At 62.2% G+C, this 56,405-nt stretch carries 52 protein-coding genes and 1 pseudogene (1 of these 53 running past the window's edge); 22 read left to right on the top strand and 31 right to left on the bottom strand.

All coding sequences use genetic code 11. The annotated features are described in order from the left end of the window. The 3 genes and pseudogenes from E8A46_RS28315 to E8A46_RS28325 all read right to left on the bottom strand — a co-directional run. Positions 1-1,339, bottom strand: a pseudogene (locus tag E8A46_RS28315) (hypothetical protein); the annotation flags it as partial. Continuing rightward, positions 1,332-1,523, bottom strand: a complete 192-nt coding sequence (locus tag E8A46_RS28320) for a ribbon-helix-helix protein, CopG family (protein ID WP_291568212.1) — start codon at positions 1,521-1,523, stop codon at positions 1,332-1,334. The gene E8A46_RS28320 and the pseudogene E8A46_RS28315, both read right to left, overlap by 8 nt. Positions 1,524-1,871: 348 nt before the next feature. Next, complete coding sequence (locus E8A46_RS28325) at positions 1,872-2,111, bottom strand: helix-turn-helix transcriptional regulator (RefSeq protein WP_291568214.1); 240 nt, start codon at positions 2,109-2,111, stop codon at positions 1,872-1,874. 101 nt (positions 2,112-2,212) lie between these two features. Here E8A46_RS28325 and E8A46_RS28330 point away from each other — a divergent pair, with 101 nt between their 5' ends. From E8A46_RS28330 to E8A46_RS28345, 4 genes are all read left to right on the top strand, one after another. Next, positions 2,213-2,533, top strand: a complete 321-nt coding sequence (locus E8A46_RS28330) for a hypothetical protein (RefSeq protein ID WP_291568216.1) — start codon at positions 2,213-2,215, stop codon at positions 2,531-2,533. Positions 2,534-2,669: 136 nt separating this feature from the next. After that, a complete protein-coding gene (locus E8A46_RS28335) occupies positions 2,670-3,128 on the top strand; it encodes a hypothetical protein (protein WP_291568218.1) in 459 nt (152 codons plus the stop codon). Beyond that, complete coding sequence (locus tag E8A46_RS28340) at positions 3,125-3,295, top strand: hypothetical protein (RefSeq protein WP_291568220.1); 171 nt, start codon at positions 3,125-3,127, stop codon at positions 3,293-3,295. The genes E8A46_RS28335 and E8A46_RS28340 overlap by 4 nt, the downstream gene beginning before the upstream one ends. Beyond that, positions 3,292-3,522, top strand: a complete 231-nt coding sequence (locus tag E8A46_RS28345) for a hypothetical protein (RefSeq protein ID WP_291568222.1) — start codon at positions 3,292-3,294, stop codon at positions 3,520-3,522. The genes E8A46_RS28340 and E8A46_RS28345 overlap by 4 nt, the downstream gene beginning before the upstream one ends. A gap of 558 nt (positions 3,523-4,080) precedes the next feature. Here the strand turns inward: E8A46_RS28345 and E8A46_RS28350 are convergent. The 4 genes from E8A46_RS28350 to E8A46_RS28365 all read right to left on the bottom strand — a co-directional run bounded on the left by E8A46_RS28350 (position 4,081) and on the right by E8A46_RS28365 (position 10,419). Beyond that, a complete protein-coding gene (locus tag E8A46_RS28350; RefSeq protein WP_291568224.1) occupies positions 4,081-5,208 on the bottom strand; it encodes a D-alanyl-D-alanine carboxypeptidase family protein in 1,128 nt (375 codons plus the stop codon). Between the two features lie 198 nt (positions 5,209-5,406). Continuing rightward, the gene (locus E8A46_RS28355; RefSeq protein WP_291568227.1) at positions 5,407-6,531 is read right to left on the bottom strand and encodes an ABC transporter permease; all 1,125 of its coding nucleotides are present in this window, start codon (positions 6,529-6,531) and stop codon (positions 5,407-5,409) included. A gap of 10 nt (positions 6,532-6,541) precedes the next feature. Beyond that, positions 6,542-9,286, bottom strand: a complete 2,745-nt coding sequence (rbbA, locus tag E8A46_RS28360; protein WP_291568229.1) for a ribosome-associated ATPase/putative transporter RbbA — start codon at positions 9,284-9,286, stop codon at positions 6,542-6,544. Then, complete coding sequence (locus E8A46_RS28365; RefSeq protein ID WP_291568231.1) at positions 9,283-10,419, bottom strand: HlyD family efflux transporter periplasmic adaptor subunit; 1,137 nt, start codon at positions 10,417-10,419, stop codon at positions 9,283-9,285. Before E8A46_RS28365 ends, rbbA begins: the two co-directional genes overlap by 4 nt. 139 nt (positions 10,420-10,558) lie before the next feature. On the opposite strand from E8A46_RS28365, the gene E8A46_RS28370 reads away from it, so the two are divergent. After that, a complete protein-coding gene (locus tag E8A46_RS28370; protein ID WP_291568233.1) occupies positions 10,559-12,892 on the top strand; it encodes an HAD-IC family P-type ATPase in 2,334 nt (777 codons plus the stop codon). A 46-nt stretch (positions 12,893-12,938) separates the two neighbouring features. On the opposite strand, the gene E8A46_RS28375 is transcribed toward E8A46_RS28370, so the two are convergent. After that, positions 12,939-13,208 carry a PilZ domain-containing protein gene (locus E8A46_RS28375; protein ID WP_291568235.1) on the bottom strand — a complete coding sequence of 90 codons (270 nt, stop codon included), beginning with the start codon at positions 13,206-13,208 and terminating at the stop codon, positions 12,939-12,941. Between the two features lie 353 nt (positions 13,209-13,561). On the opposite strand from E8A46_RS28375, the gene E8A46_RS28380 reads away from it, so the two are divergent. Both E8A46_RS28380 and E8A46_RS28385 read left to right on the top strand, forming a co-directional pair. Further along, positions 13,562-14,935: an MFS transporter gene (locus E8A46_RS28380; RefSeq protein WP_291568238.1), complete on the top strand. Its 1,374-nt coding sequence runs from the start codon at positions 13,562-13,564 to the stop codon at positions 14,933-14,935. A gap of 79 nt (positions 14,936-15,014) precedes the next feature. Further along, entirely contained in the window at positions 15,015-15,416 is a 402-nt protein-coding gene (locus E8A46_RS28385) for a VOC family protein (protein ID WP_291568240.1), read from the top strand. 376 nt (positions 15,417-15,792) lie between these two features. Here E8A46_RS28385 and E8A46_RS28390 read toward each other — a convergent pair whose 3' ends face one another. Then, positions 15,793-16,524 carry a Spy/CpxP family protein refolding chaperone gene (locus tag E8A46_RS28390; RefSeq protein WP_291568315.1) on the bottom strand — a complete coding sequence of 244 codons (732 nt, stop codon included), beginning with the start codon at positions 16,522-16,524 and terminating at the stop codon, positions 15,793-15,795. A gap of 246 nt (positions 16,525-16,770) precedes the next feature. On the opposite strand from E8A46_RS28390, the gene E8A46_RS28395 reads away from it, so the two are divergent. The 4 genes from E8A46_RS28395 (at position 16,771) to E8A46_RS28410 (ending at position 19,751) form a co-directional block, all read left to right on the top strand. After that, positions 16,771-17,760 (top strand): hydroxyacid dehydrogenase, encoded by a 990-nt coding sequence (locus E8A46_RS28395; protein ID WP_291568242.1) that lies wholly within the window; start codon positions 16,771-16,773, stop codon positions 17,758-17,760. A gap of 69 nt (positions 17,761-17,829) precedes the next feature. Then, positions 17,830-18,051: a hypothetical protein gene (locus E8A46_RS28400; protein ID WP_291568244.1), complete on the top strand. Its 222-nt coding sequence runs from the start codon at positions 17,830-17,832 to the stop codon at positions 18,049-18,051. Next, entirely contained in the window at positions 18,020-19,246 is a 1,227-nt protein-coding gene (locus E8A46_RS28405; protein WP_291568246.1) for an amidase, read from the top strand. The genes E8A46_RS28400 and E8A46_RS28405 overlap by 32 nt, the downstream gene beginning before the upstream one ends. A gap of 100 nt (positions 19,247-19,346) precedes the next feature. After that, positions 19,347-19,751, top strand: a complete 405-nt coding sequence (locus tag E8A46_RS28410) for a hypothetical protein (RefSeq protein WP_291568248.1) — start codon at positions 19,347-19,349, stop codon at positions 19,749-19,751. A 27-nt stretch (positions 19,752-19,778) separates the two neighbouring features. On the opposite strand, the gene E8A46_RS28415 is transcribed toward E8A46_RS28410, so the two are convergent. From E8A46_RS28415 to E8A46_RS28425, 3 genes are all read right to left on the bottom strand, one after another. Next, the gene (locus E8A46_RS28415) at positions 19,779-20,300 is read right to left on the bottom strand and encodes a DUF1993 domain-containing protein (RefSeq protein ID WP_291568317.1); all 522 of its coding nucleotides are present in this window, start codon (positions 20,298-20,300) and stop codon (positions 19,779-19,781) included. A 194-nt stretch (positions 20,301-20,494) separates the two neighbouring features. After that, positions 20,495-20,902 (bottom strand): cupin domain-containing protein, encoded by a 408-nt coding sequence (locus E8A46_RS28420; RefSeq protein WP_291568251.1) that lies wholly within the window; start codon positions 20,900-20,902, stop codon positions 20,495-20,497. 38 nt (positions 20,903-20,940) lie between these two features. Then, positions 20,941-21,639, bottom strand: coding sequence for a ribonuclease activity regulator RraA (locus E8A46_RS28425; RefSeq protein ID WP_291568253.1), 699 nt, complete (start codon positions 21,637-21,639; stop codon positions 20,941-20,943). Positions 21,640-21,905: 266 nt separating this feature from the next. Between E8A46_RS28425 and pxpB the strand changes: the two genes are divergently transcribed. Genes pxpB through E8A46_RS28440 form a run of 3 tightly spaced genes read left to right on the top strand, consistent with a single transcriptional unit; the run spans position 21,906 to position 24,486 of the window. Beyond that, positions 21,906-22,637 (top strand): 5-oxoprolinase subunit PxpB, encoded by a 732-nt coding sequence (gene pxpB, locus E8A46_RS28430; RefSeq protein ID WP_291568255.1) that lies wholly within the window; start codon positions 21,906-21,908, stop codon positions 22,635-22,637. Continuing rightward, positions 22,634-23,686 (top strand): biotin-dependent carboxyltransferase family protein, encoded by a 1,053-nt coding sequence (locus E8A46_RS28435; protein WP_291568257.1) that lies wholly within the window; start codon positions 22,634-22,636, stop codon positions 23,684-23,686. The genes pxpB and E8A46_RS28435 overlap by 4 nt, the downstream gene beginning before the upstream one ends. A gap of 29 nt (positions 23,687-23,715) precedes the next feature. Beyond that, a complete protein-coding gene (locus E8A46_RS28440) occupies positions 23,716-24,486 on the top strand; it encodes a 5-oxoprolinase subunit PxpA (RefSeq protein ID WP_291568259.1) in 771 nt (256 codons plus the stop codon). Positions 24,487-24,838: 352 nt separating this feature from the next. Here the strand turns inward: E8A46_RS28440 and E8A46_RS28445 are convergent, their stop codons facing one another. The 5 genes from E8A46_RS28445 to E8A46_RS28465 all read right to left on the bottom strand — a co-directional run bounded on the left by E8A46_RS28445 (position 24,839) and on the right by E8A46_RS28465 (position 31,223). Further along, on the bottom strand, positions 24,839-26,446 hold the full coding sequence (locus E8A46_RS28445; protein WP_291568261.1) for a sulfite reductase subunit alpha: 1,608 nt from the start codon (positions 26,444-26,446) through the stop codon (positions 24,839-24,841). Then, positions 26,443-28,230, bottom strand: coding sequence for a NirA family protein (locus E8A46_RS28450; RefSeq protein ID WP_291568263.1), 1,788 nt, complete (start codon positions 28,228-28,230; stop codon positions 26,443-26,445). The genes E8A46_RS28445 and E8A46_RS28450 overlap by 4 nt, the downstream gene beginning before the upstream one ends. A gap of 17 nt (positions 28,231-28,247) precedes the next feature. Beyond that, positions 28,248-29,084, bottom strand: coding sequence for a formate/nitrite transporter family protein (locus tag E8A46_RS28455; protein ID WP_291568265.1), 837 nt, complete (start codon positions 29,082-29,084; stop codon positions 28,248-28,250). Positions 29,085-29,466: 382 nt separating this feature from the next. Further along, positions 29,467-30,636 (bottom strand): CmpA/NrtA family ABC transporter substrate-binding protein, encoded by a 1,170-nt coding sequence (locus E8A46_RS28460; RefSeq protein WP_291568267.1) that lies wholly within the window; start codon positions 30,634-30,636, stop codon positions 29,467-29,469. Continuing rightward, complete coding sequence (locus E8A46_RS28465) at positions 30,633-31,223, bottom strand: ANTAR domain-containing protein (RefSeq protein ID WP_291568269.1); 591 nt, start codon at positions 31,221-31,223, stop codon at positions 30,633-30,635. Before E8A46_RS28465 ends, E8A46_RS28460 begins: the two co-directional genes overlap by 4 nt. A gap of 111 nt (positions 31,224-31,334) precedes the next feature. Here E8A46_RS28465 and rimO point away from each other — a divergent pair, with 111 nt between their 5' ends. After that, positions 31,335-32,660 carry a 30S ribosomal protein S12 methylthiotransferase RimO gene (gene rimO, locus E8A46_RS28470; protein WP_291568271.1) on the top strand — a complete coding sequence of 442 codons (1,326 nt, stop codon included), beginning with the start codon at positions 31,335-31,337 and terminating at the stop codon, positions 32,658-32,660. 313 nt (positions 32,661-32,973) lie between these two features. Beyond that, a complete protein-coding gene (locus E8A46_RS28475) occupies positions 32,974-34,170 on the top strand; it encodes an acetylornithine transaminase (protein ID WP_291568273.1) in 1,197 nt (398 codons plus the stop codon). Between the two features lie 149 nt (positions 34,171-34,319). Here E8A46_RS28475 and E8A46_RS28480 read toward each other — a convergent pair whose 3' ends face one another. From E8A46_RS28480 to pcsA, 3 genes are all read right to left on the bottom strand, one after another. Beyond that, positions 34,320-35,294: a quinone oxidoreductase gene (locus tag E8A46_RS28480; protein WP_291568275.1), complete on the bottom strand. Its 975-nt coding sequence runs from the start codon at positions 35,292-35,294 to the stop codon at positions 34,320-34,322. 109 nt (positions 35,295-35,403) lie between these two features. Further along, on the bottom strand, positions 35,404-36,129 hold the full coding sequence (locus E8A46_RS28485; protein ID WP_291568278.1) for a TerC family protein: 726 nt from the start codon (positions 36,127-36,129) through the stop codon (positions 35,404-35,406). After that, positions 36,126-36,860 (bottom strand): phosphatidylcholine synthase, encoded by a 735-nt coding sequence (gene pcsA, locus E8A46_RS28490; RefSeq protein WP_291568280.1) that lies wholly within the window; start codon positions 36,858-36,860, stop codon positions 36,126-36,128. The genes E8A46_RS28485 and pcsA overlap by 4 nt, the downstream gene beginning before the upstream one ends. Positions 36,861-36,994: 134 nt before the next feature. On the opposite strand from pcsA, the gene E8A46_RS28495 reads away from it, so the two are divergent. Beyond that, positions 36,995-38,206 (top strand): UbiH/UbiF family hydroxylase, encoded by a 1,212-nt coding sequence (locus tag E8A46_RS28495; RefSeq protein WP_291568281.1) that lies wholly within the window; start codon positions 36,995-36,997, stop codon positions 38,204-38,206. Here E8A46_RS28495 and E8A46_RS28500 read toward each other — a convergent pair. Further along, positions 38,196-38,696: a DUF3859 domain-containing protein gene (locus tag E8A46_RS28500; RefSeq protein WP_291568283.1), complete on the bottom strand. Its 501-nt coding sequence runs from the start codon at positions 38,694-38,696 to the stop codon at positions 38,196-38,198. The two genes, E8A46_RS28495 and E8A46_RS28500, sit on opposite strands and share 11 nt — an antisense overlap. A gap of 123 nt (positions 38,697-38,819) precedes the next feature. Continuing rightward, positions 38,820-39,773 carry an AEC family transporter gene (locus E8A46_RS28505; protein WP_291568285.1) on the bottom strand — a complete coding sequence of 318 codons (954 nt, stop codon included), beginning with the start codon at positions 39,771-39,773 and terminating at the stop codon, positions 38,820-38,822. A 122-nt stretch (positions 39,774-39,895) separates the two neighbouring features. On the opposite strand from E8A46_RS28505, the gene hspQ reads away from it, so the two are divergent. Further along, positions 39,896-40,228 (top strand): heat shock protein HspQ, encoded by a 333-nt coding sequence (hspQ, locus tag E8A46_RS28510; RefSeq protein ID WP_291568287.1) that lies wholly within the window; start codon positions 39,896-39,898, stop codon positions 40,226-40,228. Between the two features lie 95 nt (positions 40,229-40,323). On the opposite strand, the gene E8A46_RS28515 is transcribed toward hspQ, so the two are convergent. Beyond that, positions 40,324-41,136: an invasion associated locus B family protein gene (locus tag E8A46_RS28515; protein ID WP_291568289.1), complete on the bottom strand. Its 813-nt coding sequence runs from the start codon at positions 41,134-41,136 to the stop codon at positions 40,324-40,326. 302 nt (positions 41,137-41,438) lie between these two features. On the opposite strand from E8A46_RS28515, the gene E8A46_RS28520 reads away from it, so the two are divergent. The 3 genes from E8A46_RS28520 (at position 41,439) to E8A46_RS28530 (ending at position 46,055) form a co-directional block, all read left to right on the top strand. Then, entirely contained in the window at positions 41,439-43,235 is a 1,797-nt protein-coding gene (locus tag E8A46_RS28520; RefSeq protein ID WP_291568291.1) for an extracellular solute-binding protein, read from the top strand. Beyond that, on the top strand, positions 43,232-44,734 hold the full coding sequence (locus E8A46_RS28525; RefSeq protein ID WP_291568293.1) for a class I adenylate-forming enzyme family protein: 1,503 nt from the start codon (positions 43,232-43,234) through the stop codon (positions 44,732-44,734). The genes E8A46_RS28520 and E8A46_RS28525 overlap by 4 nt, the downstream gene beginning before the upstream one ends. An 88-nt stretch (positions 44,735-44,822) precedes the next feature. Next, positions 44,823-46,055, top strand: coding sequence for a GGDEF domain-containing protein (locus E8A46_RS28530; protein ID WP_291568295.1), 1,233 nt, complete (start codon positions 44,823-44,825; stop codon positions 46,053-46,055). Positions 46,056-46,086: 31 nt separating this feature from the next. Here the strand turns inward: E8A46_RS28530 and mfd are convergent, their stop codons facing one another. Together mfd and E8A46_RS28540 are read right to left on the bottom strand one after the other, a co-directional pair. After that, on the bottom strand, positions 46,087-49,605 hold the full coding sequence (mfd, locus tag E8A46_RS28535; protein ID WP_291568297.1) for a transcription-repair coupling factor: 3,519 nt from the start codon (positions 49,603-49,605) through the stop codon (positions 46,087-46,089). After that, entirely contained in the window at positions 49,602-49,892 is a 291-nt protein-coding gene (locus E8A46_RS28540; RefSeq protein WP_291568300.1) for a succinate dehydrogenase assembly factor 2, read from the bottom strand. The genes mfd and E8A46_RS28540 overlap by 4 nt, the downstream gene beginning before the upstream one ends. 232 nt (positions 49,893-50,124) lie before the next feature. Between E8A46_RS28540 and recG the strand changes: the two genes are divergently transcribed. Next, the gene (recG, locus tag E8A46_RS28545; RefSeq protein WP_291568302.1) at positions 50,125-52,233 is read left to right on the top strand and encodes an ATP-dependent DNA helicase RecG; all 2,109 of its coding nucleotides are present in this window, start codon (positions 50,125-50,127) and stop codon (positions 52,231-52,233) included. Positions 52,234-52,266: 33 nt separating this feature from the next. Here recG and E8A46_RS28550 read toward each other — a convergent pair whose 3' ends face one another. From E8A46_RS28550 to glmU, 6 genes are all read right to left on the bottom strand, one after another. Next, positions 52,267-52,773, bottom strand: a complete 507-nt coding sequence (locus tag E8A46_RS28550) for a protein-tyrosine phosphatase family protein (protein WP_291568304.1) — start codon at positions 52,771-52,773, stop codon at positions 52,267-52,269. 92 nt (positions 52,774-52,865) lie between these two features. After that, entirely contained in the window at positions 52,866-53,156 is a 291-nt protein-coding gene (locus tag E8A46_RS28555; protein WP_291568306.1) for a type II toxin-antitoxin system RelE/ParE family toxin, read from the bottom strand. After that, positions 53,153-53,362, bottom strand: coding sequence for a hypothetical protein (locus E8A46_RS28560; protein WP_291568308.1), 210 nt, complete (start codon positions 53,360-53,362; stop codon positions 53,153-53,155). The genes E8A46_RS28555 and E8A46_RS28560 overlap by 4 nt, the downstream gene beginning before the upstream one ends. Positions 53,363-53,437: 75 nt before the next feature. Next, complete coding sequence (locus tag E8A46_RS28565; protein ID WP_291568310.1) at positions 53,438-54,211, bottom strand: DUF502 domain-containing protein; 774 nt, start codon at positions 54,209-54,211, stop codon at positions 53,438-53,440. 218 nt (positions 54,212-54,429) lie between these two features. Continuing rightward, positions 54,430-56,256, bottom strand: a complete 1,827-nt coding sequence (gene glmS, locus E8A46_RS28570; RefSeq protein ID WP_291568311.1) for a glutamine--fructose-6-phosphate transaminase (isomerizing) — start codon at positions 56,254-56,256, stop codon at positions 54,430-54,432. Positions 56,257-56,384: 128 nt separating this feature from the next. Beyond that, on the bottom strand, positions 56,385-56,405 hold part of the coding region annotated (gene glmU / locus E8A46_RS28575; protein WP_291568313.1) for a bifunctional UDP-N-acetylglucosamine diphosphorylase/glucosamine-1-phosphate N-acetyltransferase GlmU (this coding region is incomplete at its 5' end). 1,291 nt of the annotated region lie beyond the right edge of the window; 21 of 1,312 annotated nt are visible.

Consider the following 56,405-nt stretch of genomic DNA (forward strand, 5'->3'; position numbering starts at 1 on the left):
ACATCCCGCGCGCTTTCATTCCCTTCGTTTGCAACGCGGATCGGGCCATCACCAGCGCCCGTTTGCGCTGGGCCGGCGTCATGAGATCAAACCCGTACGCCCTGGGGTCCGCGTGAGCATTCCACTTAGAGGCAAACTTTGCGTAGTCGCTTTCCGGCAAGCCGGAATGTTCAAAGGCTACCAGTTGCGCTTGTTTCATTCGGCGCAAAGACAGCGCCGATTTGGCGACATCGACCGCAGCCGCGTTGCTGATATTAACGCTTGGATTGCCAGCAAATGCCGCTGCTAACTTGTCATTGGTCCCGCTGTTGCCGTTCTGATTGACGAAATCGGTTAGATATTGTTTAGCCTTGTCATAGATCGCGACATCATCTTTCAGGCCCTTGAAATCAGCGCCGGGAATATTTGAAAGAACGAACGATTTAAGATGATTGATTGACTCTGTGCCGGGGCCGCTTCCCTTCGTTCCAAGTTTTTCAAGTGCGGGAATCGCCTGCTCCAGCGGGAAAACCTCTTGCTTAAAGTTCAGGCTGCGATTGCGAGCATCGGCAAGCGATTTGCCGGATTCGGTGCCGGCCACTTGTTGAGCTTCTACGCTACCCGGTGGCGGCGCGGCCACGATTGAGCCGGGAGGCTGATAGCCGGATCGTGCGCGGACGGCTGGCGCGGGAGCGGCGGGCATGGGTGCGGGCGCTGGGGGCGGTGATGCGCCACCAAGTAGCCGATTAGGTGCCGCTTGTGGCGGCGCTGGCGGCGTTGGAGGCTGCAAATTGTTACCGGGCAATTCCAGCGGAGCGTTACCGCTGCCGCCAACATAGGTCTGCTTGTTATTGGCGCCATATTGAGGGGTTGTCGGCGGTACAGTGTTTGGCTGATATCCGCGTTCTTCGATCGGCCCATTGCCGAATGCTGGAGCGCCATAGAACTTAGTTCCGCCGCCCGTTGAAACGGCTTGTGTCCGCCCAAGATACGCCTGCCCCCTCTGCCACGCATCTAGCGTTTGAGCGTGCACGTTCTGAATTGCCTGCCGCTGCATCATCGGATCGCGCGGCAAGCCCTGCATAAATTGCACTGCGTGTTGCGCCGACATGGCATCGCCTTTTGTCAAGCGACCGAGCACGTCCCAGAGTTTTGGGGTTATATCTTTCTGCCCAAGATCGGGGTCACTGAGCAGCCCTGCGGCGGCATTGTTGACCATGCCAAAGCGTTCTGTCGCGAGCTTGATGGAGTTTTCCTGAACGGCCTGCTGCTTAAGCTGGTTTTCGAGCAGCTTGTTCGACATATCAAACGGGCTTTGAAGAACGTTATCCCGGTAGCTGGAGACATCAACTTCAGCCATATGCCGCCCCCGCAAAACGGGTCACGTCAACGCCATCAGCCTTAAGCCGATCAGCAAGCGCCACGCGGATGAAATCGCTGCGCGACATCATGTGAGAGTCCGCCGCCTGATCCAGCAAGCGCGCGAAAGATTTGGGCGTTCTGATTTGCAGAATCGCGTCGTAAGTCAGCCGGGCATGCGACATTGGCCACCTATTCGGTGTTGAATCGGGGTTCGGTTTCCGATTGCCAGCGTCGAATTGCTTTTTGCCGGTCCCAAAATTGGGAGGCACAGGCGCCGTTTCGTCCCCTCACGGCCTCCGGGGGTTACTTTCACCAAGCAGTCCCCGGTCCTGAAGTGGGGTCAGTTGAGGCCATGGGTTTCGACGCCATGGATTCAGGATGAATTAATATAGTCCGTAATGCGGCCCGCGTATAGAAGAATTACGCAGCACAAACCTGAGTCATTTTGTCGCATATACGCAAGGCGCCAAGGTTATGGCGCTCCCAATATTGCAACAGTGGCAAATTTAGACCGATCGAATACTTGCGGATTAGGTGTTGGCCCGAAGCCTGACGCCCGGTTGTCCGTGGTTTAGAAATTCAATTCCAGCGCTTTCCAGCGCCGTCATAACCGCCCGAATCGTATCGAGCCCACTCCCCAACGTCGCCGCTCCCTTGCCTTCCATCGCCGAAATCGTGGTGACGTTGACGCCAGCCGCCGTTGCTAATTGGGTCTGACTAAGCCCCGCAAGCGCCCGGGCGGCCTTAAGCTGGTTTCCAGTAGTTAGCATATCGGCTTTCCCCTTTATCTAAATTACCGTACCCAAAAATATATTGGGTAAACCCATTGACGGCAAGGGCCAATACTCTATAGGGTAAACCCATAATTAAAATGGGTGTAGCCAAGATGAAACAGTCAATTCAAGCCGATGCAATGCGCCGGGCCTGGGCCATCTTCCGCCAGACCTACAATTTCCCCGCGATCAAGTTTTCCGACATTGGCCGCAAGTGCTTCGCTTGGGCACTGCGGCAGGCATGGGTTGAAGCCCGGGAGGCCGCCCGGGTTGCCGCGCTCTCGCCCGCCGCCAAAGCTGACGGCATCGAAACGCTGCAATCCCTCATTTCCCGCGCCGGCTACATCGACAGCGGCCCGCAATGGAAAGCCACCGTTGCCGCGCACCGCGACGAAATCCGCCAACTGCAAACCGTATGAAAGGAGATCACCGCCAACCACCGTATCCATGCGCCGCAGATTGCCGCGCATCGAAAGGCGGGCCGGACGAATGCGCAAACACTCGCCCGGCCCTTCACCAACACCCAGAACCCCATTTTGCAAAGGAAGCTGAACGATGGCTAAAGCCAAGAATAGCACGAAAGCCCCGCCAGCCCGCATCAAAACCGCCGATGATGCGCTGTTCAAACTGCATGATAATTTCTGCAAGGCATACGCCGCGATGCTTTGGCTTCGGGGCGGATCAAGCGTCCCCGTGAAAAACGCGACCAAGGAGGAAAAGGCGCTTGAGCGGAAATGGACCCGCGCGGTTGACATCGCCACGGAAAAAGCACGGGCCGTTGTCGGTGCCCCAGCCCACACCCTTGAGGGGATGCTGACGAAAATTCACGTTGCGGGCTTTACCTTCGATGATTTCAAAAGGGGCAGTTTCAGTATGCCCTATCACGGGCTAATCTGCGCCAACGGCAAGCCCCAACAGTGGGAGCCGACCGAGGTTTTCGAGCCGAAAGACGAAACCAAGCTGATTATTTCGTTGCGCGCCGATCTACAGCGCTTCGCCGGGAGGCGGGTATGATCGACATTGAAGAAGAAGCAAGCGCGATCTTCGATCTTGCTACCCTTGTCGGCGTTCTTACGGCTGGACCGGATGCAGACACCGCAATTGAGGGCATTCGTCTGATAATGATCGAAATCAGAGATCATGCCGCCAACATAAAGCGAAACACGGGAGGCCAGTCATGATCGAGCTTAACGATGTAGACGGCCCGCTACAGGATATCAAATATATGGCAGAGATCGCCGCTGAACTTAGCGACAATCTCGACTCGAATCACTCCCGCCCCGGCTTTTTCGAAATCTCACTCTCGGAAGGCAACCGGCTTGCTTTTTGCTGCAACGATATGTTGCGACGGATTGAAGAGTTAATGGCGTCTCTCTCTTCCGTCCGCCGAGCGAGGAAACGCGCCTAGCCCCTAGCAAGTTGTCATCCAATCCCCGCCCGGTTGCATCACGCGCCGGGCGGTTTCGTTTGAACGTAGCGCCAAACGCTATGGGCGAGTCACCTATTCGTTTTCCGCGCCTCGGGCCCCAACAGGGTGCGGAAACAAACCAAAACGCACCAGCGGCCATTTCTGAGTCACCCAGGGGCACCGTGGGTTTGGAGGACGGTCAGGGAATCGAACCCACCGCACAAATTCACTCGCGGTTTCGGTTTGCCATCATCGCCAAATCATCAAACAATTCAGCGGTACAATACGGGCCAAGGTTTGCCACTCTGCTGCAAATTGTTGAACGAAATCAGCGAAGCGATAAATCCCACCCCTTCCGCCAATTATGGCGCCAAGTCACCAACGTCCGGATCGAGCGGGAGCCTCTTTCTGGGCGGTCTCGCAATAGGATGTTGACCGGCCGCTATGCTTTGGGCTCCTGGCAGATTGACGACCAGGTCGGTCAGTCACCGGAGCCCCGAAATCCCCGGCGCATTTGAGACTGTGCAACCTATGCTGGGGTTCTATGAATAGACGTCTCTAGGTCCCTACGGTGCGATGTCTGGAAGCGGTTCTTGAGCGTTTCACCACGCCCTCATCGTACCGCGCTGCCTTCCGCTCCTTCACATCTGATACCGCGTGAAGAGTTTTCGTTCCGCGGTGAGAGGCATATTCCTTGCCGTCGACTGGTGCGACGTGCGGCGGATCTCTGTCGAGATAAGGTCGCCCGATTCCGAACTCCTTCTCATGTGCATCGATCCAATTCCAAAGTTTTTCAGTGGAAATCAATCGCTGTGTCCGTGTCCCGCCATTGACGCTCACGACATCGGCCGCAAGCCCGTGGCCATAGCCGCCACGGGTGCTCCCTCCATGATACGATCTGTCAGTGGCCGCCTTCAGGCCGCTTGCGATCGATTGACGGTAGTCATCGCGGAACGCGCTGGTTATGCCAGGCGACAGCCCGGCCTGCTCCGCAGCGTGAAGCGTATGGAAGAGCTTTTGTTTGAAGTCTTTATCCATGCCACCAATCACGTAGTCCATCATTGACATGCCGGTCTTTTCCGCCGCCTTTGGATCCTTCCACGCGAAATCCTCATTGACGGGCTTGGTAAAGGTTTTCGTGACGGTCACTGTTTTGCCTTTCCTCTTGACCATCACTTTCCTGAGCTCCTGCACCTTGATGGTGTCCTCCTTGGGCGTCCGTTGGTAAAGCGCCCACAGGTATTGGTCGATGCAGATGTCGACCACCATGCATTCGTCCCGAATTTCGATGGAGCTCACGGCATCCCTGGTGTCCTGAGGCATCGCATTGGTCGTGTTCGCTGTCGCCACCTGCGCGGGCGCTGTTTCGGACGGCAACATCTGCGACGAATCGGTCAACGCGGCCTCCACGATCGATTTCGGCTCATCCGAGGCCGCCGTCTTGTCGGTGTCCATTCCCCTCACTGGTTCGGCGGTTGTTGCAACGTCGACGATACTGGAGTTGTCCAATGCCCGCGGCTGCGACGCGTCCGCGCGCTCGAAATCGGCGGTGAGAAATGGTGCAATTCGGTCCGGGGTTGGCGCTGCGGTGTTCTCGATGCCGGCCGAAGCGAAGCCTGCAAACCAAGCGATAGCCCCCGCTCCGCACAACACCGCCGCCATTGTTGCAGATCGCTGTGGGTTCATGATCCCAATCCCCTAACGCTCCAGCCGAGTCAGCTTACCCTGTACGCTTCGGGCCGATTTTCGGCTCACGATAGGATTACGCAATGGCGAAAGCTGCGGCTTGTCAGTCTTTCCCAAAAGGTGTTGCTCGTATGCAACGCGCCGCCGCAAGCAGCTTCATCGCGCTTGGTGTTCCAGGTTCCCGGAACTCCATCGTATCTAGGTCGCCTGTACCACGACCGAACGGAAACGCTGGATGGCGAGGCCGAAGAACAAGGCCCCGATGGCGGCTACCGCGAGGAATTGCGGCCAGACCACGTCGAGCCCGGCGCCGCGATAGAGAATTGCTTGCGCGAAGGCGACGAAATGCGTCGACGGCGATATCTGCATGAATTTGGCGAGCCATGGCGGCATGCTCTCCAGCGGAGTATTGCTGCCCGAGAGCATATTCATGGGTAGAAAGACCAACATGTACAACAAGCCGAGTTGGGGCATCGACCGCGCCACCGTGCCCAGGAAGATTCCGATCGCGGTCGCAAAGAACAGGTAAATCACGACGCCGACCATGAACAACGGTATTGAGCCTGCGACCGGGATGCCAAGTATCAGGCGCAGCACCAGGTAGAGCGACAACCCCACCGCCACTGCGATCACGAGGCCATTCGCCCAGACCTTGGACATCGCGATCTCGAACGGCGTCAGCGGCATCACCAAAAGATGATCCATGGTGCCGTGCTCGCGCTCGCGCACGACGGCGGCACCGGCCAGAATGATCGCCAGCATGGTGATATCGTTGATGATTGCCATCACACTGGTAAACCAGGCCGTCGTCAGGTTGGGGTTGAACGCGATGCGCACATCGAGATTCACAGGCGACGGCCCGGTACCCTCCGCATGGGAGACGAAATCGGAGATTTCGGTGCCGATGATCTGCTGCGCGTAGCCGGAACCAAGGCCGGCCTGCACCATCGCGGTCGCGTCGACATTGATCTGGAGCACCGGTTGGTGTCCCGCCAAAACGTACTCTTCGAAGTTCGGCGGGATATCCAGCACGAAGGTGAATTTTCCCGCGTTCATCGCAGGAATGATATCTTGCTCGGCGATCTGTTTCGGCGACTGGAACAACGGTGGGAAGAAAGCATGGGCAATTCGGCGTGAAAGTTCCGACTGGTCCTCATCGACGATCGCGATGGAGGCATTGTGCAGCTCCTGCGAATTGCTCCGGGCCTGCAAGGTCACCGCCAGCGAAAATGAATAGACCACCAGTCCCAAAAGAACGAAATCGTGCATGAAACTGCGCAATTCCTTGACGCCAAGCCAATAGATATTTGCGGCCTTTCGCATGATCCGGACCCTAACGCTCCTGTTTGCGGAGCAGCAGAATGCTGAACGAGGTCAGAACCGGGACAAACACAATCAGCGCGAGCAGATCGACGCCAAGATCCGCAAAGCCCAACCCCTTGGTGAAGGTACCGACGCTGATCGGCACGAAATAGGTCATGGGAAATCCGCGGCCGATGATTTGGGCCCCTCCGGCGAGCGAGGATACCGGCGTCATCATGCCGGCGAACTGGGTCGCAGGCAGAACGGTCAAGATTGCGGTCCCGAACAGCGCGGCGATCTGGGTTTTCGTGAATGCTGAAATCAGCATGCCGTAGCCGGTCATCGTCGTCACATAGACCAACACGCCCAGGAGCAAGGCTGGAAAGCTTCCCTTGAGCGGTATCTGGAACACGAACAGCGCCATCAGCAGCATCAGGGTGAAGTTGGCCATCGCTACCGCGATATAGGGCAGCTGCTTGCCGATCAGGAATTCGAGCCGGGTCACCGGCGTCACATAGAGGTTGGTGATTGAGCCGAGTTCCTTCTCCCGGACAATCGCCAATGCCATCAGGATCGCTGGAAACAGTGCGAGCATCAGCGACATGGTTGAAGGCACCATCGCATAGATGCTGTCGAAATCCTGATTGTACTTGAACCGGGTTTCGATGGTCGCGGGCGGGGATACGGCGGGTTGGGTCGTCTTCACCGCCGGATCCCGCAGGTACAATTGGTGCATCCCCTGGAGATAACCGCGGATGGTTTCGGCCCGAAACGGCATCGCGCCATCGATCAGGGCGCTGACCCAGACCGGACGACCGCGCTTGATATCGACGCCGAAGTTGGGTGGAATTTCAATCGCCGCCGAGATGTCGGCGCTCTTAAGGCGCTTGTCGAGCTCGTCGTAGGTGCTGAGCGGCGCCTTTTCCACGAAATAGGTCGAGCCTCTGAGTTCTTCCAGATAGGCGCGGCTCTCGTGACTTTGATCGCGGTCGAGCACTGCAAAGGACAGGTTATTGACGTCCGTCGAGACTCCGAATCCGAATACCAGCATCAGAAACGTCGTTCCAAGCAGGCTGAACCCGAGCCGGATCGGGTCGCGCAATAGCTCAAGGGCCTCCCGGATCGTGTAAGCGAGCAAGCGCTGCAAGCTGAACACGGGATGATCCGGCTTCGTGGATCGCACCTGATCCAGGAGCACGCGCGGTTTGGCAAACTCCTGGATCGTGGAAGCGCGGGGTCCCGATGCCGTCTCGAGATAGCCGATGAACGCCTCTTCAAGGGTGGCGGCGCCGCGAGCCCTGGTCAGTTCAGCCGGCCTTCCCGTCGCCAGGACGCGTCCGGAATCCATCAGCGATACTCGGTCGCAGCGTTCAGCCTCGTTCATGAAGTGGGTCGACACAAAAATCGTCACGCCTTGATTGCGCGACAGATCGATCAGCGCTTCCCAGAAACGGTCGCGCGCAAGAGGATCGACACCCGACGTCGGCTCATCGAGGATGAGTATTTCCGGCTCATGGACGATGGCGATGGCCAGCGAGAGCCGTTGGCGAATTCCCAATGGCAGATCCAGCGTTCGCTGATCGAGATAATCTTCAAGGCCGAACTGTCCGACCAATTCGGCAATACGCTGCGCCGCCTTTTGCGTCGGCAGATGAAAAATGCGCGCGTGAAGATCGAGGTTTTGCCGGACCGTAAGTTCGGTATAGAGGGAGAATGACTGCGACATGTAGCCAACGCGATAGCGCGAGCTGATGTCGTTGGCGTCGAGGACCTTTCCGAACAGAAGCGCCTCGCCGGCCGAAGGCGACAGCAAGCCTGTCAGCATTTTCATCGTCGTGGTCTTGCCGCAGCCGTTGGAGCCGAGAAAGCCGAAGATCTCGCCACGTTCGATCGTGAAGTTCACCCGGTCGACGGCGGTGAAATCGCCGAAGCGGCAGGTCAGGTCGCGGGCTGTGATAATCGGCTCGTTGTCGAAAATCCGAAGCGGCGGTATCTGGAGGGATCGCGAGCCGTTACGCAGCTCTTCCGGAAGCAGCGCAATGAAAGCCTCTTCGATCGTTATGGCCCCGGTGCCGTCCCTGAGTTCGGCGGGCGATCCGGTTGCCAGAACCTTCCCGCCATTCATCGCCGCCAGCCAGTCGAAACGCTCGGCTTCTTCCATGTAGGCGGTCGCGACGATCACGCTCATGCCCAAACGGCGAGACCGTATGCGGTCGATCAGCTCCCAGAACTGCCGGCGTGAGAGCGGGTCGACGCCGGTGGTGGGTTCGTCCAGGATCAGCAAATCGGGATCGTGAATGAGCGAACAGCACAGACCGAGTTTCTGCCGCATGCCGCCTGACAGCTTCTTCGCCGGACGATCCTCAAATGGCGCCAGGCCCGTGCTGTCGAGCAGTTCGGCAATGCGCCAATTGCGCTCGTCGCGCGATTGTCCGAACAGTCGGCCAAAGAACTCGATGTTCTCGCGGACGCTAAGGTCCGGATAGAGATTCTTGCCCAACCCCTGCGGCATGTAGGCGATCCTGGGACACACCGACGACCTGTGACTGGCGTCTGCGATGTCGCCGCCGAGGACAATGGCGCTGCCGGACTGATTTTGACGTGCGCCCGCGATGATGCCGAGAAGTGTGGATTTCCCTACTCCATCGGGACCGATCAGCCCGACCATGCAATCGGCCGGTATGCTGATTGTTACGCCGTCCAGCGCTTTGACCTTGCCATATCTTTGCGTCAGGCCATCAAGCACGGCGACGAAGCCGGCCTGCCCCCCCGTCACGGCGAGCCTTTCAGGTTTTCAGGCCACGCGACATCCGGATCGGCGCGAAGGTAGGCGACCCCAGGCAAGCCGCTCCGTACCGACTCGGCGTGAACGCGAGAACGCTCGGGATCGATCCGCACGCGAATCCGAAACATCAGCTTGTCGCGCTCGCTCTGGGTTTCCACCGTCTTCGGGGTGAACTGCGCCTGGCTCGCGATGAAGGAAACCTTCGCCGGAATCGGTATATTCGGATAAGCGTCGAGCAAGATCCGCGCGTCGGTGCCGACCTTGATTTTTCCCGATTCCAGGGTGGGCAAGTAAATGTCCATGTAGACATACGAGATGTTCAGCATCGTGAAGACCTTGCCGCCGGCCGGAAGCACTTCGCCGATATTCGCCAGCCGATACTGAATCCGGCCGTCGAGCGGAGCCACCAGGTCATTGTCGTTGATATTCACGGTGTAGAGCCCGACGTCGTGCTGGTTGGCTTCCAGCAGGCGTTCAGCTTGTGCAACCCTGTTGGTCGCGGCGTTTAACGCCGCGTTCGCACCGTCGAGGGCTTGTTTGCGTTGATCGAATAGTTCCTTTGTCGCCCAGCCGTTCTTCAGCAGGCCCTCGGTCCGCTCCAGCTCCTGCGCCGCCAGCGTCCGCTGCGTCCGCTGCTGCTCCAGATTGGCGGTGGCTTCGGCGATCGTTTGCCGCGCCTGCTCCACCTGCGCCTGGGATTTCTTGAGTGACTCCTGCAGGTCCCTGCTATCCATGCGGGCCACCACCTGTCCCGCGGTGACCATGTCGCCGATGTCGGCGCGTAGTTCCGCGATCCGGCCTGGAAACTTGGTGCTGATATCGATTTCATCGGCTTCAAGTCGGCCGTTACCAAAACTTATGCCCGGGGGCAGTTGCGACTGAGAGTGCTTCCACCAATAGACGCCGCCTCCTCCAGCGGCGAGAAGGACCGCAAGAAGCCCGACCGAGAACCGCAGCCGCCGGCTGTTCCGCGCCGGTTTCAAAGGTACGGTCACCGGCAGATTCGAGGTCGCGACGACGGGGCGAGCCTTCTCATCGGTAGTGCCGGCGGCTTCGCCGGTGCGCGTATTCGTCGACTTCTTCTTATCGATATCATCCATTAGCGGCTGCAACTTCGTCTCCACAAAGCAATCTCATTTCTGTTGAGAGAATTTGGCACTGGTCTGTCGGGCGGGTATTGAGCGATATCAAACGACGCGCGGCCGCAGGCCTTAAGGGGAACCTGACCCTGCCCAAATGATTGGCTTTTTGCCCTAAAGACCTATGGAAACTTTGATCACGGGACTTTCTGGCGCAGAAGCGAAGCGCAGGCTTGGGCAGTTTGGCCCCAATGTCACCCCGGATGTCGCCGTTCATCCGGTGCGCCTGATTCTGGCCAAATTCCTGGCGCCAGTTTCAGTGCTGCTGGAGATCGCGATCGTCCTTCAATTGGCGCTCGGCGAATATGTCGAGGGCGCGATCATCGGCGTTCTCTTGGTATTCAATTCGGCCATTGGCGTTTTCCACGAGAACCGAGCCCAGTCGACGATCGCGGCGCTCAAGTCAGGACTAGCACTCAGAGCTTCGGTCCTGCGTAACGGCGTTTGGGCGATTTTGCCGGCCGCTGAACTTGTGCCGGGGGATATCGTCAAACTCAGCCTCGGAACGGTAGTCGCCGCGGACGTCCGGATTCGCGATGGTTCGATCCTGCTCGATCAATCCATGCTCACCGGGGAGTCCCTGCCCGTGGAAGCCGGGCGCGGCACCGAGACCTATGCCGGTGCGTTGGTTCAGCGCGGCGAAGCGATCGCCGAAGTGCTGGCCACCGGGGTTCGCACCAAATTCGGCCGCACCGCGGAGCTCGTGCGCACGGCCTACGTGGTCAGCACCCAGCAAAAAGCGGTGTTTCGCGTCGTTCGCAATCTTGCCGGCTTCAACGGCGCCGTCACCGTGCTGCTGATGGCCTACGCCTACCACATCGGGATGCCGCTGGCGGAGGCCATTCCGCTGGTGCTCATCTCGGTTCTGGCCTCGGTTCCGGTGGCACTGCCCGCGACCTTTACGCTTGCGACCGCGATCGGCGCGCAAGCCCTCACACGTGTTGGCGTGCTTCCGACCCGCCTCTCCGCGGTCGATGAAGCCGCGAGTCTCGATGTGCTTTGCATTGACAAGACCGGCACCCTGACGCGCAACGAACTGGCCGTGGCCGCGATCCGCGCGATGCCTGGCTTCGACGAAGCCCATGTCTTGGCGCTCGCCGCGCTAGCCAGCGCCGAGGGTGGCCGGGATCCCGTCGATACCGCGGTACAGGCCGCCGCAGCCTCGCAGCAAATGAACTTGCTTCAAAGCGGCACCGGCCTTCCCACCGTCACCAGCTTCACGCCGTTCGACCCGGCTACCAAGATGTCGGAAGCGCGCGCGCTCGACGGCGATGGCAACGCGCTGCGCATCGTCAAAGGCGCCTTCGCGGTGGTGTTCGGGCTTTCGCAACCGGCGCCGGCCGCGGAGCAGGCTGCCAATGAACTGGAAAGACACGGCCATCGGGTCCTCGGCGTCGCGATCGGGACCGAAACCGCCATGCGCCTCGTCGGACTCGTGGCCCTCAGCGATCCGCCGCGCAGCGATTCAAGGGAGATGATCGATCACTTGCGCGCGCTCGGGATTCATACCGTGATGGTGACCGGGGACGCGGCGACGACCGCTGCCTTCGTCGCCGACGCGGTCGGATTGACCGGCGCCGTTTGTCCGCCGGGCGGGATCAACGATCGGCTTGGCCCCGAAGATTTCTCGGTTTTCGCTGGCGTGCTGCCCGAAGACAAGTTTCGCTTGGTCAAAGCGTTTCAGAGCCGCGGTCACACCGTCGGCATGTGCGGCGACGGCGCGAACGACGCGCCGGCCCTGCGTCAGGCCCAGATCGGCATCGCGGTGTCATCGGCCACCGACGTCGCCAAGTCGGCCGCGGGTATCGTCCTCACCGAGCCCGGGCTTGCCGGCATCGTCGCCTCGGTTCGGGAAGGCCGGATCACATTCCAGCGGATCCTGACCTATGCGCTGCGGTCGATCGTTCACAAATCCCGGCAGGTGTTGTTTCTCGGATTCGGCCTGATCCTGACCAAGCACGCGATCCTGACGCCGACGCTCATGGTTATTTCGATGATCACCGGCGATTTTCTCGCAATGTCGTCAACCACCGACAATGTCCGTCCCTCGCCCATGCCAAATTCCTGGCGGATTGATCATCTCACCATTGTCGGCATTATCATTGGACTTTTCGATCTCGCCTTCTGCGTCGTCATCCTGGCCTTCGGTTCGATGGTGATGCACTTTGACATCGATACCTTGCGCACGTTGACGTTCGTTACGCTCGCATGCAACGGCCAGGCTGTATTTTATGTCGTCCGCGAGCGAAAACGCATCTGGTCTTCGCGGCCGAGTCTGCTGGTGATCCTCTCAAGTATCGTGGACGGCTTGGTCATCGGCACGCTGGCGCTGGCCGGAATATGGATGACGCCGCTCGCGCCATCGGTCGTCGCGGGAATTTTGGCCACGGCCATCGCCCTTGCCTTGGTCATGGACCAGATCAAGGTGTGGCTCTACGCCCGGTTCAAGATGGTTTAGCAAGGCTGCCCGCGACCACCCTGAGGCCCGGCTGGCTCCTCCGGGTTCAGTTCCGCCTTGAGGTGTCTTTCGGCGCTGCGGCAAAAGTCACGCCGATCCGCTTTTGCTGGATCCACACGATGCTGCATTCGTGGATCGAAGAGTCGCTCGCCATCACCAGGCGAAAGTGCGGAGGAACGAAGGCGGGATTCTCGACATCGATGGCAGCGCCCTCGGGTGAGATATTTCGCACCATGCAGCTCATGACGGATCCCCCGGACGAGACGTAGGCCGGTTCGTTTATTTCAGTCCGCGGGTGCTTTCGCTTCTCTTCCATCGGCCCGAGCCTTGATCCCAACTCACCGGGCGAGATTAGCGCCAAACCTTAAACAAATTAACCGCCGTTGCTTCGATCCAAATGAATCGGAAGCTGTAAGCGCCATTTTTTGCCGCACCGGCCGACGAAATCCGATCGGGCTCGCACGCCTGCGGGGGGCTTGGCTCCGGGCCTAATCTGCCCGGAGCAACATGGGGCCGGCGGAAACCCGGAACGGCTGATGGCTTTTTGCACAAGGACCCCCGCGTGTCGCCAGGCTTCCGCCGGCCGCATTCGCAGGTTAGCTTTGTCGTCACCGCCGGTGCGTAGGCGCGACGCCGGCTCAACCAACATGCGCCAACGGGAAAAACGCCATGTTCGAGATACTCGATCGACGGACGAGTCTGACCGGTAACCAGATCAAGATCCTCGTTGCGGCCATCATCGGCGACGCGCTCGAATTCTTCGATTACTTTCTGATCGGCTTTGTGCTCGCCTTCCTGATTGGACCTTGGAAACTGACCTTCGGCCAGTCCGCCACGGTGCTGATGAGTTCCGGTATTGGCGCCATCATCGGCGCCTATGTCTGGGGTTGGCTTGCCGATCGCATCGGCCGTCGCAAGGTCTTTATCGGCACCGTGCTAAACTTCTCGATCGCGACCGGCCTGTTGTATTTCACGCCCGACAATGGCTGGATCTACCTCTCGGTGATGCGTTTTTTCGTCGGCGTCGGTGTCGGCGGGCTCTATTGCGTGGATCTGCCGCTGGTGCAGGAATTCATGCCTTCCTCCAAGCGCGGTTGGGCCGGCGGCCTTGTCACCTGCGTCATCCCGCTCGGCGTTGGCCTCGGCGCCGTCTTGGGTTCGTTGGTCGGCAGCGGCGAGTGGCGGCTATTGTTCGCCGTTGGCGTACTGCCCGCCCTGCTCGTGCTGTTGGTTCGTGTCTGGGTCCCGGAGTCGCCGCGTTGGCTGTGTCGCCAGGGCCGCTATGAGGAGGCGCGCAACTCGCTGGGCTGGGCGCTGCAGATGGCGCCGGCATCGCTGCCGTTGCCGACGGCCGCAGACGCCGGCCCGATCGTCAGCAGCAACTGGCTTGACCTTTTCAAATATCCGCGAAGCCTGATCGTCTCATGGCTCGGCAATGCCGGCGCGCAGACCGGCGTCTACGGGATCACGCTCTGGGCGCCGGCGCTGTTTGTGGTGCTGCTGAAGGTCACACCGCAGGAAGCCGCCAAGATGATGATCCTGCTCAGCGTCTTCGGCTTCGTGGGGCGTCTGTCGTTCTCGTTTTTCTCCGAACTGATGGGCCGCCGCAACGCCGGTGGCCTGCTGGGCTTCGGCGCGGGGGTGCTGACCATCGTGGCCGGTTACAATTACAATGCCATGTTCATGGGCGTATCGGCGTTCTGGCTGCTGCTGGCAGTGGCTTTCTTTTTTGCCGACGGCGGCTTTGCCATCGTCGGGCCCTACGCGGCGGAAGTCTGGCCGTCGCATCTGCGGACCTCGGGCATGGGTTCGGCCTACGGCTTCGGCGGCATCGGCAAGATCATTGGGCCGGTGGGCCTCGCCTTGATCGTAGGCTCGGGCAATTATCTCAAGCCTGACGTGCCCTTACCGGAGATTCCTCTTGCTTTCGTTTATCTCGGTTGCTGGTTTTTGATGGCCGGGACGGTGTATTATTTCTTTGGGCTGGAGACCCGGGGCAAGTCGATCGAACAGATCGACAGGGAACTGGCGGTCTCCACCTGATTGCTGCACCAAACCAATCCGTCGGCACCTGCGGACGCGGGCACCGATGCGACCTGATCTTTGTCTGGGGAGAAACACCATGCCGCTCGGCGGACTGCAACATTACACTATCGAACCCGCGGATCTCGAGCGCAGCAAGGACTTCTATTGCGAGGTGCTCGGTTTGCAGAACGGCGACCGGCCGCCGCTCGATTTCCCCGGCTACTGGCTTTATTTCGGCGGTGTGGCCACCGTGCACCTGATGGGCACGCGCCAGCCGCGCGAAGGCATCGTGGTGCGCGGCACCGAGAAGAAATACGAAGACACCGGCCGCCTCGACCATATCGCTTTTGCCGCCACCGATGTTGAAGGGGTACGCAGGCGTTTGCAGTCCAAAAACGTCGCATTCCGCGAGAGCATCGTGCCGCGCACCGGCGACACGCAGTTTTTCCTTTACGACCCCGACGGCGTCGGCGTGGAGCTGAATTTCCCGAAGACCTGAGACCATCCGGACACGACATCGCGGCCCGCTGGCCGCGATGTTCTGTTTGGCACGGTCCGCGGCGAGCCAAATCGCGACAAGGTCATGACCCAGCCATATCTCGGGCGCGAAGCGGTCAGCTTTTCTTCAATTTTGCATGACGAGTTGAAGGGCCGCACCGCTGCGGCAGGATAGCCGGGTGCCGCGCCTTCCACCTACCCCAGGGCCTGTGCGCCCGGCTATTCGCGGGCGCAATCGCCCTGGCGGCGGGCGGCCGCGGGGATTTCGTCGACGTCAGCCGGGCCATGCTTGCGGCCCGGTGGCCTTAAAGGCGTTTCTCAGCGCCAGCCGCTACCCCCGGTATCCAGTCCGAGGGCATGCTTCGCTCAACAGCGCCCTAGTCAAGCCCGCGCTCGTGGCTCAGGCGCACCATTTCCTGAATAAAGATCGTCTTTTGCTTGTCGTCGAGGCTGGTGAACAGCGGCTCGGCCGCGTCCGCGACGGCGCGTTGATCCACGGCGCGATCGTTGAGAAACTGGGCCTCGTTGCGCATCTGCTCGACAATATCGTCGGGCGGATCACGCTTTGCCCGCGCAATTCTAAGATTGAGACGGTCAGCGCCATTATGGCCGAGATAGTGCATCGCGCTGTTGAACGCGGTCCAGTGCTTTTCCTGCTCGGGCGTCAGGTTCAATTCGGTTTTGATCCGATCGATGTCTGCATCGCTGTTGGCGACGATCTGCTCGGCTGTCAGCTCCGGTTGGCCCGGCTGCGTGAGAACGTCCACCGGCTTTGCTGCTGTTGCTTTCGCGCCCTTGGCGGCTTTGGCATTTTTTGCGGGACCGCTCTGGGTCTGCTTGGCGCCGTTCGCGGGGGCCGCTGCCTGCCCTTTTTGTTCACCGACACCGAGCACGCCGGTAAACACGCCGACCACCCCGCCGATCGCGCCCCCCAATACGCCGCCGACGGGTCCGGCCGCCTTGTTGCCCGCCTCGGCTCCTTGTTGAACTCCCTTGACCAACCCTTGCGCGTCTGCCGGCTGAGGAATCCAGAAAAGCGTGACGACCAGTGCCCCAAGCGCAAGGCGCAGTCTTTGTTGCACGCGCGCGGCCGGCATCGGGCTGATCATCATGGGGTCTCCCAGGTCGATTCGAAGATAGGGTAACGGCGCTGTTGCAGCGAATCCGGACTTTACCGGTTTCGCGGCAAGCAAGTCTACCACCGCGCCAGCAGGAACGGCGCCGACGATCCCCGTGATTGGCAGTGGACCACGACAATCGGCTCCTGCTAAACGATTTGTCGACGTCGTCCCTCGACGGCAGGATCAGAAGAAGAAGCCGACAGGCAGCGCAAGGAACCGGGCTGGGAACTGGCGATGGCGACCAACAAGAAGAAAATCTTCATCACCGAATCGATGTCACTGCCGGGACGCGCCCTGCTGAGGGAACGCGGCGATATCGAACTCGTCGAATTTCCTAACTTGATCTCTGCCAGCGACTTCGAGGCCATGCTCAAGGCGCAAGCGCCGGTTCACGGCGTGGCGCTCGGCGCCACCCGTTTCGGCGAGCCCGAACTCGAGGCTGCGAAGAAGATCGCGGTCGTGACCCGGATCGGCGTCGGCTACGATGCCGTCGATGTCGCCGCGCTCAGCCGTCGCAAAATCCCGCTGATGGTGGCGGGAACCGCCAACTCCCCATCGGTGGCGGAGCAGGCGTTGTTCATGATGCTGACGCTGGCCAAGCGCGCCGTCGAGATGCACGCGCTGGTCAGGGACGGCCAATGGAGCACGCGGCTCGGCAAGCTGCCTTACGACTTGTTCGGCAAAACGGTCCTGATTGTCGGCTTCGGGCGCATCGGGACGCGAACCGCGAAGCGTTGCCTGGCCATGGAGATGAGCGTTCTGATCTACGATCCCTATAAGTCCCCCGACGAGATCAACGCCGCCGGCTGCGAACCCGTCACCGACCTCGATGCGGCGCTGCCGCGGGCCGATTTTGTCAGCATCCACTGCCCCAAGACGTCGGAAACCATCGGAATGTTCAATGCGGCGCGCTTGAAGCGCATGAAACCATCGGCCTATCTGATCAACACCGCGCGCGGCGGAATTGTCGATGAGGCGGCGCTTTATGACGCGCTCTCGTCCGGTAGGCTCGCCGGCGCGGGTCTCGATGTATTCGAGCAGGAGCCGCCGCCCGCAGGTCATTCCTTGTTCGAGCTTCCCAACGTCATTATTGCCCCGCATGTCGCAGGCGTCACCCGGGAAGCCGTCGACCGGATGAGCGAACAAACCGCGCGCAATATCCTGAGCGCGCTCGATGGCGAACCCATACGCCAGAACGTGATCAATCAGGACGTGCTCGGCTGATCGGGGCTTGATGGCATGCGGCCTTTGCCGACGGCTTAGCCGGGTTCGGCGCCTTACCCCCGGGGAACCATGGCCTTCAGAGAATATGGCAGCTATGACGCAGTCGGTCTGGCCGAACTCGTGCGGAAAAGGCAGGTCAGCGCCGGTGAATTGCTGGATGAAGCAATTGCGCGGACCACCAAGGTCGATCCGCAAATCAATGCGGTCGTCGTAAAGCACTACGACTACGCCAAGCGGCAAATCGACAAGGGACTTCCGGATGTCCGTTCACCGGCGTGCCGTTTCTCTTGAAGGATCTGGAGAGGGGACGCGGACCACGTCGGGCGCGAGCATCTACAAGGACCATATTGCCGCTCATACCGGCACCCTCGCCCGGCGCTTCCTCGACGCCGGCCTGACGATCTTTGGCAAAACCTCCACCCCGGAATTCGGATTGCTGCCGACCACCGAATCCCGCCTGTTCGGTCCGACGCGAAATCCATGGAATCCCGAGCACTCTTCCGGGGGATCTTCCGGCGGCGCCGGGGCGGCGGTGGCCGCGCGCATTGTTGCCGTGGCGCATGCTAGTGACGGCGGCGGTTCGATACGAATTCCAGCCTCGGCATCGGGCGTGTTCGGATTGAAGCCGACCCGGGCGCGCAATCCGATCGGTCCCGAGCGCGGTGAAGGCTGGAATGGATTTTCCTGCGGTCACGTGCTGAGCATCAGCGTGCGCGACAGCGCGGCCATGCTCGATGCGATCCATGGACCGGAGCCATCGAGCCCTTATAGGGCGCCACCGCCGGAACGGCCCTTCGCCGAGGAGGTCGGTCGCGACCCCGGACGGCTGCGCATCGCCTTTACCGACAAGTCGCCTTTTGGCGACGCCATCGACCCCGAAATCGCCGCGGCGGCCCGCGAAGTCGCGACCCTGCTGGCGCGGCTCGGCCATCATGTCGAGGAGCGCGCGCCGGTGCTGGCGACCGATCCGGCGGTCGTGATGGCGCTGATCGTGAACGCCCATACGGGGCTCGCGGTCCGGCTCGCCAGGCAGCAATTCGGCCGTGCCGTGACGGATCAGGATTTCGAAAACCTGACGCTCGCAAGCGCGCACAACGGCGGCAAGGCCACCGCGATCGACTATACGGCGGCGCAACTTGACGCCTTCCGGATTTCGCGGGGGCTGGCCACCTTCTTCGAGACTTGCGACGTGTTTCTGTGCCCGACGCTATGCTTGCCACCCCTGTGCATCGGTGAGCTCGACCCGATGTCGCAGGATCTGTCGCATATCCCGCCCATTCTGCGGCGCTATATGCCGGCAACCTCGATGTTCAACATGTCAGGCCAACCGGCGATGTCGGTGCCGCTCGCATGGAACGCCGCCGGATTGCCGCTCGGCATGATGTTCGCTGCACGCTTTGGCGACGAGGCGACGTTATTTCGCCTGGCGGCCCAGCTCGAACAGGGACGGTCCTGGAATAATAAGATACCGCCGGTTTGCGCATGAGCCGACAAAACTCAGCCGCAATCAGGGCCGAGGAAAGCATATCGGCGCGGGCGACCGGACCCGATTCCGGCGCCGCGCGCTGACTGTGGAGACTGAAATATTGAGTCAGAGCGACCCCACCGATCATGCTCTCGCGGCCATCGCCAGCATCCTCGATGCTCCGGAGGCGGATCGCGAGCCTGAAAGGGCCATCCATCGAGAAAAGCCCGATACTCCGGGACGGATCGAGGCTGACGGCTATTCGAAAGTGGGTCCCGGCCCGATGGCGGCGATCCGTTTCAAATGGACCGTCCGCCGCGAAAGCGATGGCCAATACTTCGTGGATGAAACCATCGGCGATAATTCGCAGCCGGTCAGCAACGGGCCGATGTCAGCGGATGCGGCCACAAGGTTGGTTGACGAGCGCGAGCGCGAGGCGCGACAGCGATTTGAGACGCTCAAGAGTGAAATGGTCGGACGCGCCGCCGCCGCGAATGTGGTGGGCCGAGATGGCGGCGAAATCTAGCTCCGTCGTCCCTCCCCGACTCGACGCTCACTGAGTCGGCTTGCGCTCGGAATTTGGCGTTCCCAGAAAATCCTTCTTGACGAGATCGACGCCGCAATGCCGCAGGATGTCGTAGGCCGTCGTGAGATGAAAGAAGAACTGCGGCACGCTGAAAGTCAGCAGCAGGGATCGACCGGTGAATTTTCGCGTCGAACCGTTTCGAAATGTGAAGACGACTTCCTTGTCGGCGGCGGCGTCGATTTGCAGCGGCTCAATACTCCCCACGAAATCCCTCGCTGCCGCGATGCGCGCCTTGAGTTCGGCAATGTCCGGCTCGGTGTCGCCCAAAACCGGGGGATCCACGCCGGCCAACAGCGCGCAGGCGAGGATCGCGTGCCTGTTCGCCTCGGCCACCTGGCGCGCGAGATCGTACATATTGGGATAGAGGCGCGCGCGCAGCAGGATTGAGGGATCGATTTTTCGGGTTTCGGCGTAAGCAACCGCATGGTCGAGCAGGTCGGACATACTGCCCAGAAAATGCGTGAACACCCCGACTGACGATTGGTGCATTGTGATTGTCACGGTCGCGATCCCCTCCGCGCGAAGCGACGTCCGGATAGGCCGGATTTGCTTGCAAGTCTATCCAGGCGCGGCGCTGAACCAGCGGAACGCTGCGATGTGCCCTGGGCGGATCATGTGCGAAAATTTCCCCCTGACATTGGGCACATCGACCTCGCAGCGGATCTGGCGGGTTGCGCCGCCTGCTATTCGCCGACCTTCGCGGAATATTCCGCGTCGGTGACCGGCTCCATCCAGGTCGCGTGACTTCCGTCCAGCGATTCCTGCATGGCGAGGTGGGTCATGCCGTTGGTCGGAGAGCCGCCATGCCAATGCTTTTCGCCAGGCGGAATCCAGACCACATCGCCAGGCCGGATCTCGCGGATCGGCCCGCCCTTGGTCTGAACCCGGCCCAGGCCTGAGATAACGTACAGCGTCTGACCGAGCGGATGCGAATGCCAGTTTGTCCGCGCGCCCGGTTCAAAAGACACGCTGTTCACCACGACCCGTGCTGGCGCTGGCGCGGCGGCGATCGGGTCCTGCCAGACAGTGCCCGTGAAGTATTCCTTGGGCGCGCGACGGGTCGGCCGAGAGCCGGCGGGATGAATGTCCATTGGTGTCCTCCTGCGATCACGCCATTCGGGCTACTGGATTATTTTTTTGACGCCGCGTAGCGCGCCTTGGTCTCGGCGTTCATGGGATAGAGGCCGGGCAGCACGGCGCCGTTGTTGACCTGGTCGACGATCCAGGCCTCCATTCGCTCCTGCTCGGCACCTTCGGCCAGAATGAGGTCTAGAAAGGCCTTGGGGATGACGACGGCGCCGTCCTGATCGGCGACGATGATGTCGTCGGGGAAGATCGCCACGCCGCCACATCCGATCGGCTCGCCCCAGCCGACAAAGGTCAGGCCGGCGACCGAGGGCGGCGCGGCATAGCCGTCACACCACACCGGCAGGCTGGTGCCGAGCACGCCCTCGAGATCGCGTACCACGCCGTCGGTGACCAGCGCGGCGACCCCGCGCTTGACCATGCGCGCGCACAGGATATCGCCGAAAATGCCGGCATCGGTGATGCCCATGGCGTCAACCACCGCGATGCAGCCATCGGGCATGGCTTCAATCGCGGTACGGGTCGAAATCGGCGACGACCATGATTCCGGCGTCGCCAGGTCTTCCCGCGCAGGCACGAAACGCAGTGTGAAAGCCGGTCCGACCAGCCGCTTCTGCCCTGGCCGAAGCGGGCGCGAGCCCCGCATCCAGACGTTTCGCAGGCCCTTTTTAAGAAGAACGGTGGTGATGGTGGCGGTGGAAACGCGCGAAAGCGTTGCGATGGCTTCGGGGGTCAGGGACATCGAAAAAACGGCTCCGGTGCAGATGGATCGGGCGGGCATCTTGCGGGGCGCGGCCATCGCGTCAAGTGCCGTCGCGAACTCTTTGCCGCAGCCATGCATGGCAGGTGCGTAATCAAGGCACCTTATCACGGATCTGCGGATTAGTTTATTGACCCTGCTGGCTTATTTGCGCCAACGGGTCGCGCGAAAGCGCGCCCGATGCTAGGCTTCGCCGAATTCCACTTCACAGCGTCAGAGCATGCTGCCGACCGAAGAATTATCAAGCCATGACTGCTACACTCTCCCAACCCCGCCTTTTGCCAAGTGGTGACGGCGCCGTCACGGTAGAATTCAGCCGCACCATCGACGACGCCGCGAACCGGCGGGTGCTCGCGCTCGACCGTACGCTGGCGCGTGAGCCAATCCCCGGCGTGACCGAAACCGTGCCGACCTATCGATCCCTGCTGGTTCACTACGATCCGACGCAGATCGATTTCGATGCGCTGGGCGGGAAACTCGGCGAGCTCGCGCAACAGCCGGTCCCGCCGACGGAGGAAACGCGACGCTGGCGCATTCCCGTGGTGTATGGCGGCGAACATGGCATCGACCTTGAGGATGTCGCCAAGACGCTGGGCACCACGCCCGATGAAATCGTGGCGCGGCACATCGCCGGCGACTACCGCGTCGCCATGATCGGCTTTACGCCGGGCTGGTCCTACCTCAGCGGCCTGCAGGATTCGCTGCAGATGCCGCGGCGACAAAACCCGCGGCTGTTGACCCCCGCCGGCACGATTTCGATCGGCGGCGTGCAGACCGGCGTGCAGTGTCTTGCCGGCCCGAGCGGCTGGCATTTGCTGGGCCGCACGGCTGTGCGGACCTACCAGTTGCACCGCGATCCGATCTTCCTGCTGGAACCCGGCGATCGCGTGACGTTTTCCGTGGTCGATGCCAAGACGTTCTTGGAGCAGGATCGCGCGGCAGAGGGTGGCGAGATTGTCGCGGAATTGATCGCCGCATGAGTACCCTTGTCATCGCAGCGATCGGGCCGGCAAGTTCGGTGCAGGACGGCGGACGCTTCGGCGCCCAGCGTTACGGTCTGACGCCGAGCGGCGCCATGGATCGGCTTGGGCTCGCCGCCGCCAATTGCCTGGTCGGCAACACGTTGTTTGCTCCGGGAATCGAGATCGGACCATTTGGCGGGGCGCTTGTCGCGCGCGAAGGCGCCGTCCGTGTCGCGCTCGCCGGCGCACCGCGTTCCGCCGAAATCTCGGGGCGCGCGGTCGCCTGGGACACGTCCGTGACGATCGCGGATGGCGAGACGCTGAAGCTGGGTCTCGCCCGCGGCGGGTCTTTCAGTTACCTCGCGATCGAGGGCGGGATTGCGGGCGAGCCGATGTTCGGAAGCCTGGCCGTGAATGCGCGGGCCGGACTCGGCAGCCCCTACCCGCGTCCGCTGCAGGCCGGTGACGAATTGCAGGTGGCGGCCGGGAGTGGCACAGCCGAGCAGCGGATCGATCTTCCTGCCGCGGTGGATGGCCCGATCCGCGTCGTGATGGGACCGCAGGATGACGAATTCGGCGACGGCATAAACCTGTTCCTGGATAGCGCGTGGAAAATATCGGCAACCAGTGATCGCATGGGGTACCGGCTCGAGGGCCCCGTGATCAGGCATCTGCACGGCCACAATATCGTCTCCGACGGCACCGTGAATGGCAGCATCCAGGTACCCGGCAACGGCCAGCCCATCGTGCTGATGTCGGACCGCGGCACCAGCGGCGGCTATCCCAAGATCGCGACCGTGATAACCGCCGATTTTGGCCGGTTCGCCCAGATTCCGGCCGGAACCGGCTTCAGGTTCAAGGCGGTCACCATGGCCGAAGCGCAGACCGAGGCACGCAAATTCGCCGAACTATTGCGAACCCTGCCCGATCGGCTCCGTCCGATCGAGAGTTTTGATCTCAACATCGAGGCGCTGCAAGATGCTAATGTCGCCGGCGCCGCGGTCAGCGCGGTCGACGCCAGAACGTGGCAGATCGCATCGCCTGCCGATGCGCTGACGCAGGACTAATCCGGGCAACCAAAAAACGGACAAGAAACATGAAAACAGTCGATCTGAACAGCGATCTCGGCGAGAGCTTTGGCGCCTGGGAAATGGGCAACGACGCCGCCATGATTGATGTCGCCACGTCGGTGAACGTCGCCTGCGGCTTTCACGGCGGGGATTATGACACCATGCGCAAGACCGTGGAATTGGCGAAGGCGCGCGGTGTCAGCGTCGGCGCGCATCCCGGATACCGCGACATTCATGGCTTTGGCCGCCGGCCGTTTTATGGCATGAAGGCCTCCGAGATCGAGAACCTCGTTGCCTACCAGATCGGCGCCCTGCAGGCGATCGCGACCCTGGCCGGCTACAAGGTCACCCACGTCAAGGCGCATGGCGCGTTGTCGAACGTCGCCTGCGAGGAAGACACCACTGCGCGCGCGATTGCTTCCGCCATCAAGGCGGTCGATCCCAATCTGATCTTTGTCGTATTGGCCAATTCCAAGCTGGTGCAGGCCGGCGAAGCGGCAAACCTGCCGATGGTGCACGAGGTATTCGCCGATCGCGCCTACGATGACGACGGCATGCTGGTTTCGCGCAAGAAGCCCGGATCAGTGCTGCATGACCCGAAGCAGATCGCCGAACGCGTGGTGCGAATGATACAGGACGGCGCCGTGGTCTCGGTGACGGGCAAGGTGATCAAGATGCGCACCGACACGGTCTGCATTCACGGTGACACGCCGGGTGCTGTCGATATCGCGCGCGGGGTCCGGATGGCGCTGAAGGACGCCGGCATCGATGTGGCGCCGTTCAAGAGGGCGGGTTAGCGCAAAGCACGATCAGAACGGATGAACTGAAAGCGTGCCGAATAAAACGGCCGCGATGACGGCGAGCGAGCCATAAAGCGCAGCCGCGTGAAATCCTGTTCCGGTTTTTCGGGACAGGGAACGCGCGTAAAGGTGAAGGCGGGCTTCCGCCGATAGCTCGCGCATGGTCGATCTCCAACCCGGCATCCGAGATAGTGGAGTACCGATCGCGGTTGGACGCAAGAGATTGCGAAAAATAGCGATACGAACGCTCCGACAGACTCCAATCGCAGGCAAAAATTCTCCGCGGCGGATTCATCTGAGAATTTTATTCGTTCGAATTTGCCATAACGGGAACCGGTTCCCATCCCGGTCAGTAGACGTCCTGCTGGAACCGGCCCTTCTTCTTGAGTTCCCCGACAAAGCTGACGGCCTCGTCGGTCGAGCGTGCGCCGTGTTGCGCGACGATATCGACCAGTGCGCGCTCGACGTCCTTCGCCATTCGTTTGGCATCGCCGCAGACATAGACGTTCGCGCCCTCGGCCAGCCACGTCCATAATTCACGGCCAACCTCGCGCATGCGGTCCTGCACGTAGAATTTCTTGTCACCGTCGCGCGACCACGCCAGCGACATCCGCGTCAGCAGCCCGGCGGTTTTCATGGCGTTCAGTTCGTCGGCATAGAAGAAATCGCAACTGCTGCGCTGGTGACCAAAGAACAGCCAGTTCTTGCCGGGCGCGCCGGTGGCCTTGCGGTCGAGCAGGAATGCGCGGAACGGGGCGATGCCGGTGCCGGGTCCGATCATGATGATCGGCACCTTCGGATCCTGCGGCAGCGCAAAGCCGTGTGCCTTCTGCACGTAGACCTGCACCGGATCGCCCGGCTGGATGCGTTCGGCGAGGAATGTCGAAGCCAGTCCAAGCCGCTTGCGCTTGCCGACCACGTACCGCACGCAGTCGACCGTCAGCGACAGCTTGCCAGGAGTGGCGTTGTGCGACGAGGAGATCGAATAAAGCCGCGGCTGCAGCGGCTCGAGGGCTTCGACGAAGACTTCGGGGTGTGGGCGAACGCCGGAAAATTTCTGCAGTGCCGCCATCACATCGAGAGTGGCGGCGTCGCCGTCGGGGTCGTCTCCCTGCGCCAGCGCGCGCGCTTTCTCGCGCTGAGCCCCGCCCGTAATGAACGAAATCAGCTCGAACAGCGAATCCGGCGCGGGCGCGAGCGATACTTCGTCGGTCAATACCTCGCGCAGCGTCTTGCCTCTCACGGCAGTGGTGTGCGAAGCGCCGAGCAGGGCAATGACCTGGTCGACATGACCGAGATCATTGCGTGCGAAAATTCCGAAGGAGTCGCCGACGACGTAGTCGAGGCCGCTTCCGGTAAGGTCGAAATCGATGTGCCAGGTTTCCTTTTCCGATCCGGCCTTGTTGAGCAAGCGCCGCGACAGGAACGTCGCCGGCGCTGGATTGTCGCGCGAACGGCCCAGTTCCACGGCGACCACCGGTGTCGCTGCGGCGGGCGCGGCCGCCGTGCCGGGTGCTACCGCGGGCGCTTTTCCCAGTTCCTCGTGCAGCGCCTTCAGCATCCGGGCGGTTTCCTTGCCGCCGGGCACGCACAGGTTCAGGCGCGCTTCCGCCTTGCTCGCGATGGCCTCGGAATAGTCGTTGCAGTTATAGCCGCACTGGCCGCAATCCTGCTGTGCCATCGCCGCCATCATGCGCCGGCGCATCGGGCGTCCTTCGGCGAGCTTCATGCGGTCCGCAATCGGCATGGTTTGGTCGTGCCAGGGCGCTTCGCCGTCGTCACCGTCACCCGTCGGCCCCTGCATGACGGCGGCGCCCTGCTCCGCCGACAGCGGCGCCGTACCATCCGTCGACAGCAGCCCGACGAAGAAGCCGTTCAGCCACGAGCGCTGCGCCTCGGAAAACGGCGCGCTGGCGGGGATAATCTCGATCTTCGGTGGAGGCGTCATCTGATTCATGTGGAAGTCTCTGCGTCCGCAAGTTTGCGCAGCGTCTCGCCATCATGGCGCCTTGCGAAGGCAAGGAAAGTTTCGTCCGGCGATGCGCGATGGGTAAGATACGCCTTGAGCAACTTCTCGACCGTCTGCGGCGCGTCCTCCGCCTTGATGTCGTGGTAGACCTCCTGCCCAATCTCGGCATTTGGGCCGAACCCGCCGCCTGCGAACAGGTGATAGCCCTCGACGGTATCGTCCTGTTCGCCAGCCGGCACCTTGGCGGCGATCAGGCCGATATCGCTGATGTAATGCTGGGCGCAGGAGTGGTGGCAGCCGGTCAGGTGGATATTCAGGGGCGTGTCGATTTCGACCCTCGGCTCGCACCAGCCGCCAATTTCGGCGGCGTGGCGCTTGGTGTCGGACGCCGCGAACTTGCAGCCGGCATTGCCGGTACAGGCGATCAGCCCGGCGCGGATTTGCGACGCCTTGACCGGCAGTCCCATCGCTTCGATGGCTGCAACCGCGAGTCCCACATTTTCGTCGGCCACGCCTGAGATCAGGAGGTTTTGCCAGACCGTCAGACGAATTTCGCCGTCGCCGAGATCGCGCGCGATCTTTGCAAGGCCGCGCATCTGCTCGCACTCGACTTTGCCGACCGACAGCGAAACGCCGATCCAGTTGAGGCCTTCCTGCTTCTGCTGGTGCACGCCGATATGCGCCATGCGGTCGAAGGCCGGCCGCGGCGCGAAGGCCTCCGCCGGCACGCGGGTGAAGGCGTGACCGAGTTTTTCCTCGACCAGAACAAGGAATTTCTCCATTCCCATTCCGTCGATGACATATTTCATGCGCGCCTTGAGGCGGTTGGTGCGATCGCCGGTGTCGATGAACGCCCGGACGATTGCGTCGGCGACCCTGGTCGCGTCCGCCGGCCTGACGATGATGCCGGTCGCCCTGGCAAAGTCCCTGTGGCCGGTAATGCCGCCTATCCCGAGGCGAAACCAGACGCCGGGCTCGACGCCAAAGCCGTCCTTCACTTCCACGGCTGCGAAGGCGATGTCGTTGGTGTCTTCCAGCACCGCGATCTTGCCGGCGCCGTCGAACGCGACGTTGAACTTGCGCGGCAATCCAGTCAGCGAGCGGTCGTTGAGAATGTGGTAATGCCATTCGCGGGCATATTCGCGGGTGTCGATCAATTCCTGCGGATCGATCCCGGCCGTCGGCGTGCCCGTGACGTTGCGAATGTTGTCGGCACCCGAACCGCGCGAGCACAGCCCGAGATCCTGGATGCCCTCGATCAGGGCGACGGTGTGCTTCGGCAGCACTTCACGCAGCTGAAGATTGGCGCGGGTCGTGACATGGCAATAGGGTCCGCATAGCCGCTCGGCAAGATCGGCCAGCCCGGCGAACTGCCAGTGCTTGAGCACGCCATTGGGAATCCGCAGCCGGCACATGTAGGAGTCCTGCGTCGGCGCAACGTAAAACAAGCCGTAATAGCGCCAGCGAAAATTATCCGCCGGCGACGGCGGCGCGTTGGTCAGCGCCTGTTGCTTCAATCGCGGATAGGCATCGAACGGATGCTCCTCGCGCTTGAACTTTTCCTGATCGACGAGCTTCTTGCCTGACGCGAGAACCTTGTCCTGCGCCTTGAAATGCGCTGCGTCGGGTCCGATAGGCTCGGCGCTGGTCTTGCCCGCGGCGCTGCCTCCGAAGCCGCGACCGACCTTGCTGATCTGCAGGCCGGTGGCAAAACCTTCGAGGTAGCGTTTCTGCTCCTCGGTAAAGTCGATTGAGACGGTTTCTATTTTCATGCTGCGCAACGATGCCGTTATTCTGCGGAAACTTGAGGAATCAGCACCGGCGCCGTCGATAGGGCTGGGCGCGCCGGCTTGAAGGTCGCGTAGAGCGCGAGACCGGTGAAGACGAAACCGCCGACGAGATTGCCGAGCGTTACCGGAATTTGATTCCATACCCACCATTGGTAAACGCTGACCTTGGCGCCGAGCATCATGCCGGTCGGGATAATGAACATGTTGACCACCGCATGCTCAAATCCGAGCGCAAAGAACATGAAGATGGGCATCCAGGTCGCGACGATCTTTCCGATCGTCGAACTGGTGGTCATGGCCATCACGACGCCAAGACAAACCAGCCAGTTGCAAAGGATGGCTTTGACGAAAACGCTGACCATTCCCGCCAGCCCGATCGCCTCGTTGGCGATGGTCTTGGCTTCGGCAATGCTGACGATGCGCGCCGCAACCCCCGTCGGCTCGATCTTGCCCATGTTGGTGAGCGTGATCGCAAGCAGACCGCCATAGACGATGCTGCCCAAGAGATTTCCGAGATACACCCATGCCCAGTTTGCCCCGATTGCGCTCCAGGTGGCCTTGCCTTCGAGCCGCGCGAGCGGCAGCAAGCCGAAGCTTCCGGTCACAAGTTCGAGTCCAAGCAGCACGATGATGATCAGACTGACGGGGAAGATGATCGCACCGACCAGCGGCTGTCCGGTGGTGACGGCGCCGCTAAACGCCAGGCTGGTGGCGGCGCCCAGCAGTGCTCCCGAGAGTGCACCGCGGATCAGAAGGTCGCGCGGCGCCAGCGCCAATTTCTTCAAACTGACGTCGATCATTGAGGCGACAACGTCGGCGGGTTTTGCGTAATCCATGTCGAAGCTCCAGCTGCCACGCGTAGGCGTGGCGACAACGAGGGAAAGGGCGTTTGATCGCTCGGAAATTCAATTCGAAGGGCAGCGCCGTATCGGAATTTTCTGAGCGATCCGATCAGCCTCGTTGCTGCGGAAATCCATCTTGGACAACGGCCAGCTGGCGACTACGGCGGCTGGCTCATATTTTTCTATTCACTGACTCATATTTTGTTATTCAAATAGTGTGCCAGTGCAGCAATTTTATAAATGCACGCAAAATCAATAAGTTATTTATATTGCATCGCAGCACAGTTAACAAAGGTGGCGCCCCTTCGAAAGGCAAACGCCTAAAAAGTGGATAACGAATCATCTTGCCTAATTTCTGGGCTGATGGCTTTGCGGTTCATGGAACCCGGCGGGAGACCTTGAACGAGGCCAGATACCCGGCCATATCCACTGGATCGAAGGCGGGTCCGGCGAAGGCTCCGACGGAGCCAACTGCGCCGCGGTCGGTCTGCCCACGTATTCCCAATGCGGCATCGTAAAGGTCGGGTCTGAACACACCCATGGCGATGGCAAGAGCTTCGGGGCTGATCGCAGCCTGCCCCCAGCGGACCATTTGCGCGTAAAGCCAGGCGGCCTGCACGGGATCCGGCCGTGGCGCGCCCTCTCTTCCCACCAGCAGATAGCGGCTGCTTTCGCGGATGGTTCCGTCAGGGGAGATCTTCAGGCGGCCATCCAGCGTACGGCGGATGACATCGGCCTCGACACCAATCCGCTCCGGCTGCGCCAGAATGCTTGCCACTTCGGTCCGATTTTGCGGCTGCTCGATGAATTCAGCGGCGCGAAAGGCGGCCCGGACCAGTGCCGCGACCAGCTCGGGGTTCTTCTCCGACCAGCTCTGCCTGACGGCGAGCACCTTCTCGGCCGCGCGTACCAGAATGTCGGAAACGAAATGGAGGATCAGTCCAACGCCGCGATCGACCGCGATCGAATTCCAGGGCGCGCCGACGCAGAACGCGTCGACCTGGCCACTGGCAATGCTGTCGGCCATGTAGGGCGGCGGCAGCACCACGAGGCGAATGTCCTCGTCCGGGTCGACGCCTCCGGCCGCCATCCAGAACCGCAGCTGATAGTTGTGGGTGGAGAACGGAAACGTCATGCCGAAGGTCAGGGGTTCCGCGCCGCTCCTGCGACGCGCGGCGACGACGCGCGCCAGCGCCAGCGCCGTGGCCATCGGATCGAAGCGGTCGCCGTCGATTTCCGCCATGATCGCCGCGTGCAGCGCCGGCGACACCGTGATGGCGTTGCCGTTGAGGCTAAGATTGAACGGCGCCGCGATCGGCACCTTGACATGTCCGAGCCCGAGGCTGGAGGCGATCGCGACCGGCGCCAGAAGGTGCGCGGCGTCAAACAGGCCGATATTGAGCTTGTCGCGCACATTCGACCATGACACTTCCCGCACCAGGGTGACGTCGAGCCCCTCCGCCGCGGTAAAACCCTTGTCGACGGCGACGATCAGGGCGGCGGCATCGATCAGCGGAATGAAGCCGATGTGGAGCGGTTTGGTCATTTCAGCAACTCCGACGCCGTCAGGATCGACTGTGCGATCTCCCCGATCTTCTTTTTCTCGCGCATCGCCGTTGACCGCAGCAGGACATAGGCCTCCTCTTCCGTGAGGCCTTTCAGCTTCATCAGAATTCCCTTGGCGCGGTCGATGACCTTGCGGTCTTCAAGCGCGGATTTGGCGCGATCGAGTTCATCCTGCAACTTGGCGAAGGCGTTGAAGCGTGAAATGCAGAGGTCAAGGATCGGCTTGAGCCGTTCTTTCTTCAATCCGTCGACGATATAGGCGGAGACGCCGGCGTCGACGGAAGCCTGGATCGATGCGGCATCGCTCTGATCGACGAACATCGCGATCGGCCGGCGCACCGCGCGGCTGACCTGGAACATTTGTTCCAGAACGTCACGGCTGGGGTTTTCCAGGTCGATCACGATGACGTCGGGATCGAGCGCATAGATGCGACTCAGCAAACTCTGCATTTCGCTGATGTGCACGACATCGGTAAAGCCCGCCTCCCGCAATCCCTCCTGAAGGATCGCGGCGCGGATCGGGCTTTCGTCAACAATCACGATTTTAGGAGACGACTCGGCGCCCATCAATCACCCGCATTCCGGCGACCTATTCATAGCACGCCACTGGTCGGCTCAAAGCCTTGTAATTATGAGCAATTGGGACTAGCTCCTGCCTGTCAATCAGGCAGATCCAGCATGCAACAGGCCGCCGCGCCCAAAGTCAGTTTTGTTTCATTGGGATGTCCCAAGGCGCTGGTGGATTCCGAGCGTATCATCACGCGGCTGCGCGCCGAAGGCTACGAGCTGGCGCGCAAGCACGACGGCGCGGATCTGGTCATCGTCAATACCTGCGGTTTCCTCGACAGCGCCAAACAGGAGTCGCTCGGCGCCATCGGCGAGGCGATGGCCGAGAATGGCAAGGTCATCGTCACCGGCTGCATGGGCGCGGAGCCCGAGCAGATCGAGGCCGCCTATCCCGGCGTGCTGTCGATCACCGGACCGCAGCAATACGAAAGCGTGCTGGATGCTGTGCACCGCGCGCTGCCGCCGGTTCATAATCCCCACCTCGACCTGGTGCCGCCGCAGGGCATCAAGCTGACCCCGCGGCACTACGCTTATCTGAAGATTTCCGAAGGCTGCAACAACCGCTGCAGCTTCTGCATCATCCCGAAGCTGCGCGGCGACCTGGTGTCGCGTCCGGCCGGCGAGGTGTTGCGCGAGGCGGAAAAGCTGGTGACCGCCGGCGTCAAGGAATTGCTGGTGATCTCGCAGGACACCTCGGCCTATGGTGTGGATATCAAATATGCCGCCAGCCCCTGGAAAGATCGCGAAGTGCGCGCCAGATTCTTCGATCTCGCAAAAGAGCTCGGCGAATTCGGCGCCTGGGTGCGGTTGCAATATGTCTACCCCTATCCGCATGTCGACGAAGTCATCGGCCTGATGACGCAAGGCAAGGTGCTGCCCTATCTCGATATTCCCTTTCAGCACGCCAGTCCGGAAATCCTCAAAGCCATGAAGCGCCCGGCGGCCCAGGAAAAGACGCTGGCGCGGATCAAGCAGTGGCGCGAGCAATGCCCCGATCTGACGCTGCGTTCCACCTTCATCGTCGGCTTTCCCGGCGAAACCGATTCCGACTTTGCCTATCTGCTCGACTGGCTTGAAGAGGCCGAGATCGACCGCGTCGGCTGCTTCAAATATGAGCCGGTCGCGGGCGCCGCATCGAACGCGCTCGGCCGTGCCGTGCCCGAGGAGGTCAAGCAGGAGCGCTGGAACGCGTTGATGGCGCGGCAGCAGAAGATTTCCGCGCGCCGGCTGAAGCGCAAGGTCGGCACCCGGCAGCAAGTGATCATCGACGAGATCGGCCCGACCGTTTCCAAAGGCCGCTCCAAGGCCGACGCGCCCCAGATCGACGGCGCGGTCTATGTCTCGAGCCGGCGTCCGCTGCGCGTGGGCGAGATCGTCACCGCGAAAATCGAGCGTGCCGACGAATACGATCTGCACGGCAGCGTCGCCGGTTTCTGATCTGTCGGACAGCGCGTTTTCTTCACGCGAACCGGCATCCATGCCCGGATCATGTCCGAGGGCAGGCTTCGCTCGGCGACGCCATCCGCCTTGACAGCGCCGGCCGTTCGGCTGTATGGCCGCGTCATGAACCTGAACCGGACCCAACTCCGCGCCACTTTCCGTCGTCGCTCCGCCGACGATGATGGGTCGCGCCGTGTCCGACGACAACGCTGATTAACTAGTTCAGCAACGTTTTCGAGAAGGCCGCCCCCTTAAAAGTGCGGCCTTCTGGCGTTTTGGCCTGCCTTTTCATCTCACCCAGGAGTTCGACATGACCAATGCCACGCATCCGTTCGACGCGCTGATGGAGATCACGGCGCGCCCGCCGACTGTATTCGTGCGCGGCGAAGGTTCGTTGTTGTGGGACGACAGCGGCAAGCGTTATCTCGACTTCGTCCAGGGCTGGGCGGTCAATTGCCTCGGTCACTCGCCGGCCGTCGTCGCCGAGGCGCTGGCCGCGCAGGCCAAGCTGCTGCTGACGCCAAGTCCGGCCTTCTACAACGGCCCGAGCCTCAAGTTGGCAAAGGTCCTGGTCGATCACAGCTGCTTCGACCAGGTGTTCTTCACCAATTCGGGCGCGGAGGCCAACGAGGGCGCCATTAAGCTCGCCCGCAAATACGGCGTGTTGCGAAAGAACGGCGCGCACGAAATCATTACATTCGAAGGCGGCTTCCACGGCCGGACGCTGGCGACCATGTCGGCCTCGGGCAAGAAGGCCTTTGAACCGCTGTTCGAGCCCAAGGTGCCGGGTTTCCCCAAGGCCCGGTTGAACGATCTTGCTTCAGTGAAGCGCCTGATCACCGAAAAAACCATTGCTGTGATGCTGGAGCCGATCCAGGGCGAGGCCGGCGTCTGGCCGGCGACCGATCAATTCCTGCGCGACTTGCGCGATCTGACCAGCGCGCGCGGTCTGTTGCTGATCGTCGATGAAATCCAGACCGGCATCGGCCGCACCGGAAAGCTTTTCCATTACGAGCATGCCGGGATCGAGCCGGATATCATGACACTCGGCAAGGGTATCGGCGGCGGGGTTCCCCTCGCCGCGCTGCTGGCCACGGACGCGGCGTCCTGTTTCGAGCATGGCGACCAGGGCGGCACCTTCAACGGCAATCCCCTGATGTGTGCGGCCGGGCTTGCGGTGATGCGGCAGGTGGCGGATCCGGATTTCCTCAAATCGGTGGCCGACACCGGCCTTTATCTGGAAAGCGAGCTGCAGCGAATGTCCGCGCGCCATGGTCTCGGCGAGGTCCGTGGCCGGGGCCTGCTGCTGGCGCTCGATCTCAAACATCCCATCGCCGCCTCGATCGTCGCGCAGGCTTTCCAGGACGGCGTGCTGCTCAACGCACCGCGACCCGACGCGCTGCGTCTCATGCCGGCGCTCAACGTCACGCGGGAGGAAATCGCGCTCATGATCGATGCACTGGATGCTGTCCTTGCCAAACTGGGCGCGGCAAGGCGTGTGGCGTAATAACTTCGTCATGCCCGGCCATAGCAGTCTGCGCGCAGACTGCGTAAACTTGTCTGCGATGCCGGGCATCCACGTCCTTGTCAGCAAGTGGGTGCGAAAGGCGTGGATGGCCGGGACGAAGGCCGGCCATGACGCAATTGAAAGTGCGCCTACGGCTTCAAAATCGATGCGCCGGTCGTGGCCCGGCTTTCCAGGTCGATATGCGCCTTGGCCGCATCCTTCAGCGCATAGGCGTGGTTGATCGGCACGTGCAGTTTGCCATTGATCACGGCGGCGAACAAAGTGTCGGCGCCTTCCAGTAATTCCGAGCGCTTGCCGACATAATCGTTGAGCTTCGGCCGGGTCGCAAACAACGAGCCGTGATTGTTGAGTTCGGCAATCGAGAACGGCGGCACCGGGCCCGAGGCGTTGCCGAAACTCACGAACAGTCCGCGCGGCTTCAGACAGGAGAGCGAGCCCGGAAAAGTGGTCTTGCCGACGCCGTCATAGACCACGTCGCAGAGTTCGTTGCGGCTGATCTGTTTTACACGCGCGACGAAATCCTCGTCGTTATAGAGAATGACGTGATCGCAGCCATTGGCGAGCGCGAGGTCCGCCTTGGCCTTGGAGCCGACGGTGCCGATGACGTGCGCCCCCATCGCCCTCGCCCATTGGCATGCGAGCAGGCCGATGCCGCCGGCAGCGGCGTGGATCAGCACCCGATGGTGCGGCTCGACCTTGAAGGTCTTGTGCAGGAGATACCAGACCGTCAGTCCCTTGAGCATCAGGACGGCACCCTGCTCATAGGTGATATGGTCGGGCAACTTGACCAGCTTCTCCCAGGGGATATTGCGCTCGCTGGCATAGCCGCCAAGATTGAAATAATAGGCGACGCGGTCGCCGGGATGAAAATTCGTCACGCCGGAACCGACAGCAAGAACCTCGCCGGCGGCTTCATTGCCGGCGATGAACGGCAGTCCCGGCGCCTTGTAGAGGCCGGTGCGGTAATACACGTCGATGAAGTTGAGGCCGACGGCATGCTGGCGAATGCGAACCTCACCGGGTCCCGGCGCAGGAACGTCAACGGCTTCATAAACCAGGGCTTCCGGGCCCCCCACCTTGTGCACCCGCACGGCCTTCGTCATATCGGACTCTCCCTTGGCAATTCCTCTTGCCTTTGATTTCTGCGATGGAGCGAAAGCCATCGAGGCCGCAATGTCAACTCGATGATCCCGGCGAACCCCGCGAGATCAATTAGTTAATGCCCTTTTTGCGGTTACGCCTGGCGAGGACGTTAAAGAGTTCAACCGCGGCGGAAAACGCAATGGCAAAGTAGATATAGCCGCGCGGGATGTGAAATTTGAATCCGTCGGCGACGAGCGCAACTCCGATCAACACCAGAAACGCCAGTGCCAGCATCTTGGTGGTCGGATGCTCCGACACGAATCTCGTGACCGGCCCTGCCGATACATACATGATGATAATCGCAATGATGACCGCCGCGATCATGATCTCGAGATCCTGCGCCATGCCGATCGCGGTGATGATGGAATCCAGCGAGAACACCAGGTCGACGATGATGATCTGGATGACCACCCAGAAGAACGCGCCGGGCCTTGGCGTAGCTTCGCCCGCTTCGTCGCCCGCTTCCACCTCGGCATGAATTTCGTGGGTCGCCTTCGCGATCAGGAATAGCCCACCCCCGATCAGGATGATGTCTCGCAACGAAAACCCGATGTCCCTCACGATGATGACGGGCTGCGTCAGGCCGATCAGCCACACCAGCAGGCTGAGCAGGAGGATGCGGAATACCAGCGCCAGCGCCAGCCCGATCTGCCGCGCGCGCTTGGCCTGCCGCTCGGGAATTCGCGAGACGATGACCGACAGGAAAATGACGTTGTCGATGCCGAGAACGATTTCCAGCGCCGTCAGCGTCAACAATGCCGCCCAGGCTTCCGGGCTCGTCCACAGTTCGATCATGCGTTGAGCGACCTGACGAGCCGGATCGCCGCGTCGCACCCCACGACATAGACAGCGATCGCGCAAAGCCCTGCGGTCACGGGCAGGCTGGCATGGAAATCGTCGGTCAGCGCGACCATGACCAGCACCGCCCACACGCCGATCAGCGACAATGTCAGCCACCGCAGGCGCACGACGCGGATCGGGTGAACCACGTTGAAAGGAACAAACGTGAGCACGATCAGAACGGCTACCCCAAGGCTCGATAACGCCGGCGGCAAATGCAGCAGGAACAGATAGAACGCCGCGATATTCCACAACCCCGGAAAACCGCGAAAATGATTGTCGGCGGCCTTCATGCGGCGATCGGAGAAATAAAGCGCGCCTGACACGGCGATGCCAGCGCCCAAGAGCGGCGCCGCCAGCGGCAGCAGCAGGCCGCTTGCCGTGATGGCGTAGGCAGGCACAAAGACGTAGGTGACGAAATCGACCACGAGGTCGAGCACCTCGCCGGACCAGTTCGGCTGCACGCGCACGACATCCAGCCGCCGCGCCAGCGGACCGTCCACTGCGTCGATCACGAGCGCCACCCCGAGCCACCAAAACATCGCGGCCCAGTGCTCGCGAACCGCTTCGAGCAGCGCGACCAGGGCGACGCCAGCACCCAATGCCGTGAAGATATGCACCGAAAACGCAGCCGCCCGCACGAGCGGCGGTGCTGGCAAGGCCTCCTGCTGGTTTTCCTGGTCCATTTGCGCTGCAGTGCTATCAGGAATCGCCTCGATTTGTACATCCGCGGCGACCGCGCGGCGCTACCGAATTCGGCGGAAACAATGGAGGGGGTGCCGGGCTTGAAAATGCCGCCGGGAACGTCAATTGTCCCGGTATGAACGATACATCTATCACCTACGACGTCGTCGTGGTCGGTGGCGGGCCTACCGGGCTGGCGGCTGCGGTTGCGCTGGCGCAAACAGGGGCGCGCGCGGCGCTGATCGCCCGGCGCACGCCCTATGCCGACAACCGGACCACGGCGCTGTTGGGCGGTTCGGTCGATTTTCTGCAGGGGCTGAATGTGTGGCCGCGCTGCAAGGACAGGGCGGCCGAGTTGCAAAAGATGCGCCTGGTCGACGACACTGGGCGTCTGATTCGTGCGCCCGAAGTCCGATTTTCCTGCGACGAGATTGGTCTCGATGTGTTTGGCTACAACATCGAGAACCGCTTGCTGGTATCGGCGCTGGAAGAACGCGCCGCCGAACTTTCCAATCTGACCCGGTTCGACGATGACGCTGCCGAGGTCAGCCCGGAAGACGAGATCGTCAGGATTCGCCTGGAACATGGCGGCTTGCTGTCGGCGCATCTTGCGATCGGCGCAGACGGACGGCAATCGCTTTGCCGCGAGGCCGCCGGCATCACGGTCAAGCGCCGCGAACTCAATCAGGCGGCGTTGACTTTCAATGTCGGTCATTCGCGGCCGCACCGAAATGTCTCGACCGAGTTTCACACGCCGCAGGGGCCTTGCGTATTCGTGCCGCTGCCGGGCGACCGCTCGGGCGTGGTGTGGGTGTCGTCGCCAAAGGAGGCCGAACGGCTGATCGCGTTGAGCGACGATGAACTGTCGGAGGCCGCCGAAACCCAATCGCATTCGATTCTGGGCCGTCTTCGGGTCGAGCCGGGGCGCCATCTGTTTCCGCTGGCGATCGAGCAGCCCCGACAATTCGCGAAAGCCCGTATCGCGCTGGTCGGCGAAGCCGCGCACGTATTGCCGCCGATCGGCGCGCAAGGCCTCAACATGGGTCTGCGTGACGCCGCCGATATCACCGACATCGTACGAGACGCATTGGCCTCAGGTAAAGACCCCGGCGCGGCCGAGGTACTCGATCGCTACGCTTCGGCGCGGCGCGCCGACGTCGCCAGCCGGACGTTCGCCATCGACATCGCCAACCGTTCGTTGCTCAGCGCGTTGTTGCCGATGCAATCGCTTCGCGCGGCCGGCCTGCATCTGATCGGTTCGTTCGGACCGCTTCGCCGCCTTGCCATGCGCGAGGGACTGGCGCCGTCGTGGCGGCCACTACGCAGTGGCCAAAACTCTAAAGTTTAGTCAAGACAAAGTCTTGAAACAGCAGTTTTCGGTCGCCCTGCCATAGCTCAAGCGTCCAAATGCCGGGGACTAGCACCCACTCCTCCCCAAGCTTCCAGTAGAATACTGGGCTCGCTCCGATAGGTCGGCTATCGGTGTATTCGTCGCTGAATTTGGTGGTGCCGGTGGTGGGAGATTTGAGGCCCGGTTCCGGATAACGCCAAATTATCCTGATAGGCGCGTTGGCGCCAGCCGGCTTGCCGATAATGTGTACCTGCACGCCAAACACCGTTCCCAGCTTGATCGATATGTTCTTCGAGACTGAAACGATCTTGGGCGCTCCTCCTTCGAAGCGCTCCCCGGTTGAAATGTTGTCATCCGTTACCTTTTTGACCTCACCGAGCGAGACGACGCCTGGCCTGACATTGTCGAGCCGGTCGATCCGCGGCGTTTGCGCTTGTGCAAATGAAAGACCGCTGACGACGAATATGACCGCCAAAATAATCCGCATGAATGCCCCCAATCTTCAATACACTAACGATACGAACATTGAGCTCGGCGTCAAATAGGCTTGTCGTCATCGTCGATGATGGTCGTGGAGGCAACGACGAGCCTCAGATTCCGTCGACTCGCTTCAGGGAAACGTGAGCCGCCCGGTCTGAATCAGCCACATCGCGGCGGTCAGCGTGATGACCGACGCGAAGGTTCCGATCAGCACGGCGACGGATGCGGGTTCAATCCAGGTGTCGTTCTGCCTGGCGATGACAAACACATTCAGCGCCGGCGGCAGCGATGCCATCAGGACCGCGGTGGCGGCCCATGGCTGCGGGAACGGCCCGAACAGCAGCATCAGCCCAAATACCACCAGCGGATGGGCCAGGAGCTTCACCGCAACCACCGCAGGCACTTCCCAGGGCACCCGGCCGAACGGGCGCAGTGCGACAGTCACGCCGAGCACAAACAGCGCGGTCGGCGCCGCGGCGTTTTGCAGGAACGACAGCGTATTGTCGATCGCAACCGGTGGGTGGATATGCAGCGCCGCGGCGAGCGCGCCGGCGCAGGCCGACATGATCAACGGATTGAGCATGATCTGTCGTGCCAGGACGCCGAGCGTCTGCAGCCAGTGCCGGCCCCCGTCATCGGTCAGCGCGATCAACAGCGGCACGATCGAAAACAGGAAGATGCTGTCGCAGCAGAAGATCAGCGCGGTGGGCGCGGAGGCCTTGGCGCCCAGCACGGCCAGCGCCAGCCCCGGGCCCATATAGCCGATGTTGCCGTAGCCGCCGGAAAGGCCAGCCAGCGTCGCTTCGCGGAACGAGAGCCGTCCCAGCAGCCGGCCCGCGGCCATGGCAAGGGCGAAGGCGACCGTCGTACCCAGAGTGGTCGCGATCAGGAATGGCGGGTTGTTGAGTTCCTCAAAGGGTGTTTTTGACGTGATTCCGAACAGCAGCGCCGGCAGCGAAACATAGAGCAGGAAGAAGTTCATCCAGGCCAGGCCCTGCTCGGGGAGGCCCCTCACCCTGCCACAGGCGTAGCCGATGAAGATCAGCCCGAAATACGGGAGCGCGAGGTTGAGGATGTCGACCATAGGGCACGTTTCTTTTCATCATTGTTGGCCCCGACGGCACCTGGCACGGACCAGCCACAGCAAAGGTTAATTCACCCGTTTGCCTCTAGCATCGGCCACAATCATGGTCTATTCGACGAGATATGATCAAAGCGCGGACCGCCAAATTTCAGATCGGACAGATCGTCCGTCACCGGATCTTCTCGTTCCGGGGCGTGATTTTCGATATCGATCCGGAATTCAACAACACCGAAGAGTGGTGGCTGGCGATCCCCGAAGAGGTCAGGCCCCGCAAGGATCAGCCGTTCTATCACCTGCTCGCCGAGAATTCGGAATCCGAATATGTCGCCTACGTTTCCGAACAGAATCTGCTGCCCGACGATTCAGGCGAGCCGATCCGGCATTCGCAGGTCGCCGAGATCTTCGTGAAGGATAAGTCCGGCGGCTATCGGCCGCGCAATCCGTCGCTGAACTAACAGCCCCCGCCGGGCCCGGCGCGACAGGCAACACCCGCGCAACAAAAAAGGCGCTCTGATCGAGCGCCTTTCTGTTCGTCAATAAGAGCCCGGTCCTATTTGGCGGCCGGATTGGCGGCCGCAGCACCGGCAGGCTGGTTGGCTTCAAGCTTCTTGCGCGCTTCCTCGGCGCGCTTCTGCAATTCTTCCTGCAGTTTCTTCTGGGTTTCCTCGAACACCTTCGGGTCGGTCGGAGGCCCATCATAGGCCTTGGCAAAATCGGCCAGCGGCAGCGGCAGGGTAATCGGCTGGTTGTTGGAGTTGATCGCCTGAATCACCAGATTCTGCCCCTTCTTCAGGTTAGCGAGCAGTTCCGGGGTCACTTCGTAGTCCGACATGCAACCGTTCTGGAAGCAGATCACATAGGGGCTCTGCGCTGGCGGATTGTTGTCGACGATGATGCGGGTGCCGTGACCCAGCAGCATGCCCAGCGGGAGCGTCACGCGCAGGATTTTCTTGGGCTCGCCTTCGGGCTCGATGACGACGGCCGCAATGACCGGCTGGCCGGACTCGATGCGGCCGTCCTTGCCCGTAAAGCAAACCTGTTTGGCATTGGCATCCTGACCCTTGAGACAAAACTTGGTCCAGGGCGCGTAGATCAGTTGGACCTGTTGGTCCGCTGACTGGGCCGGCGGAGTTGCCGCCGGCGGGGTCTGCTGCGCCGTCGGCGCGGGCGCTGCAGGAGCGGCCTTCGGCGCGGCCTTCGGTGCGGCCTTCGCCTTCGGCGCGGGTGTGGCGGGTGCCGCAGGTGCTGGAGCCTGGGCCCGGGCGTCCGGAGCAAGCCATGTGGCTGTCAAAGCCGTCACTGCCATCAAGGCGAAGACCCGCCCACGCGGCCAGAACGGCGCGGCCAACATACGGAAATTCATTGCGGAAAACCCTTTCTGAACGGGAGCGCCCGAAACCGCTGCAGGCACCGACACCTAGCCGTTTGGGCGGCTGTCTCCTTGCCAATTGAGGCAGATGCGTGACAGGCCCCGCCCCCTTGGTCAATTGCACGCCTTCATACAGGCACGGACGAAAAGATCAATGCCGACAGGCATCCTTGGCGCATGTCGCGGCTCGGCCCTGACGGCTATGGTAAAATGCGCCAGTGGACGATACCGAATCAAATCAGCGCGGCAGATGGCAGGTTCCAAAGCGCGGGCGCGTTGGCGCTTTGGTCTGTGGCATGCTCGCTTTCGGCCTCTCGGTTGCGACCGGCATCGGCGGGGTGTCGGCGGGCCAAAGCCACGGCATTGCGATGCATGGCGCGCCGGCATTGCCGGCCGATTTCACCCATATGCCCTACGCCAATCCGGACGCGCCGAAAGGCGGCCGGCTGGTTCAGGGCGTTCTCGGTACCTTCGACAGTCTCAACCCCCTCATTGTCAGGGGCCTTGCGGTGCAGCAGATCAGGGGCTTTGTCATCGAGAGCCTGATGGCCCGGGGCAACGACGAGGCGTTCACGCTGTACGGACTTCTGGCCAAAACCGTGGAGACCGACGACACCAGAAGTTATGTCACCTTCCGCCTCGATCCCAAGGCGCGTTTTTCCGACGGCCGGCCGGTCACAGCCGAGGATGTGCTGTTCTCATGGGCTCTGCTGCGCGACAAGGGACGTCCCAACCACCGCCAGTATTATTCCAAAGTCGCAAAAGCCGAAGCGCTCGACCCGCTCACGGTGCGGTTTGATTTTGGCGGCGTCCAGGACCGCGAGCTGCCATTGATCCTCGGCCTGATGCCGGTATTGCCGCGGCATGCCATCGATGTCGCGACTTTTGAGGAGACCTCGATGACGGCGCCGATCGGTTCCGGCCCGTATCGTGTCAGCGCGGTGAAGCCCGGCGCGAGCGTGACGCTGACGCGCAATCCCGATTACTGGGGACGTGACCTTCCGGTCAACAGCGGCTTGTGGAACTTCAACGAGATCAGGCTCGACTTCTATCGCGAGGCCAACGGCCAGTTCGAGGCCTTCAAGCGCGGCCTTTACGACTTCCGCGTCGAGACCGAACCGCTGCGCTGGCACGACGGATATGATTTTCCGGCTGCCCGCAGCGGCGAGGTGATCCGCGACACCATCAAGACCGGGATGCCGCAGCCGTCCGAATTTCTCGTGTTCAACACCCGGCGGCCGGTGTTTTCCGACGTCCGCGTACGTCAGGCTTTGACGCTGCTGTTCGATTTCGAATGGATCAACCGCAATTACTTTTTTGGGCTCTATGGCCGCTCGGCGGGCTATTTCGCGGGCTCCGAGCTGTCGGCGTACGGTCGCGCCGCCGACCAACGCGAGCGCGAACTCCTAAAGCCCTTCGCATCGCAAATCCCGGCCGACATTCTCGAAGGCAGCTACCGCCTTCCCGTCACCGACGGCTCCGGCCGCGATCGCGCCACGCTGCGCAGCGCACTGAACTTGCTGTCGCAGGCGGGATACGATCTCGATGGCACGGTGTTGCGGCAACATACGACCAGGGCGCCGCTCAGCTTCGAAATTCTGGTGACCACCCGCGATCAGGAACGCATTGCCCTGGCCTTTACGCGCGACCTCAAGCGCGCCGGCATCGAGGCATCGGTGCGCGCGGTGGACGGCGTTCAATTCGATCAACGCCGGCTCGGTTTCGACTTCGACATGATCCAGAACCGCTACGATCAGTCGCTCTCGCCGGGCAACGAGCAGTTCTTCTACTGGGGAAGCGAGGCTGCAGATCATCAGGGAACCCGAAACTATATGGGCGCCAAAGACCCCGCCATCGACGCGATGATCGCGGCCATGCTGGAAGCGCGGGACCATCGCGCCTTTGTCTCGTCGGTGCGCGCGCTGGACCGCACGCTGATGTCCGGATTTTACACTATCCCGCTTTTTAACGTTCAGGAGCAATGGATCGCCCGCTGGAATCGGATAGAACGTCCTGAAGCTACCGCCTTGACCGGGTATCTGCCGGAGACCTGGTGGCAACGAACCCGTGTCCCAACCCAAGTGATCCAGTGATCCAGACCAACGTATCGCCGACGCTTGATGGGCTGTTTCGCCGGATCCTGGCGCGGCAGCCGGATGCGCCGGCCTTGCTCGATCCGCTCAACAAGCAGCGCATCACGGGCCAGCCGCCCAAACGCCTGACCTTCGCGCAGGCCGATCAGGCGATCTCGGCGCTGTCGGCCCACTTCATCGAAGCTGGTTTGCCGGTCAATTCCGTGATCGGAATCCAGTTGCCCAATACCGTCGAATTCATGCTGACCGTGCTTGCCGTCCTTCGGGCCGGGTTGATTGTCGCCCTGCTTCCGCAGCTCTGGCGGCAGGCGGAATTGACGATGGCGCTCAATCGCACCGGGGCGCGCGCCATCGTGACCACCAGCAGCATCGACGGGGTCAACCATGCCGACCTCGCGATGAACGCTGCGGCGGAGGCCTTCTCGATCCGTCACGTCTGCGGCTTCGGTGATGATCTGCCGGAAGGCATGGCCTCGCTCGACCTCGCTTTGAACAGCGGATCGGCAACCACGCGCGCCGTCACGCTGGACGGTCGCAGGGCCGCGCTCATCTCATTTGACGTGACCATTGACGGCTTTCGCGCGGTGCCGCGGACCCATCTGAATTTGATCGCCGGCGGACTGGCGGTCTTCCTCGAGAGCCGGGTGGCACAGGGTGCAAGCGTGATGTCGGCATTCACGCCGTCGTCATTCGCAGGCCTGACCTCATCGCTTCTGCTCTGGCTGCTGTCAGGGGGCACGCTGGCGCTGCATCATCCGTTCGACGGCGACATCCTCGAACGGCAGATCAACGATGATGGTTGCGATACCCTGGTCGCCCCCGCGTCGATGGCATTGCGGCTGACCGAGATGGATATGCCGTCACGCCTGCCGACGCTGCGCCATGTGATCGGCCTCTGGCGTACGCCGGAACAGGTCGCATCGAGCAGCCTATGGACCTGCGAACAGGCTCTTTTGACAGACGTTTATCTGTTCGGCGAAGCCGGATTGTTCGGCGCCTGCCGAGCCAGCGACGGCATGCCGGCGCCCATCCTGCCGGGTCCGCACGGCGCGCCACGCAACGTTCCGGGCACATCCGTCGCCGGCGAGACCCTGCTGACGCCAGGGGGAACGCTGGCTTTGCGGGGACCGATGGTGGCCGTGGCGGCTTACGCGCCCGCGCCCCCGGCGAGCGACTCGCTGGTGCCGCGACCGTCGCGCGACTACGTCGACACCGGCTATGCGGCCCGGCTCGACCGCTCGACCGGGGCGATCTGTATCACCTCGCCACCCTCGGGAATCGTGGCGGTCGGCGGCTATCGGTTTCTGTCCCAGGATCTGCAGGAATGGGCCAAGCGGCTGGGACAGGGCGCGCTGCTGACCGCGTTGCCGGACCGATTGAGCGGTTTCCGTCTTGCCGGACGCGCCCAGGACAATGCCCGCGGCCGCGAAGCGCTTAGCGAGCTCGGGCTTAACCCCCTGATGGTGGAAGCCTTTCGCGATCGGGCTCACCCGGTCTAGTTCAAGTCGAGGGCTTGTGTTGACGCGGCATTAAGACTGGCGAACTAGGGTCGCGGCTCCGGTCGAAGCGCGTTGATCCGAGTTCCAGATGTCCCTGCAAGGCCCGATCATCGTCGTGTCAGCCGCCAGGCGGCCCGTCTTCGCGGCGGCGCTTGACGATGCGAAGATGTTTCCGATCATCGATACGACATGGGACGACGCATTGGGCGCGGTGGCGCAGCTGCAGCCGGCAGCGGTCTTTGTCGAGATGTCCGATACCGTCGAACCCGGCTTCGAGCCGCTCGCCAAACACATCGCCGCGCGGCAGCCTTATGTTCCCCTGATCGTCATCGATCCCAGAATATCGTTGCCCGAAAATGCCATCCCGTTCTCGCAAGCCGGAGGCGGTGCGGATCGCCTGACGGCGCGCCTGCGCGCCGCGCTGCGGGTTCGGACATTGCACGCCACCGTGATGCGCCGGCTCGATCATCAGGCGGCGGCCCGACCGGCCATCACCAGCGTAGATCCGGTTCGCGACGCCACCGTGCTCCTGATCGGACGAGGCACGGCCTATCCCGCGCTCTCTGTCGTGCTCGGTGAGCGGATGGGGATCGTCGGGGCGCTGAGCATTGAAGCCGCGGCACGACACCTCAACACGCGCGACATCGACGGTATCGTGCTCGCCGAAGGTTTCAGCGCACGCGTGGTCGATGCCTTCCTCACCGTGCTGGCGGAGGATGCACGCTTCCGCAATCTGCCCGTGGTGGTGACGCTGGACGGATTGGCACCGGCGTATGATCTGCCAAACCTTGAAATCGTCTCCGGCGATCCTGCTCGCATTGCCGCCAACGCCTTGCCGCTGATCCGTCAGCACGCCTTCGAGGCGCATCTCAGCCGCACCCTTCGTTCGATCGACGCCGGCGGACTGCTCGATCCGCGAACCGGTCTGCTGACGGCGGCGGCGTTCAAACGCGATTTCACCACCGCCGTCCGTCAGACCCTCGCGCATGGCGGCGGATTGTCGGTGGCGCGCTTTGCGTTCGATCCGACCCATCCGCGCGCGCAGTTCGACGGCGCGCGGATTCTGAGCCGCCTGATGCGGCAGATGGATTTCGGCACCGCCCAGGACGACGGGTCGGTGATCGTGGTGTTTGCCGAGACCGACTTGCGCACGGCGCACGGGATCGCCCGGCGGCTTTCCAGCGTGATGCGGCATACCGCCCACGGCAAGCGCGACACCCGGTCAGAGCCGGCCGTCACGCTCGCGGCCATGCAGCCGTCGGATACGGCGCAGTCCCTGCTCGCGCGGCTGTACGACGAAGGCCGCCGCGCCGCGTCGTAAGCACTCCAGATCCTATTACCCAGACATCGAACTACGCCGCTTTCCGATCCTCGGCGAGATTGGCGAGCTGGCGCAGGATTTCGGTGGTGCCCATCAGGCGTTCTTCCGGGGTCTGCCATTCCTGAAAGAACACCACCTTCATGTCGGGCCGCACCCGCGCGGCCTGGCCGTGCTGGCGGATGAAATAGACCAGACGATCCGGCTGCGCGAATTTGTTGTCGCGGAAAGTGATCACCGCGCCCTTTGGCCCGGCATCGACCTTCTCGACATTGGCTCGGCGACAATAGGCCTTGATCGCGGCGACCTTGAACAGATAGCGCACTTCGTCGGGCAGGACGCCGAAACGGTCGCGCAGCTCGGCGGCGAAATTGTCGATCTCGTCGTCGGTATCGAGATCGGCCAGCCGCCGGTACAGCGACAGCCGCACCGAGAGGTCGGCGACATACTCTTCGGGAATCAGCACCGGCATGCCGATGGTGATCTGCGGCGACCAGCGGTCGGCCGCGGGCTCGATCACGCCGGCCTTGAGGTTGAGGATCGCCTCTTCCAGCATCGACTGGTAAAGCTCGAAACCGACTTCCTTGATATGGCCGGATTGTTCCTGGCCGAGCAGATTGCCGGCGCCGCGGATATCGAGATCGTGCGAGGCGAGCTGGAATCCGGCGCCGAGATTTTCCAGCGACTGCAGCACCTTCAGCCGGCGCTCGGCCTGCGCCGTGATTTTTTGCTGCGCCGGCAGCGTGAACAGCGCGTAGGCGCGCAGCTTCGAGCGCCCCACCCGGCCGCGCAACTGATAGAGCTGCGCCAGCCCGAACATATCGGCGCGATGCACGATCAGCGTATTGGCGGTGGGGATATCGAGGCCGGATTCGATGATCGTGGTCGAGAGCAGAATATCGTATTTGCCGTCATAGAACGCCGACATGATGTCCTCGATCACCGTCGGCGCCATCTGCCCATGCGCTACCGCGACCTTCATCTCCGGCACGTTCTTGTCGAGAAAGTCCTTTACCCCCGCCAGATCCTCGATGCGCGGCACCACGTAGAAGGCCTGTCCGCCCCGGTAGCGTTCGCGCAACAGCGCTTCGCGGATCATCAGGGGATCGTGTGGTGCCACGAAGGTGCGGACCGCCAGCCGGTCGACCGGCGGCGAGGCGATGATGGAAAGTTCGCGCACCCCTGTCAGCGCCAGTTGCAGCGTGCGCGGGATCGGCGTGGCGCTCAACGTCAGCACGTGCACTTCGGCGCGCAGTTGCTTCAACCGCTCCTTGTGGCTGACGCCGAAATGCTGCTCCTCGTCGACGATCAGAAGGCCAAGATCCCTGAACTTGATCGACTTGCCGAGCAGCGCGTGGGTGCCGACCACGATATCGACCGACCCGTCGGCGAGGCCCTTCTTGACCTGCGAAAGTTCCTTCGGCGCGATCAGGCGCGAGGCCTGCGCGACATTGACCGGGAAGCCGCGAAACCGCTCGGTGAAGGTCTTGGCGTGCTGACGCGCGAGCAGCGTGGTCGGGACCACGACGGCGACCTGTTTGCCATCGAGCGCGACCGCGAAGGTTGCGCGCAGCGCTACCTCGGTCTTGCCGAATCCGACGTCGCCGCAGATCAGCCGGTCCATCGGACGGCCGCTGTCGAGATCCTTCAAGGTGGCATTGATCGCGCCGAGCTGATCCTCGGTTTCCTCATAGGGAAAGCGCGCGCAGAATTCGTCATAGAAGTGGGGCTGCACCGGCATCCTCGGCGCTTCATGCAGATGACGCTCGGCGGCAATCTTGATCAGTTCGCCGGCGATCTCGCGAATGCGGTTCTTGAGTTTTGCCTTGCGCGCCTGCCAGCCGCTACCCCCCAGCCGGTCCAGCTCGACATTGGCGTGGTCCGAGCCATAGCGCGACAGCAGTTCGATATTTTCAACCGGCAGGAACAGCTTGGTCTCGGCGGCATAACGTAATTCGAGACAATCATGCGGCGCGCCGGCCACTTCCAGCGTCTGCAGTCCGACAAAACGGCCGATGCCGTGCTCGACATGAACCACGAGATCGCCGGCGGCGAGACTGGTGATTTCGGAGATGAAGTTGTCGAGCTTGCGGCTTGCCTTGCGCGGCCGCACCAGCCGGTCGCCCAGGATGTCCTGCTCGCTGATCACGGCGACGTTGTCGGTCTCGAAACCGGATTCCATGCCGACCACGGCCAGCATCGCCTCGTTGCGGGGCGTGGCCTGCACGGTGCGCCAGGAGTTGACGCTGGTCAGATTGAGAAGCTTGTGATCCCGCAGCATGCTGCCCATGCGGTCGCGCGAGCCTTCGCTCCACAGTGCGATCACGACCTTCTTGCGGGCGGCCTGCAATGCCTGCACATGCGCCGCCACGGCTTCGAACACGTTGACCGAGCTGTCATTGCGCTCCGGCGCAAAATTGCGGCCGGCCCGCGCGCCAGCGTCGACCACGTCGGCAGTTCCCTCGGGCATCGCGAACGGGGTCAGCCGTGCCAGCGCGGATGCTTCCAGGCGCCCGCTCCATTCGGCTTCGGTCAGATAGAGCCGGCCCGGTGGCAACGGCTTGTAGATCGCGCCGCCGCCAGGATGCTCCAGCGCCTCGCGCCTGGCCTCGTAATAATCCGCGATCTGGCTGAAGCGCTCGCGCGCGGCGTCCTCGCTCTGCGGCTCGATCGCAATCGGCGCGTCCGCGAGGTAGTCGAACAGCGTATCCATCCGCTCGGCAAACAGCGGCAGCCAATGTTCCATGCCGGGATGGCGGCGGCCTTCGCTGACGGCCTCATAGAGCAGATCGTCGCGCTCCGGCGCGCCGAAGGCGGCGACATAGCCCATGCGAAAGCGGCGAATGGTCTCGGTGACCAGCTGGAATTCCGAAATCGGGACCAGATCGAGCGAACGCATGTCCAGCAGCGTGCGCTGGGTTTCGGCATCGAAGCTGCGGATCGATTCCAGGCTGTCGCCGAAAAAATCGAACCGCACCGGCTGATCGAGCCCGGCCGGGAACAGATCGAGGATGCCGCCGCGCACCGCGTATTCGCCGGGCTCGCGCACGGTCGAGGAGCGGTTGTAGCCGTTGTGCTCAAGCCAGGCGACAATGGAATCCATCGGCACGACATGGCCGGGCGCCACCGACAGCGCCTGCGCCGCGATGGTCTGGCGGGCCGGCACCCTCTGCAGGATGGCGTTGACCGTCGTCAACACGATCAGCGGCTTGTCGCTGCCGGCCAGCCGCGACAGCCGCGCCAGCGTGGTCAGCCGCTGCGCCAGGACGCCGCCATGCGGCGAGACCCGGTCGTAGGGCTGGCAATCCCAGGCCGGAAACTGCAGCACCGGCAAATCGGGTGCGAAGAATTCCAGCGCCCGGGCCAGCTGCTGCATCCGCGGGCCGTCCCGGCACACGACGGCAAGGCTGACGGCCGGTGGCTTCGGCCGCGCCGCGACCGCGCGCGCGAGGTCCGAAACGACAAGACCTTCGGCGCCCTCGGCGACATTGGCGAAGGTCAGCGCGCGGCCGGGGCCAAGCAATTGCGCGGGCGATTGGGCAGGCTGCTTCATTCGGCGTGATCCGCCGGGTGAAATGACTTGATACGGTCGAACAGGCCGTTGGCATAATCCGGCGCCGGCGGCCTCTTGCCGGTCAGCGCGGCATAGAGATCGGGGTCGGGCACATCCATCAGAAATTCAAATTGCGCCAGTTCGTCGTCCGAGAGATTGGCGATCTCGGCGTCCGCAAAGCGGCCGAGAATGAGATCCATCTCGCGGGTGCCGCGATGCCAGCAGCGAAACAACAGCCGCTTGCGGCGGTCGTCCAGCCCGCCGCTCGATCGTGTCGATCCCGTCATTGTTCCGATTCCAATCCGAACGCCAAAAGCCCGGACGTGCCGGGCGGGTTGATATAACGTCGTGATCGGCGAATGTCAGCCCTTGTTTCGGAATGCGTGGTGAGCGCAGAGGCTTGATCGCAAGATAGTCATGGCGATTTGCGCCCTGGCTTCGATGCCAGCCGCAAAAAAAGCCGTGGATGCCCGGCATAAAGCCGGGCATGAGGAGCGGGAACGGTCATAGGCTTTTCCAATGCGCCCTGCTCTGCTCAATCCGTTGTTCGCGCCGGTCACCAGCCTTGCCGGGGTCGGGCCGAAGCAGGACAAGCTGTTTCGTTATCTGCTCGGCCGCGACGAGACGCCACGGCTGGTCGACCTGTTGCTGCATTTGCCGGCGAGCGTGATCGATCGCCGCGCGCGGCCGAAAATCCGCGACGCGGTGGTGGGAACCGTGGTGACGCTGGAAGTGACGGTCGACCGGCATCGGCCGACGCCGCCGCGCAATGCGCGCGCGCCTCATCTGGTCTATGCCAGCGACGACACCGGCGACGTGGTGCTGACCTATTTCAGGGCGCAGCCTGGCTACGTCGAAAAACTGCTGCCAGTGGGCTCGAAGCGCTACGTCTCCGGCACCCTGCAGATGTTCGACGGGGTGCCGCAGATCGTGCACCCCGACCGCGTCGTGGACGAGGCAGGTTTTGCAAAACTGACGGGCATCGATCCCGTCTATCCGCTCACGGAGGGACTGGCGCTCGGCTCGCTCAAGCGTGCGATGGCGCAGGCGTTGCAGAAGCTGCCGCATCTGCCGGAGTGGATCAGTCCGGAAGTGATCCGCCGCTGCGAATTTCCCGACATTGCGCAAGCGCTGAACCGCGTCCACGTCCCGGTCGAGCTGACCGATATATTACCCGATGGTCCGTTTTGGTCGCGGCTTGCCTTCGACGAACTGCTGGCCGGTCAATTGGCGCTGGCGCTGGTGCGGGCGCAATTGCGCCGGCCGGCGGGTGAGCGCAACGCGGGCGACGGCCATTTGCGCAGCAGGATCATCGACGCGCTGCCCTATCCGCTGACGTCGTCGCAGCAACAAGCCGCCGCCGCGATCGCGGACGATCTGCGCCAGCCGGTCCGCATGTTGCGGCTGCTGCAGGGCGACGTCGGCTCGGGCAAGACCGTGGTGGCCTTGCTCGCCGCCGCTGCCGTCACCGAGGTGGGCAAGCAGGCAGCGCTGATGGCGCCGACCGAAATCCTCGCGCGCCAGCACATCAAGACCATCACGCCGCTGGCCGAACGCGCGGGTTTGAGGGTCGCGATCCTCACCGGACGCGAAAAGGGCAAGGAGCGGCGCGAACTGCTGGCGCGGCTTGCCGCCGGCGAGATCGATCTTCTGGTCGGCACCCACGCGCTGATCCAGGATGACGTGATCTTTAAGGCGCTGGCGCTCGCGGTGGTCGACGAGCAGCATCGCTTCGGCGTGCGCGAACGTCTCGCGCTGACCGCCAAGGGCGAGGCTGTCGATGTGCTAGTGCTGAGTGCGACGCCGATTCCGCGCACGCTGGTGCTGACCTATTTCGGCGACATGGATGTTTCCGAGCTGCGCGAAAAGCCCGCGGGACGCCAGCCGATCGACACCCGCGCGGTGCCGATGAGCCGCCTCGACGAGGTGATGGAAGCTGTCGGCCGCGCGCTGTCCGCCGGCAAGCTCGTCTACTGGATCTGTCCGCTGGTGGAGGAATCCGAGGCCGAGGGCACCGAGCATCTTACCGACGCCACCAAACGCTTCGAGAGCCTGCAGCTGCGCTTCGGCGACAAGGTCGGCCTCGTCCACGGCCAGATGAAGGGCACGGAAAAGGATCGTGTGATGGCGCAGTTCGCCGCGCACGAGATCGGCCTGTTGGTCGCCACGACGGTCGTCGAAGTCGGCGTCGATGTCCCGGCCGCCACCATCATGGTGATCGAGAACGCCGAGCGCTTTGGATTGGCGCAACTGCACCAGTTGCGCGGGCGCATCGGCCGCGGCTCGGAAGCATCGACCTGTGTGTTGCTCTACAAAGAGCCGCTGGGCGAAATGTCGACGGCACGGCTCAGGGTGATCCGGGAAACCACCGACGGCTTTCGGATCGCCGAAGAGGATCTGAAACTGCGCGGCGAAGGCGACGTGCTGGGCGTCCGGCAAAGCGGCCTGCCCGGCTACCGGATCGCACGCTCCGATGTACACGCCCAGCTGATCGTCCAGGCGCGCGACGAAGCGCTGCGCATCATGAAGGACAATCCCAAACTGACGGGCCCGCGCGGCGAGGCGCTGCGCTGTCTGCTCTATCTGTTCGAGCGCGATGAGGCGATCCCGCTGATCGGCGCGGGGTAGCTGGTGCACCGCCCCGTTCCGAAAATTGGCTTTTTAGCGGGGGGAGGCAATAGCGGAATCTCGAAACGCCGTGGCCCAAGCACGTTGTCCCTCCGTATCGGGAACGCGCACCCCTCGCGCCCTGCCGATCGCCTCGAATGCCTCTGCCGGATCGGCCCCGGAGCAAACGAGCGCGCATGCCGCAATGAGAGAAGAGCGTCCGATTCCGGCTCGACAGTGCACTGCGACAGCCCTCCCCTCACCGATCTTTGTCGACACCGCTTGAGCAAGGGCCATAGCGTCGCGCAATGATTCCGGCACGCCCCGGTCCGGGATAGGGAACGAAACGAACTCCATGCCCTGCTCTCGGCAGAGACCTGCCTCTCGATGAAGACCGAGCTCGGTGACCTCCTCCTGTTCGAGGAGACTGATGACGATATCGATACCCTGGGTTCGCCATCCTGAAATCTCGTCGTCGAGCCAGTCGCCCGCACGTGGGCGGGCCGTGATCGCTAACCGCCCGGCCATCGGCAGGTTGATCCAATAGACTTGTGGGCGCATCGCGGTTCCCCATGGATTCGCGGCAATCGACCATAATTTAGGGGCGTCTCGAATGCGGTATGCCGGTTTCCGCGTCCGTCGCCAAGTCTCGCTTATCGGCCCCAGCCACTTGGACGCCGGCGCGACGTATGGCGGATGTGGGTAATATGAATTTCGTCTTCGGCGATCGTGTAGAAAATGAGATAGCGCAGCCGCGCGGCAACAGTCACTCGGGCGTTTGGTTCATCCGTTGCACGACCTTCGAACGGATTGTCGCCGAGATTTCGCGAACGTTCGACAAGACGCGCAACAAAGCGCGAAGCGATATCCGGGCTGTCCTGACTGAGATAGGCGTGAATTTGAGCTAGGTCGCGCTGCGCTGTCCGGGTAAAGCGAACCTTCATGCACGATGGTGCAAGCGATAGAACTCGTCCATTTCTGCGTCAGACGCGAAGTCGCCACGCCGCGCGTCTTCCATTCCGGCACGCACCGCGGTTCGCTCTTCGTCAGACAGCCGATATACACCGCTGCGACGTGACTCGATTTCGCGAGCGACCTCGGCAAGCTCCTCCTGGTCTTCTTCGGGCCAGGACTGAACCCGCTCCAGCAATGTTTTCGTTCCTGGGCTCATCACCCCAATATAGCATAACCGGACCATTTTGCCACTTCTGAGCCGCAGAAAGCCTCACTCCGCCTTCGCGGCTTCCGGCTGCAGCGAGGCTGCATTGGCGACGCGCGCGGCATTTGCCATCCCGGCCAGGGCGGCGATCTTCTTCTGTCCGTCGGAACCGGGCTGCACCACGCCGCAGGACATGATCAGGGTGGCGGCGTCTTCGGCGCTCATCTCGACCTCGATGATCTTGCTCTTCGGGACATAGAAGAAGAAGCCGGTGGTCGGGTTCGGCGCGCAGGGCAGGAACACCGAGATATGCTCATCATCGCCGGGAAGATTGTTGGCGATCTCCACGCTCGGCGCCTGCGAGATCAGCACGATCGACCACATGCCCGGAGAAGGAAACTCCACCAGCCCAACCCGGCGAAAGCTCGATCCCTGCCCCGAGAACAAGGTCTCGAACACCTGTTTCAGGCCGCGATAGATCGCGCGCACCACCGGCATGCGCCCGAGCAGCCGCTCGCCGAGATCGACCAGCGTCCGCCCTATCAAATTGGCGGTGAGGAAACCTAGCAGCGTCAGTGCGATGACGGCGACGATCAGCCCCGAACCGGGCAGCCCGAACGGCAAATAGGTTTCCGGCCGGTAGGCGATCGGCACGAACGGCCGCACCAGCCCGTCGACCCAGGTGACGAACCACCAGGTCAGATAGAAAGTGATCGCGATCGGGCCGGCGACGATCAGGCCGGTGAGGAAATAGTTCCGGAATCGGGCCATCAAGCCGTGGTGGACTTCCGGCGGAGTATCTGCCGGCGGCAGGGGCGGAGGCAAATCGTCACGGTTCATCGGGGTTCCAGGTCGGTCGAAGCGGTCATTATCAAATGGCAGCTAAGGTATCCTAGCAGACTTTTGAAGACCCGCGCGACCAACGCCGACGGCCCCGGTTCTGATTGAGTGAGGACCCCGGCTCTAATCTTCTGTTTTGACGCGTTTTCTTCACGCGACCGGTACTCACCCCGGACCAAGTCCGAAGGCATGCTTGGCTGGAAAACGCCGTAACGCGGTTATTCCACCGTTACCGATTTCGCGAGATTTCGGGGCTGATCGACGTCGGTGCCCATGATGACGGCGGTGTGGTAGGCCAAAAGCTGAACCGGGACGGCGTAGACCATGGGCGTAAAGGTTGCGTCCATGTCGGGCAGCACGATGGTGACCAGCGATTTCACGGTCGCCTCCGCCGCCCCCTTGGCATCGGTCATCAGGATGATGTTGCCGCCGCGGGCTGCCACTTCCTGCATATTGGAGACGGTTTTCTCGAATACCCGGTCGTGCGGCGCGATCACGACCACCGGCATGTTCTCGTCGATCAGCGCGATCGGCCCGTGCTTGAGTTCGCCGGCGGCATAACCCTCGGCGTGGATGTAGGAAATTTCCTTCAGCTTGAGCGCGCCTTCCAGCGCCAGCGGATAGCTGGTGCCACGGCCCAGATAAAGCACGTCCTTGCACCTGGCGATGTCGCGCGCCAGTTTTTCGATCTGCGGTTCGGTGGCAAGCGCCGCCGCCATCAGCCGCGGAATTTCGACGAGGCCATGTACGAGCTTGGTCTCGTCGGCATCGGACAACTCGCCGCGCGCCTTGCCCGCGGCGACCGCGACCGCGGCCAGCACCATCAACTGGCAGGTGAAGGCCTTGGTCGAGGCGACGCCGATTTCAGGGCCGGCCAAGGTCGGCAGCACGGTCTCGCTTTCGCGCGCGATGGTGGACATTGGCACGTTGACCACGGACAGCGTGTGCAGGCCCTGCGCCTTGGCATAGCGCAGCGCCGCCAGCGTGTCGGCGGTCTCGCCGGATTGCGAAATGAAGATCGCCAGATCGCCCTTGCGCAGCGGCGCCTCGCGATAGCGGAATTCGGAAGCGACATCGAGCTCGACCGGCACGCGGGCGAGCCGCTCGAACCAGTATTTGGCGATATAGCCGGCATAGCTCGCGGTGCCGCAGGCCGTGATCGAAATCCGCTGGATATCCTTGAAGTCGAACGGCAGCTTGACCGGGAGCGCCACACGCTCGGTCGCCATGTCGACGTAGCGGGCCAAGGTGTGGCCGACCACTTCGGGCTGCTCGTGAATTTCCTTGGCCATGAAGTGGCGGTAATTCGCCTTGTCGACGAGGAACGACGACGCACCTGATTTCAGCACCTCGCGATTCACCACAGCACCGTGCTCGTCATAAATCACGCCGACTTCCCGGGTCAGAACCACCCAGTCGCCGTCCTCGAGATAGCTGATGGTATCGGTAAAAGGCGCCAGCGCGATCGCGTCCGACCCCAGATACATCTCGCCATCGCCGTGGCCGATCGCCAGCGGCGAGCCCTTGCGGGCGCCGATCATCAAATTGCCGTGGCCCTTGAACACGAAGGCCAGCGCGAACGCACCGCGCAGCTGCGGCAGCGATGCCTTTACCGCATCCTGGGGCGAAGCGCCCTTGAGCAGGTAGAAATTGACCAGATGGGCTACGACCTCGGTATCGGTGTCGCTGGAAAATTTGGCGCCCTGCTTTTCCAGCATCTGCCGGAGCTCGCGAAAATTCTCGATGATGCCGTTGTGGACGACCGCGACATTGTCGGTGGCGTGCGGATGCGCATTGCTCTCGGTCGGCTTGCCGTGGGTGGCCCAGCGCGTGTGTCCGATGCCGGTATGGCCCGCGAGCGGTTCGGCCCGCAATCTCGTCTCGAGATTCCTGAGCTTGCCTTCGGCGCGGCGGCGCTCGAGATGGTCGCCTTCGAGCGTGGCAATGCCGGCGGAATCGTAGCCGCGGTACTCCAGCCGCTTGAGCGAATCCACGATCTGCTCCGCCACCGGTCCGCGCCCGAGAATGCCGACAATGCCGCACATGCGGGGAATATCTCCCAATCGACGAAAAAAGCGCTGGCATCTCTTAACGAGTATCGCAGATGCCCAGATACTCAATAATTATTGCGGATTGAAACAGCGTTAAGCCGAAAGCTTAACAAAGCGGACCATTATCCGCCCTTCGGCGCCTT

It is taken from the genome of Bradyrhizobium sp. (assembly GCF_004799445.1).
Taxonomy (GTDB): Bacteria; Pseudomonadota; Alphaproteobacteria; order Rhizobiales; family Xanthobacteraceae; genus Bradyrhizobium.

Excerpts from the sequence above, each read along its gene's own strand:
- E8A46_RS28380 (WP_291568238.1), top strand. The coding sequence starts at position 13,562 with ATGTTCGAGATACTCGATCGACGGACGAGTCTGACCGGTAACCAGATC.
- E8A46_RS28515 (WP_291568289.1), bottom strand. The coding sequence starts at position 41,136 with ATGAATTTCCGTATGTTGGCCGCGCCGTTCTGGCCGCGTGGGCGGGTC.
- E8A46_RS28540 (WP_291568300.1), bottom strand. The coding sequence starts at position 49,892 with ATGACGGGATCGACACGATCGAGCGGCGGGCTGGACGACCGCCGCAAG.
- E8A46_RS28440 (WP_291568259.1), top strand. The coding sequence starts at position 23,716 with ATGAAAACAGTCGATCTGAACAGCGATCTCGGCGAGAGCTTTGGCGCC.
- E8A46_RS28495 (WP_291568281.1), top strand. The coding sequence starts at position 36,995 with ATGAACGATACATCTATCACCTACGACGTCGTCGTGGTCGGTGGCGGG.
- E8A46_RS28555 (WP_291568306.1), bottom strand. The coding sequence starts at position 53,156 with ATGAAGGTTCGCTTTACCCGGACAGCGCAGCGCGACCTAGCTCAAATT.
- E8A46_RS28465 (WP_291568269.1), bottom strand. The coding sequence starts at position 31,223 with ATGGGCGCCGAGTCGTCTCCTAAAATCGTGATTGTTGACGAAAGCCCG.
- E8A46_RS28480 (WP_291568275.1), bottom strand. The coding sequence starts at position 35,294 with ATGACGAAGGCCGTGCGGGTGCACAAGGTGGGGGGCCCGGAAGCCCTG.
- E8A46_RS28475 (WP_291568273.1), top strand. The coding sequence starts at position 32,974 with ATGACCAATGCCACGCATCCGTTCGACGCGCTGATGGAGATCACGGCG.
- E8A46_RS28455 (WP_291568265.1), bottom strand. The coding sequence starts at position 29,084 with ATGGATTACGCAAAACCCGCCGACGTTGTCGCCTCAATGATCGACGTC.
- E8A46_RS28550 (WP_291568304.1), bottom strand. The coding sequence starts at position 52,773 with ATGCGCCCACAAGTCTATTGGATCAACCTGCCGATGGCCGGGCGGTTA.
- E8A46_RS28395 (WP_291568242.1), top strand. The coding sequence starts at position 16,771 with ATGGCGACCAACAAGAAGAAAATCTTCATCACCGAATCGATGTCACTG.
- E8A46_RS28375 (WP_291568235.1), bottom strand. The coding sequence starts at position 13,208 with ATGGAAGAGAAGCGAAAGCACCCGCGGACTGAAATAAACGAACCGGCC.
- E8A46_RS28320 (WP_291568212.1), bottom strand. The coding sequence starts at position 1,523 with ATGTCGCATGCCCGGCTGACTTACGACGCGATTCTGCAAATCAGAACG.
- E8A46_RS28335 (WP_291568218.1), top strand. The coding sequence starts at position 2,670 with ATGGCTAAAGCCAAGAATAGCACGAAAGCCCCGCCAGCCCGCATCAAA.
- E8A46_RS28425 (WP_291568253.1), bottom strand. The coding sequence starts at position 21,639 with ATGTCCCTGACCCCCGAAGCCATCGCAACGCTTTCGCGCGTTTCCACC.
- E8A46_RS28460 (WP_291568267.1), bottom strand. The coding sequence starts at position 30,636 with ATGACCAAACCGCTCCACATCGGCTTCATTCCGCTGATCGATGCCGCC.
- E8A46_RS28325 (WP_291568214.1), bottom strand. The coding sequence starts at position 2,111 with ATGCTAACTACTGGAAACCAGCTTAAGGCCGCCCGGGCGCTTGCGGGG.
- E8A46_RS28520 (WP_291568291.1), top strand. The coding sequence starts at position 41,439 with ATGCTCGCTTTCGGCCTCTCGGTTGCGACCGGCATCGGCGGGGTGTCG.
- E8A46_RS28485 (WP_291568278.1), bottom strand. The coding sequence starts at position 36,129 with ATGATCGAACTGTGGACGAGCCCGGAAGCCTGGGCGGCATTGTTGACG.
- E8A46_RS28355 (WP_291568227.1), bottom strand. The coding sequence starts at position 6,531 with ATGCGAAAGGCCGCAAATATCTATTGGCTTGGCGTCAAGGAATTGCGC.
- E8A46_RS28405 (WP_291568246.1), top strand. The coding sequence starts at position 18,020 with ATGTCCGTTCACCGGCGTGCCGTTTCTCTTGAAGGATCTGGAGAGGGG.
- glmS (WP_291568311.1), bottom strand. The coding sequence starts at position 56,256 with ATGTGCGGCATTGTCGGCATTCTCGGGCGCGGACCGGTGGCGGAGCAG.
- hspQ (WP_291568287.1), top strand. The coding sequence starts at position 39,896 with ATGATCAAAGCGCGGACCGCCAAATTTCAGATCGGACAGATCGTCCGT.
- E8A46_RS28500 (WP_291568283.1), bottom strand. The coding sequence starts at position 38,696 with ATGCGGATTATTTTGGCGGTCATATTCGTCGTCAGCGGTCTTTCATTT.
- E8A46_RS28345 (WP_291568222.1), top strand. The coding sequence starts at position 3,292 with ATGATCGAGCTTAACGATGTAGACGGCCCGCTACAGGATATCAAATAT.
- mfd (WP_291568297.1), bottom strand. The coding sequence starts at position 49,605 with ATGAAGCAGCCTGCCCAATCGCCCGCGCAATTGCTTGGCCCCGGCCGC.
- E8A46_RS28350 (WP_291568224.1), bottom strand. The coding sequence starts at position 5,208 with ATGAACCCACAGCGATCTGCAACAATGGCGGCGGTGTTGTGCGGAGCG.
- rimO (WP_291568271.1), top strand. The coding sequence starts at position 31,335 with ATGCAACAGGCCGCCGCGCCCAAAGTCAGTTTTGTTTCATTGGGATGT.
- recG (WP_291568302.1), top strand. The coding sequence starts at position 50,125 with ATGCGCCCTGCTCTGCTCAATCCGTTGTTCGCGCCGGTCACCAGCCTT.
- E8A46_RS28505 (WP_291568285.1), bottom strand. The coding sequence starts at position 39,773 with ATGGTCGACATCCTCAACCTCGCGCTCCCGTATTTCGGGCTGATCTTC.
- E8A46_RS28565 (WP_291568310.1), bottom strand. The coding sequence starts at position 54,211 with ATGAACCGTGACGATTTGCCTCCGCCCCTGCCGCCGGCAGATACTCCG.
- E8A46_RS28385 (WP_291568240.1), top strand. The coding sequence starts at position 15,015 with ATGCCGCTCGGCGGACTGCAACATTACACTATCGAACCCGCGGATCTC.
- E8A46_RS28530 (WP_291568295.1), top strand. The coding sequence starts at position 44,823 with ATGTCCCTGCAAGGCCCGATCATCGTCGTGTCAGCCGCCAGGCGGCCC.
- E8A46_RS28340 (WP_291568220.1), top strand. The coding sequence starts at position 3,125 with ATGATCGACATTGAAGAAGAAGCAAGCGCGATCTTCGATCTTGCTACC.
- E8A46_RS28415 (WP_291568317.1), bottom strand. The coding sequence starts at position 20,300 with ATGCACCAATCGTCAGTCGGGGTGTTCACGCATTTTCTGGGCAGTATG.
- E8A46_RS28435 (WP_291568257.1), top strand. The coding sequence starts at position 22,634 with ATGAGTACCCTTGTCATCGCAGCGATCGGGCCGGCAAGTTCGGTGCAG.
- E8A46_RS28330 (WP_291568216.1), top strand. The coding sequence starts at position 2,213 with ATGGGTGTAGCCAAGATGAAACAGTCAATTCAAGCCGATGCAATGCGC.
- pxpB (WP_291568255.1), top strand. The coding sequence starts at position 21,906 with ATGACTGCTACACTCTCCCAACCCCGCCTTTTGCCAAGTGGTGACGGC.
- pcsA (WP_291568280.1), bottom strand. The coding sequence starts at position 36,860 with ATGGACCAGGAAAACCAGCAGGAGGCCTTGCCAGCACCGCCGCTCGTG.
- E8A46_RS28400 (WP_291568244.1), top strand. The coding sequence starts at position 17,830 with ATGGCCTTCAGAGAATATGGCAGCTATGACGCAGTCGGTCTGGCCGAA.
- E8A46_RS28390 (WP_291568315.1), bottom strand. The coding sequence starts at position 16,524 with ATGATCAGCCCGATGCCGGCCGCGCGCGTGCAACAAAGACTGCGCCTT.
- E8A46_RS28445 (WP_291568261.1), bottom strand. The coding sequence starts at position 26,446 with ATGAATCAGATGACGCCTCCACCGAAGATCGAGATTATCCCCGCCAGC.
- E8A46_RS28450 (WP_291568263.1), bottom strand. The coding sequence starts at position 28,230 with ATGAAAATAGAAACCGTCTCAATCGACTTTACCGAGGAGCAGAAACGC.
- E8A46_RS28420 (WP_291568251.1), bottom strand. The coding sequence starts at position 20,902 with ATGGACATTCATCCCGCCGGCTCTCGGCCGACCCGTCGCGCGCCCAAG.
- E8A46_RS28370 (WP_291568233.1), top strand. The coding sequence starts at position 10,559 with ATGGAAACTTTGATCACGGGACTTTCTGGCGCAGAAGCGAAGCGCAGG.